This is a genomic window from Achromobacter kerstersii (assembly GCF_902859595.1).
Taxonomy (GTDB): Bacteria; Pseudomonadota; Gammaproteobacteria; order Burkholderiales; family Burkholderiaceae_B; genus Achromobacter; species Achromobacter kerstersii.
The window spans coordinates 1-57,671 of the sequence record NZ_CADIJQ010000007.1; the positions used below are offsets into that span (position 1 = coordinate 1).

The 57,671-nt window shown below is 59.9% G+C and carries 44 protein-coding genes, 1 tRNA gene and 1 pseudogene (1 of these 46 running past the window's edge); 20 read left to right on the plus strand and 26 right to left on the minus strand.

Annotation, left to right across the window (positions count from 1 at the left end; genetic code table 11):
• From HV765_RS19750 to HV765_RS19785, 8 genes and pseudogenes are all read right to left on the minus strand, one after another.
• Positions 1-1,068: pseudogene (locus tag HV765_RS19750) on the minus strand (hypothetical protein); the annotation flags it as partial.
• 24 nt (positions 1,069-1,092) lie between these two features.
• Positions 1,093-1,827 (minus strand): toxin co-regulated pilus biosynthesis Q family protein, encoded by a 735-nt coding sequence (locus tag HV765_RS19755; protein ID WP_175170703.1) that lies wholly within the window; start codon positions 1,825-1,827, stop codon positions 1,093-1,095.
• 597 nt (positions 1,828-2,424) lie between these two features.
• Positions 2,425-2,664, minus strand: a complete 240-nt coding sequence (locus tag HV765_RS19760; protein WP_175170861.1) for a hypothetical protein — start codon at positions 2,662-2,664, stop codon at positions 2,425-2,427.
• Between the two features lie 939 nt (positions 2,665-3,603).
• Entirely contained in the window at positions 3,604-3,891 is a 288-nt protein-coding gene (locus HV765_RS19765) for a ClpX C4-type zinc finger protein (protein WP_054420490.1), read from the minus strand.
• A gap of 225 nt (positions 3,892-4,116) precedes the next feature.
• Positions 4,117-5,733 (minus strand): methyl-accepting chemotaxis protein, encoded by a 1,617-nt coding sequence (locus HV765_RS19770; RefSeq protein WP_175170704.1) that lies wholly within the window; start codon positions 5,731-5,733, stop codon positions 4,117-4,119.
• Between the two features lie 180 nt (positions 5,734-5,913).
• Positions 5,914-6,825 (minus strand): LysR family transcriptional regulator, encoded by a 912-nt coding sequence (locus HV765_RS19775; RefSeq protein WP_175170705.1) that lies wholly within the window; start codon positions 6,823-6,825, stop codon positions 5,914-5,916.
• Between the two features lie 415 nt (positions 6,826-7,240).
• Entirely contained in the window at positions 7,241-7,660 is a 420-nt protein-coding gene (locus HV765_RS19780) for a hypothetical protein (protein WP_054420493.1), read from the minus strand.
• Entirely contained in the window at positions 7,657-8,097 is a 441-nt protein-coding gene (locus tag HV765_RS19785; RefSeq protein WP_054420494.1) for a Fur family transcriptional regulator, read from the minus strand. Before HV765_RS19785 ends, HV765_RS19780 begins: the two co-directional genes overlap by 4 nt.
• A gap of 108 nt (positions 8,098-8,205) precedes the next feature.
• On the opposite strand from HV765_RS19785, the gene HV765_RS19790 reads away from it, so the two are divergent.
• Both HV765_RS19790 and HV765_RS19795 read left to right on the plus strand, forming a co-directional pair.
• Positions 8,206-8,985: a helix-turn-helix transcriptional regulator gene (locus HV765_RS19790; protein WP_082386879.1), complete on the plus strand. Its 780-nt coding sequence runs from the start codon at positions 8,206-8,208 to the stop codon at positions 8,983-8,985.
• A gap of 212 nt (positions 8,986-9,197) precedes the next feature.
• Entirely contained in the window at positions 9,198-10,052 is an 855-nt protein-coding gene (locus HV765_RS19795) for an alpha/beta hydrolase (RefSeq protein ID WP_254600643.1), read from the plus strand.
• 104 nt (positions 10,053-10,156) lie between these two features.
• On the opposite strand, the gene HV765_RS19800 is transcribed toward HV765_RS19795, so the two are convergent.
• Positions 10,157-10,618, minus strand: a complete 462-nt coding sequence (locus HV765_RS19800) for a YkgJ family cysteine cluster protein (RefSeq protein ID WP_054420495.1) — start codon at positions 10,616-10,618, stop codon at positions 10,157-10,159.
• Positions 10,619-10,835: 217 nt separating this feature from the next.
• Between HV765_RS19800 and HV765_RS19805 the strand changes: the two genes are divergently transcribed.
• Complete coding sequence (locus tag HV765_RS19805) at positions 10,836-11,441, plus strand: DNA-3-methyladenine glycosylase I (RefSeq protein ID WP_054420496.1); 606 nt, start codon at positions 10,836-10,838, stop codon at positions 11,439-11,441.
• Here the strand turns inward: HV765_RS19805 and HV765_RS19810 are convergent, their stop codons facing one another.
• Entirely contained in the window at positions 11,442-13,340 is a 1,899-nt protein-coding gene (locus HV765_RS19810; protein WP_175170706.1) for an LTA synthase family protein, read from the minus strand. It abuts the gene before it with no gap.
• A 347-nt stretch (positions 13,341-13,687) separates the two neighbouring features.
• On the opposite strand from HV765_RS19810, the gene HV765_RS19815 reads away from it, so the two are divergent.
• Positions 13,688-15,772, plus strand: a complete 2,085-nt coding sequence (locus tag HV765_RS19815) for an AsmA family protein (protein WP_175170707.1) — start codon at positions 13,688-13,690, stop codon at positions 15,770-15,772.
• 13 nt (positions 15,773-15,785) lie between these two features.
• Here HV765_RS19815 and HV765_RS19820 read toward each other — a convergent pair whose 3' ends face one another.
• Both HV765_RS19820 and HV765_RS19825 read right to left on the minus strand, forming a co-directional pair.
• Positions 15,786-17,381, minus strand: coding sequence for a sensor domain-containing diguanylate cyclase (locus tag HV765_RS19820; RefSeq protein WP_175170708.1), 1,596 nt, complete (start codon positions 17,379-17,381; stop codon positions 15,786-15,788).
• 11 nt (positions 17,382-17,392) lie between these two features.
• Positions 17,393-18,082 carry a TetR/AcrR family transcriptional regulator gene (locus HV765_RS19825; protein WP_175170709.1) on the minus strand — a complete coding sequence of 230 codons (690 nt, stop codon included), beginning with the start codon at positions 18,080-18,082 and terminating at the stop codon, positions 17,393-17,395.
• Between the two features lie 116 nt (positions 18,083-18,198).
• Here HV765_RS19825 and HV765_RS19830 point away from each other — a divergent pair, with 116 nt between their 5' ends.
• From HV765_RS19830 to HV765_RS19850, 5 genes are all read left to right on the plus strand, one after another.
• Positions 18,199-18,945, plus strand: coding sequence for a 3-oxoacyl-ACP reductase family protein (locus tag HV765_RS19830; RefSeq protein ID WP_175170710.1), 747 nt, complete (start codon positions 18,199-18,201; stop codon positions 18,943-18,945).
• Between the two features lie 153 nt (positions 18,946-19,098).
• Positions 19,099-19,174, plus strand: a tRNA-Lys gene (locus HV765_RS19835).
• Positions 19,175-19,429: 255 nt separating this feature from the next.
• A complete protein-coding gene (locus tag HV765_RS19840; protein ID WP_175170711.1) occupies positions 19,430-20,620 on the plus strand; it encodes a tyrosine-type recombinase/integrase in 1,191 nt (396 codons plus the stop codon).
• A gap of 352 nt (positions 20,621-20,972) precedes the next feature.
• On the plus strand, positions 20,973-21,473 hold the full coding sequence (locus HV765_RS19845; RefSeq protein WP_175170712.1) for a hypothetical protein: 501 nt from the start codon (positions 20,973-20,975) through the stop codon (positions 21,471-21,473).
• Between the two features lie 392 nt (positions 21,474-21,865).
• The gene (locus HV765_RS19850; protein ID WP_175170713.1) at positions 21,866-22,102 is read left to right on the plus strand and encodes a hypothetical protein; all 237 of its coding nucleotides are present in this window, start codon (positions 21,866-21,868) and stop codon (positions 22,100-22,102) included.
• 74 nt (positions 22,103-22,176) lie between these two features.
• Here the strand turns inward: HV765_RS19850 and HV765_RS19855 are convergent, their stop codons facing one another.
• The gene (locus HV765_RS19855; RefSeq protein WP_175170714.1) at positions 22,177-22,383 is read right to left on the minus strand and encodes a hypothetical protein; all 207 of its coding nucleotides are present in this window, start codon (positions 22,381-22,383) and stop codon (positions 22,177-22,179) included.
• A gap of 1,072 nt (positions 22,384-23,455) precedes the next feature.
• On the opposite strand from HV765_RS19855, the gene HV765_RS19860 reads away from it, so the two are divergent.
• A complete protein-coding gene (locus tag HV765_RS19860; protein WP_175170715.1) occupies positions 23,456-24,064 on the plus strand; it encodes a hypothetical protein in 609 nt (202 codons plus the stop codon).
• A gap of 435 nt (positions 24,065-24,499) precedes the next feature.
• Positions 24,500-24,784 carry a helix-turn-helix transcriptional regulator gene (locus HV765_RS31725; RefSeq protein ID WP_217483376.1) on the plus strand — a complete coding sequence of 95 codons (285 nt, stop codon included), beginning with the start codon at positions 24,500-24,502 and terminating at the stop codon, positions 24,782-24,784.
• Positions 24,785-25,670: 886 nt separating this feature from the next.
• Here HV765_RS31725 and HV765_RS19870 read toward each other — a convergent pair.
• Positions 25,671-28,358, minus strand: coding sequence for a DEAD/DEAH box helicase (locus HV765_RS19870; RefSeq protein ID WP_175170716.1), 2,688 nt, complete (start codon positions 28,356-28,358; stop codon positions 25,671-25,673).
• Between the two features lie 10 nt (positions 28,359-28,368).
• Positions 28,369-29,934, minus strand: a complete 1,566-nt coding sequence (locus HV765_RS19875) for a site-specific DNA-methyltransferase (RefSeq protein ID WP_175170717.1) — start codon at positions 29,932-29,934, stop codon at positions 28,369-28,371.
• A 145-nt stretch (positions 29,935-30,079) separates the two neighbouring features.
• Between HV765_RS19875 and HV765_RS19880 the strand changes: the two genes are divergently transcribed.
• Positions 30,080-31,012 (plus strand): DNA-processing protein DprA, encoded by a 933-nt coding sequence (locus tag HV765_RS19880; RefSeq protein WP_175170718.1) that lies wholly within the window; start codon positions 30,080-30,082, stop codon positions 31,010-31,012.
• 68 nt (positions 31,013-31,080) lie between these two features.
• Positions 31,081-32,238 (plus strand): phosphoribosyltransferase, encoded by a 1,158-nt coding sequence (locus tag HV765_RS19885; protein ID WP_175170719.1) that lies wholly within the window; start codon positions 31,081-31,083, stop codon positions 32,236-32,238.
• Between the two features lie 19 nt (positions 32,239-32,257).
• Here the strand turns inward: HV765_RS19885 and HV765_RS19890 are convergent, their stop codons facing one another.
• A complete protein-coding gene (locus tag HV765_RS19890) occupies positions 32,258-32,851 on the minus strand; it encodes a hypothetical protein (RefSeq protein WP_217483377.1) in 594 nt (197 codons plus the stop codon).
• Between the two features lie 53 nt (positions 32,852-32,904).
• Here HV765_RS19890 and HV765_RS19895 point away from each other — a divergent pair, with 53 nt between their 5' ends.
• The gene (locus tag HV765_RS19895; RefSeq protein WP_175170702.1) at positions 32,905-33,105 is read left to right on the plus strand and encodes a hypothetical protein; all 201 of its coding nucleotides are present in this window, start codon (positions 32,905-32,907) and stop codon (positions 33,103-33,105) included.
• A gap of 965 nt (positions 33,106-34,070) precedes the next feature.
• Here HV765_RS19895 and HV765_RS31905 read toward each other — a convergent pair.
• Complete coding sequence (locus HV765_RS31905) at positions 34,071-36,065, minus strand: site-specific integrase (protein ID WP_254600645.1); 1,995 nt, start codon at positions 36,063-36,065, stop codon at positions 34,071-34,073.
• Positions 36,066-36,324: 259 nt separating this feature from the next.
• Between HV765_RS31905 and HV765_RS19905 the strand changes: the two genes are divergently transcribed.
• Genes HV765_RS19905 through HV765_RS19925 form a run of 5 tightly spaced genes read left to right on the plus strand, consistent with a single transcriptional unit; the run spans position 36,325 to position 44,767 of the window.
• A complete protein-coding gene (locus tag HV765_RS19905) occupies positions 36,325-36,528 on the plus strand; it encodes a hypothetical protein (RefSeq protein ID WP_175170720.1) in 204 nt (67 codons plus the stop codon).
• Positions 36,525-38,582 carry an anti-phage ZorAB system protein ZorA gene (gene zorA, locus HV765_RS19910; protein ID WP_175170721.1) on the plus strand — a complete coding sequence of 686 codons (2,058 nt, stop codon included), beginning with the start codon at positions 36,525-36,527 and terminating at the stop codon, positions 38,580-38,582. Before HV765_RS19905 ends, zorA begins: the two co-directional genes overlap by 4 nt.
• Before the next feature lie 18 nt (positions 38,583-38,600).
• On the plus strand, positions 38,601-39,296 hold the full coding sequence (locus tag HV765_RS19915; protein WP_254600646.1) for an OmpA/MotB family protein: 696 nt from the start codon (positions 38,601-38,603) through the stop codon (positions 39,294-39,296).
• Entirely contained in the window at positions 39,293-40,987 is a 1,695-nt protein-coding gene (locus tag HV765_RS19920; RefSeq protein ID WP_175170723.1) for an EH signature domain-containing protein, read from the plus strand. Before HV765_RS19915 ends, HV765_RS19920 begins: the two co-directional genes overlap by 4 nt.
• 57 nt (positions 40,988-41,044) lie before the next feature.
• A complete protein-coding gene (locus HV765_RS19925; protein WP_254600647.1) occupies positions 41,045-44,767 on the plus strand; it encodes an SNF2-related protein in 3,723 nt (1,240 codons plus the stop codon).
• 533 nt (positions 44,768-45,300) lie between these two features.
• Here HV765_RS19925 and HV765_RS19930 read toward each other — a convergent pair.
• The 4 genes from HV765_RS19930 to HV765_RS19945 all read right to left on the minus strand — a co-directional run bounded on the left by HV765_RS19930 (position 45,301) and on the right by HV765_RS19945 (position 48,532).
• The gene (locus HV765_RS19930) at positions 45,301-46,554 is read right to left on the minus strand and encodes a DNA primase family protein (RefSeq protein WP_175170725.1); all 1,254 of its coding nucleotides are present in this window, start codon (positions 46,552-46,554) and stop codon (positions 45,301-45,303) included.
• Between the two features lie 687 nt (positions 46,555-47,241).
• Complete coding sequence (locus HV765_RS32215; RefSeq protein WP_420840128.1) at positions 47,242-47,730, minus strand: helix-turn-helix transcriptional regulator; 489 nt, start codon at positions 47,728-47,730, stop codon at positions 47,242-47,244.
• A 263-nt stretch (positions 47,731-47,993) separates the two neighbouring features.
• The gene (locus HV765_RS19940; protein WP_175170727.1) at positions 47,994-48,260 is read right to left on the minus strand and encodes a PAAR domain-containing protein; all 267 of its coding nucleotides are present in this window, start codon (positions 48,258-48,260) and stop codon (positions 47,994-47,996) included.
• A 17-nt stretch (positions 48,261-48,277) separates the two neighbouring features.
• Positions 48,278-48,532 (minus strand): hypothetical protein, encoded by a 255-nt coding sequence (locus HV765_RS19945; RefSeq protein ID WP_054420514.1) that lies wholly within the window; start codon positions 48,530-48,532, stop codon positions 48,278-48,280.
• Between the two features lie 131 nt (positions 48,533-48,663).
• Between HV765_RS19945 and tssA the strand changes: the two genes are divergently transcribed.
• Positions 48,664-49,785: a type VI secretion system protein TssA gene (tssA, locus tag HV765_RS19950; protein WP_175170728.1), complete on the plus strand. Its 1,122-nt coding sequence runs from the start codon at positions 48,664-48,666 to the stop codon at positions 49,783-49,785.
• A gap of 137 nt (positions 49,786-49,922) precedes the next feature.
• On the opposite strand, the gene HV765_RS19955 is transcribed toward tssA, so the two are convergent.
• From HV765_RS19955 to HV765_RS19975, 5 genes are all read right to left on the minus strand, one after another.
• The gene (locus HV765_RS19955) at positions 49,923-50,717 is read right to left on the minus strand and encodes an OmpA family protein (RefSeq protein WP_054420516.1); all 795 of its coding nucleotides are present in this window, start codon (positions 50,715-50,717) and stop codon (positions 49,923-49,925) included.
• A 2-nt stretch (positions 50,718-50,719) separates the two neighbouring features.
• A complete protein-coding gene (tagF, locus tag HV765_RS19960; protein WP_175170729.1) occupies positions 50,720-51,703 on the minus strand; it encodes a type VI secretion system-associated protein TagF in 984 nt (327 codons plus the stop codon).
• Positions 51,700-55,464, minus strand: coding sequence for a type VI secretion system membrane subunit TssM (tssM, locus tag HV765_RS19965; protein ID WP_254600649.1), 3,765 nt, complete (start codon positions 55,462-55,464; stop codon positions 51,700-51,702). The genes tagF and tssM overlap by 4 nt, the downstream gene beginning before the upstream one ends.
• Before the next feature lie 64 nt (positions 55,465-55,528).
• A complete protein-coding gene (locus HV765_RS19970) occupies positions 55,529-56,887 on the minus strand; it encodes a hypothetical protein (RefSeq protein ID WP_175170730.1) in 1,359 nt (452 codons plus the stop codon).
• 57 nt (positions 56,888-56,944) lie between these two features.
• On the minus strand, positions 56,945-57,671 hold the 3' portion of the coding sequence (locus HV765_RS19975) for a M15 family metallopeptidase (RefSeq protein WP_175170731.1). It continues 125 nt past the right edge of the window; 727 of the gene's 852 nt are visible here — the last part of the coding sequence; its start codon lies beyond the right edge, outside the window — the gene reads right to left on this strand; it ends in the stop codon at positions 56,945-56,947.

Here is a 57,671-nt window from a genome sequence, read left to right on the forward strand (position 1 = left end):
GACGCCAATTGCCGATGCAGTGTTTTCGCGCCCAAGGCTGTTGAACAGAATCTTCCAGTCGATGCTCCCTTGGTTGAGTCGGTCGCGTTGGACCGTGATTTCTTCGAAGACAAGCCGCACGCGGCGTGTCATCTGGCGGTTCTCAGCGTCCAGAAATTCTCCGATCCGGTCCTGCGCGTCCTTTGTGTCAGTGACGACGATGGTGTTGGCCGCGCCGTCCGCAGACTTGATCACGCCGGCGCGACTGAGGAATTGGCTGACCTTGGTGACGACCGCCGCCAGCTCGCGGGCCTCTTCCTTTGAACTGTTGGTCGACTTGTCCGCCAGCGTCGAATTTGCCGACTTGATATCGCGCTGAAGGTTCTCTTCAGCTGCCTGGGTCGATGTGCGCACGACGTAGCTTTTCGTCTCCGTGCGATAGAAGCGAAGCGCGCCGATTTTCTCGTCGTAGCGCCAGTAGACGCCCAACCGCAGTGCAATCGAGTCCAGTACGGTGGCGAGGGGCGCTTGGCCCGGGGGCAGGGGGGCCATCTTCGTGCGGGCAACGCCTTGGGGCAGGACGGGGCCTGCGATCCGGTCGACGGCAATCCCGGGTACAAGGGCTGGAACCAGCGTGTCCGCCGTCGCGGCAGCAAAGTTCGCACTTGCTGTAGCAACGCCTTGTTCGACCGCCAGACGCGGAAGGAAATACTCGGCCGGCAGCAAAGCGTCGGCAGACACGTGGGTCAGGATTCCCGTTGCGAGTTGGATGCGGTCGGCAAGGGTGTTGAGGTCGGCCGCGCTGTTTTCGAACAACAGCGTCGTATTGACGTTGGCGCGCAGCGCCGGCGGCAGGGTGACATCGCGGGCGAGCGGTTGGGGCCGGCCTGCGATCCAAGGCAGTTCTACGACTTGGCCTTTGGCCCGGTCGGTGTCGCCTGCCATACCTTTGAAGGCGTCCAGAGCGAACGCGCCCTTGGAGCCTTCGTGGTCAGCACGGGCGCTGACTCGGTCTGTCGATTGGAGCGCGGAGCAGCCAGACAGCGCTGCAAGCGTCAGTGCGGCCGCTACAGTGCGGTATGCAGTCATGGGTATTCCTGGTCAACGCCACGGCTAGGATTGCGTGGCTGGGGATCGGTTGCAGCTGCGGGTGAAGGGCAACATGCGCAAGACGCGGTTGCCGTAGAAGCAGGGGTGGATAGGCGATTCGCTCATCGCGACCGCCTGGGACAGCGCCTGGGTGGCCTCCCGGAAGGAGGCCACCTCGAACTCGGCCGGGGCCTGTATTGGTATGTCGAAATTCAGTTCCCACTGGTCAGGCCCAAACGTCCAGTTGGCGTCAGCCGCCCAGCGCACGAGAGCTTGGCGGACCGTCCCGTCCTGCGGGCTTATGCGCCAAATTTGCTTGGGCGGTTCCACGATTTCCGGTTCTGCAACAGGCTCCGTCGAAGCGACCTCCACGGTGAGGACCGGGCCGGGCGCCGCAGCGATCTGCTGTGGACTTGCGTCGGCAGCGGTTGGTGGCGCGATCGCTTCGCTTGCCGCTACCGGCGCGGTGGAGCTGGCGCTGGGCGTTGCAGGCGTTGCGCCTGTAGTGGCCAGCGATGGCGTGCTGCCCACGGGTGTGGGGCTTTCAAGCTTGGGCGGCGCTTCAGGCACGCGAATGGGGGGAATGTCTGCCGAGGCCAGGGCTGTCGGCGATTTACCCGGTAGAACGGTGCGCGGATCCGCATGGTTGATTAGGATTCGTCCGGAGTCCGGAGGTGTCGGAGGGGCAGGCGGAACGAATCCGCAGGCCGAAAGGAGGCAGGCCGCCGAGAACACGGCCGCCAAATGGAAAGCTTGCATTGGGAATACTCCGTAGGGAGCTTGGCGAGTTCGCCGGGAAGGGGATGGTCGCGCCTGCCAAGAAGCGATGCCGAATTGGCAGCGAACAGACGAGGCCTGGCGACAGGAGTTGCTCAGCTTGTGCTAAGGCGCGGGGCGGCTTTTGAACAAGATTGCCTCAGAGTCCTTCGCGTCCAGCCGGGGGCTCATGTACTGAGCCTTGTTGACGCCGGGGCGACACGCGGCCGTCTCCGTCGACTCTCCGTTTATATATAGAGTCCGCAATTTCAACCGCTTGCCTTCTCGCTGCCAGCGTTCACATGCCGACGACGATAGGTACATCACGACATAGTCGTCGTCATCTTCAGCAATCTTGATGCCCCAATCCAATCCGTCGGCCGAGGACCAAGTGTCGCGGTCGAGGTTCTCTCGTATGCGCTGCGGAAGAGGAGGCAATGGGGGAATAGGACGACGAACCAGGTCCGCCGGACGTGGGAGGATCGTAGGCAGATCCAGTACAGGCTCCGCCAGTACGGTCTGTGGCAGAAGGAAGATCGAAAGTAAGAACAGTCGGAAGGCAGCGTAAGCAGTTTTCATAGACCGAAGGGTTTTCAGGGGTTACGGGGCAGTCCAGGGCGTGACGCCTTGACGGTCCAGTTCTAGGTGAACGGCGCGGAGGTCTCCCGGGGAGGTAATCCTCCGTGTGAGCAACAGCATTTCCACCAAAAGGGGCAGTAGAGACTCGCCGGGTTGCCCCCCAACACCGCCGTCCAGCAGGGTGAGGCGCAGTTGCGAGACATGTTCGGCGACCTGGTCGTCGATTTCGAGCCGATCCCGCAGATACGCGGAGAGCGTCATTCCACGTTCCGCAGCAGCGCTTTCGTAACGTCGACGTGCGGCATCGGAAAGCCGAAACGTTATGGGGCGTTCAAGCAGGGAGCGCATGGAAGCGTGCTTCTTCTACGACGATATGCCCCATAGCTTCGGCGAACGCCTGTCTGAAGGCCGCCCGCCGGATCCTGCGCTCGAGGGCAGAGTCGGGCTTGTCTTTGCAATGGTCCCGGAATTGCTGATCACGGAATTGCGCTGGAGTAAGAGTGGGAGCGGTTTCGAACCATGTCCGGGCTGCGTGACGTGCTGCGCGAGCCGTAGAAGGGAATTCAAAGGCGGCGGCCGTGGGATAGGCCGTGGGCGACTTGGCCATACGGGGCTCCTGCGTTCGATTTTGACGAGCGCGAACGCTTGCCCCCATGGGGGGCAAGCGATTCAGTGCACGAGGGGGACGCCGTCCCGTTGGCCTCAATAGGGTTTCGGGAGAGCGCGGCGGGGATTGAAGGGTTAAACGGAGGGATCGCTGATGCGGCCCGAGACGGGATGGCCTACGGGGGAGCGTGTGACGAGCCTGATGGCGGCCTTGACCAGATCTTGTCCATAATCTTTGAAAATGAACCTAAATCTCTGCAAACCCCTGGTTGAATGTCCAGTTGATGGATTGGGGCTATCGTTGCAAGTCGTTGATTAAAAAGACATTGTGACTTACAGGGATTTGCAGATCTGCGGACTTTTAATCCGTTGGTCGCGAGTTCGAGTCTCGCTCAGCCCACCACCCCCGCTTTTAGTTCAAGCGGAAAGAGAAACAAGCACCTGCGAGTGATCGCGGTGCTTTTTTTTCGTCTGTCGCGATTGCGTAGAAAAGACTGCGTAGAAAAGACTGCGTAGAAAAGACTGCGTAGAAAAAGATTGCGTGAAAGGGATAGGGAGAAAGGGATAGGGAGAAAGGCGGGAACCCGCCCGGGTTCAAGAAGGTGTGCGTGCCGACGCATCTGCCAGCGCATGCAGGCTCAGCCCACACGTGCGCGCCCGTTCAGACAGCGATTCGCTTTGGGCCAGCGCCCGCCGGCTTTCTTCCAGCAGTACATCCAGCTGTTCCTGCAACGTAGACGCCATGGCCCACGCGCGTTCGGCGAAGCGGTCGGAGAATTGATCCACGCAGGTCTTGCAGATGGCGGCGCCGTTCTTCTCAAGCAGCGGCGCGCCTTGCGCCAGCGTCGATTGGCAAAACATACAGGCGAGGGCGCGGTTCATGAGGGGCGGCTCATCATCGGGTGGGCGGACGGCGCCGTGCGAAACGCGGCGCCTGCCCTTAGACAACGGCCTGGCGGGCCAACTCTTAAGTCAGCCAAGCGCCCTAGGACGAACAGACTCGGACAAAAGGATGAACCCGCCTCGCGCCATGTGAGCCCGCGTACGCGGCGCGCAACCCTCACGCAATGTCAACCCGCCTAGGCGACCCGCAACCCTCGCGCCATGTCAGCCCGCGTAGGCGGCCCGCAGCGCGACCGGGGCGGATTCTGCCGTGACGTCGATGATGGTTTCGGCAGGCACCTTGAAGAAGGCGGCGGTGGCGGCCAGGCGCTTGGCCTGATCTTCCAGCGAGGACGCCGCGGCGGCCGCTTCTTCCACCAGCGCGGCGTTCTGCTGGGTCACGTCATCCATCTGCGTGACGGCGCGGTTGATCTGGTCGATGCCAATGGATTGCTCGGTGGACGCCTCGGTGATCTCGGCCATGATCTGCGTCACGCGCTGCACAGAGCTCACGATCTCCTGCATCGTCTCGCCGGCCTGCCGGACCTGTTCCGCGCCACTGTCCACATTGCTGGTGGACTGTTCGATCAGGTCCTTGACCTCGCGCGCGGCCTGCGCGCTGCGCTGCGCCAACGACCGCACTTCGCCTGCCACCACGGCAAAACCCTTGCCCTGTTCACCCGCGCGGGCGGCTTCCACGGCGGCGTTCAGCGCCAGGATATTGGTCTGGAAAGCGATGCCGTCGATCACCGACACGATTTCCGCGATACGGCGCGAGCTGTCCGAAATGCGCGCCATGGTCTCTACGACCTGATGCACGGCGTCGCCGCCGCGCATGGCCACGCCACGGCTTTCGGCGGCCAGCGCGTTGGCCTGATGCGCGTGCTCGGTGTTCTGCTTCACCGCGGTGGCCAGCTCTTCCATGCTGGCCGCGGTTTCTTCCAGCGACGCGGCCTGCTCTTCGGTACGCGAAGACAAGTTCGTGTTGCCCGACGAGATTTCCGCTGCGCCCGTGTTGATTTCATTCACGCTGCGGCGCACTTCCGCGACGGTGCGCGTCAGGCTGTCTTGCATGCGTTTGAGCGCGGCGAACAGCACGCCGATTTCGTTATCGGCGCCCACGGCCACGCGTTGGGTCAGGTCGCCCGACGCGATACGGTCAAAGTGCACGGCCGCGTCCTTCAGCGGCGACAGCACCTGGCGGCTGATGAAACGCCAGCATCCAATCGCCAGAATCAGCGCCAGGGCCAGCATGATGATGGTAGAGATTTCGGCCTGGTCGTAGCGCCGATCCGAGGCGGTGTTGATCTCGACCGCGCGTTGTTCCGTGTGGTTCAGGAAGGCGGTGACGCGTTCTTCGAAGCGGGCGTCGGCGGCCCGGGCGTCTGCGACGGCGGTGACGTATTGCTCGGCCGATTGCTTTTGCAGCGCTTCGCCCAGCGAGTCAATGCTGCGCACATAGGCATTGAAAGTGCCATCCAGATCCCCCGCCAGTTTGCGGCCGGCTTCCGACAATTTGGGCACGCGTTGGTAGACGCCGTAGCGCTGGCGCGCATCGTTCAGGAACTTGGCCGCCTGATCCACGCTTGCCTGCGCCTGCGCGCCGCGGCCCGCCTGCACATCCAGATAGGCCGCCACCAGCGTGATGCGGGTGCGCAGCAACAGCACCTGGGTTTCATAAAGCGGGCGGGTCTGTTCCGTGGACACGCGGTTCAGATCGTCGACGGCCTCGTCGGCCGCCTTGGCGAACAACCAGCCCATGCTGGTGGCGCCGGCCAAGGCCACGACGAAAAGGGTCAGGACAGCTAGCAGTCCGGTTCGGATTTTCAGGTTCTTAAGCATGGCAAGGCTCCTGCAAAGGCCGACGGCGCAAGCGCCATTGGCCGAGATCTAGTGGTAAACCCGAGCCAAATGTAAGTTTGAATTACATATTTAACAATTGATCATTTTTCACTGGCCCGTTCTGGTTTCGGCAACGCCTTGATGCCAAGGGGCGGAAAGCCGCGCAGGGGCCGACCGGAATCAGAACAGCGGAGGCGTGTCGCTGCGGATGAAGCGCAGGAAGCGATGGGCGGCGTCCGGCAAGGGGCGGGACACGTGGGTCTGTACCTGGATCTGGCCGCCATTGAGCAGGGCGTCGTCGACGGGGCGGCAGATCAGCCGGCCGCTATCGAGCTCTTGGGATGCCGATAGCCGTGCGCATAAGGTCACGGCATTGCCAGTCAACAAGTAGTTGAAGACCGCGTCGGGCAGGTTGGACGTGAAGGCGGGCGACAAGGTGATGTTGTACAGGCTGGACGTCATATCCAGCAGCCGGCGCAGCGCGCTGCCGCCTTCGGGAAGCGCCAGCGGATAGGCGGACAGTTGCGTCAGATGCAAGGCGTCGTGCACGGACAAAGGGTGGCCCGGGCGCATCACGGCGACGATTTCGGCAGGGCGCGAGAAGATGACGGCGATATCTTTTTCCGCGGCATGGCTGTACGTGACGCCGATGTCCGCCTGCGCCGAGCGCACGCGTTCGGTGACCAGCCCTGCGTCCAGCACGGTCAGGTTGAATCGCACCGACGGATGTTCGGCCTGAAACGCGGCAAATTTTCGCGGCAAGGCCTGCGCCGCAAAACCATGCGCGCCAGCCACTTTCACCGTTTGTGTATAACGGCCGTTTTGCCCGCCAATCTCGGCATAGGTGCGGGCCGCGTCGGCTTCCACCCGGCGCGCGTGGTCCGCCAGGATGCGGCCCACTTCGGTTACGCGCATCCCCTTCGGATGCCGTTCGAACAGCTGGTTCTGCAGCCGCTGCTCCAGGCCCGCAATCTGCCGGCTGACGGCGGAGCTGACGACGTTCAGGCGAGCCGCCGCGCCATTGACGGACCCGGTGTCGACGACGGTCAGAAAATAACGAAGCGCGGTGCTGTCGAATTGGAATCGCTTCATTGATGTGAATGCCGTAAATCTCAATGTCGAGTCCAGGCGGTTGGCAGCCGCAAAATAGCGCGCGTTTGGCGGATGGCGTTGGAATAGCCGCCCGCCACGGCGTCTCGTGAACGCGCAGGCCAACAGGTACGGACCAGGGAAGCGATGGCGGGTTGCGCCATGGATGGGCAGACAAGCGCCATCCGGAGAGTCCGGCGCGCCAGGATGCCCGCCCCAATCATGCAGGACAGGCGAATGTGCCAGAGGTGGAATTTATTCCAGCTCCGCCTTTTGCCACAATCGCAAATTTATCAATATTGCATTCTAATTTCGGCAATCACGTTATTACCGCGGCGCAATGGTGAATCGTAGTAGGCGTGCGCCAATGCAAAGCGCGCCCGAAGGCGCGCGGTAAAGAAACGGGCAGGAAGGCGGATCAATCCACAACGAAACCGCCGGGGCCGCTATGGCCCAGCAGTTCGCGTGCGCATTGCATCGCTTCGTTGGCAGTAGCGACCGCCAGGAACGGCATGCCGAATGCGCGAGCCATCTTTTCGCCGCGCTTGCGGATCTTGTCCAGCGCGTGCGGTTCACGTTCAACGGCAATGAACGCGCGGCAGCGCGCCTTCAAACGCGGCATGTTGGTGGTCTGCCATTCGACCATGGCCTTGCGGTCGTCGTGGCTGGCTTCCTGGCGCATGTCAGGCACGACCATGACGAAGGTCTGCGGATTGTCCACCAGCATTTCCATTTCACGTATCCAGCTGGCCGAGTATCCCGCAGGCGCGCCGCCGTGCTTGGCCGTCACGATGGGAAAGCGGGATAGGTCGTGGAAGAAAAACTGATCGCGGTTCATTCGAAATCTCCGTGAGGGATGACGGGGGCGCTGGGTTTGCAGCCGCACCCGCCGTAGAGCACCAGGCTGTACGAGTCCAGCGCGAAGCCACTGCGCTTGGCGATCTTTCGCACCAGTTGCGCCATGGCGGGATCGCTGGACTCCAGGATCTGCCCGCATTGCGTGCAGACCATGTGGTCGTGATGCCCCTTGTCATTGAGCTCGAACACGGTCGTGTGCGCGTCGAGCTGAGTACGTTTGAGCAGCCCGGCGTCTTCAAGTTGCGTGATGACGCGATAAACCGTCGCCAGGCCGATGCTGCTGTGGTCCGAGATCAGATTTCGGTAGACGTCCGCTGCGCTCATGTGCTGGTTCGCGCGCTGATAAAAGATGTCCAGAATCTTGATTCGAGGAAAAGTGGCTTTGATGCCGGCGTCGCGCAGCCGCGTGGTGTCCATATGATTTCTCCGTTCGGGGGGCTGATGCCCGACTGATGAGAATGATGTACATTTTCAAATGCTCCCGCTAACGGGAACCCGTCAACCTGTAGCTCAAACCTGCCAACCATGCTTCATGTGGCCGTCGCGCCCGCCCAGCCCAACGTGCTGCTGACCTCATTCAGCGTGCACGGGCGGCGGGAATCCAAAGGCATTGCCGTGCCCTCGCATGTTCATGACGAGGGCATGCTGGTGTTGGTGCATGAAGGCTTGGTCGTGGTGCAGGCGGGCGCGGAAGTCTGGACGGTGATGCCGGGCAGCCTGGGCTGGATTCCACCCGGCACGCAGCATGGCGCAAGATGGTTTGGCGATGCGCGCGGTTCCTTCCTGTACGTGCGGGCCGATGCCTGCCATCGCCTGCCGCCGCATTGCCGTTCATGGCCGTCATCCAAACTGATCGAAGCGCTGATCGACCGATTCGTCAGCGAGCAGGCTGGGGAATTGTCGGAAAGCTATCTGGCGCAGTTGTTCGACGTGCTGCTGGAAGAGATCAAGCAGCGCGAGCATGCGCCGCTGTTGCTGCCGATGCCCACCGATCCGCGCTTGCAGGATCTGGCCAACACGCTGCTGGGCCAGCCTGACGATACGGCAGGCATTGAAGAATGGGCGCAGCGATTGAATATGTCGTCACGCACGCTGATGCGACGCTTCCGGCAGGAAACCGGTGTGACGCTTGGGCAGTGGCGCCAGCAGGCGCGTTTGCTGCGTGCGCTGGAAATCCTGTGCCGTGGCGGTTCCGTGACGGAAGCCGCGCTGTCGGTGGGCTACGAAAGCACCAGCGCCTTCATCGGCAGTTTCCGCAGCGCGTTTGGCGCAACGCCCACCCGCTACCTGGCCGACCGCGACTAGCCGCCACTTTTAGCGCCGGTGCCGCAGCGCTGCGTCTGCCGCTCCTTGTTCTGCCTCCTCTTGCGCAGCGCTTTTGCCGTCGGGCTGCCGCCTTTACACGTCTTCACTTTTCTCCGACATTTGTGCGGATCTTCATGCGAGCCGCCTCCCTAGTATGGCGTCCGGGGGTGGATCGCTGTCGTCGTCCACCCAAGATGCTTTTGGGGTGTGACATGGATGACCTGCTGAGCCCGCCGCGCACCGGCGCGCTGCTCATACATGGGCTGGGCGGTACGGAATTCGATATGGGTGGACTGCACAAAGTGCTGGCGCGCGCGGGCATCGACACGCATGGCGTGACCTTGCCCGGCCACGCGGGCCGGCCGGAAGACCTGCTGGATGTGCGTGTGGAAGACTGGATGGATGTCGTCACGCAGCGCTACCGCGAACTTGCCGTGCAGTATGACGTGCTGCACGTCATCGGCATGTGCCTGGGCGCGCTGCTGGCCGTGGAGCTGTGCAAGCGTGAATCGCATACGCGCGGCGCGTTGGTGGTGCTGTCGGCGCCGGTGTTTCTGGATGGATGGAGCACGCCCTGGTATCGCGGCCTGCGCTATCTGCTGTATCGCGTGCCGGGCGTGCCGCGCCGGATTCGGGTGCAGGAAGAAGACCCATATGGCGTGAAGAGCGAGTTGGTGCGCGCCTTCATTAAGGCGGGGTTCGCGCGGGGTGACGGCTTTCACTATCAATGGGTGCCGCTGGCCTGCGTGCGGCAAGTGGACCGCCTGCGCGGGATGGTGCAGCGTGGCCTGGACACGCTGCGTTGCCCGACGCTGATCATGCACGCTGAAGAAGATGAGCTGACGAGTCCGCGCTCGGCCCGCTTTCTGGGCGACCGCATTCCGGGCGCGGCAGTCGTGCTGCTGCAAGACAGCTATCACATGATCTGCGTCGACCACGAGCGCGAACGGGTCATGCGCAGCGTGTTGGCGTTTGTGGGCAAAGACCCCGAGCTGGTCAGAACGCGCAAGCGGCCGATGGCGCGATCAACGGGATCCCCACACGCGCTGGCGTCACAGGCGGCCTGACAAGCGGCAATCAACGCGGCAATCAACGCGGCATTCAAAGCGGCATTCCAAGCGGCATTCCAAGCGGAATCCCAGGCGGAATCCCAGGCGGAATCCCAAGCGGCTCAGGCCGCAGCGGGCTGATTCGGATGCAGCGGGCCTTGCGGATCGTTTTCCGCATCCGGCCGCGGCGCCACGGGCGGCAAGCCGAGTCCGGCGCGCAGGCGTTGGCAATCGGGGTTGGGCGAACCATCCGGCATCCAGATGTCGAATTCACGGCACGGTGTGGGCCGGTTTTCGTAGATGGCGCAGTGGATGCCCGGCTGACCCAGTTCGCCGCGCAGCGAGATGCAGCGCCCGCCGCCCATTTCCGTACCCTTCATACAGGCGCGCAATGGACTCATCTGCGTGACGAGTTCCACGGGCACCTGGCCGCCGTTTTCGCCCGCCAGTTCGCCGCAATAGAACGACACCCTGAAATGCGAACAGCATGCGCCGCAGTCCAGGCATGGGTTGGCGTTCGGATCGTCACCGGCCAGGACGGCGGGGGAGACGAAGGTGAGGACAGCGGTCTCTAGCAGGGACATAGGTCGGGAGTTCGAAAGTCTGCCCCTGCCCGGTGCCCACGCAAAACGGGCTTGCGTGGTTGCAAGCCCGTTGACGGGTCCGGAGCGCGCGCGCAGAGGGCCGGCGCGGGATCAGGGCTGCAAATAATAGCTGGATTCGAACTGCGGTCGCTACGACTTTTTTCGGGGACGTTGCTGCGGTAGCATCGGTAGCCTGATTGCCGCTTGGAGCTTTGCCTTGAACGCCAAAACCGAATTTCCCGATGGGCTTGCCCGTTGCGGCTGGGTGGATACATCCGCCGAATACATGGCCTATCACGACACCGAATGGGGCCGCCCGCAAGGCGATGACCGCGCCCTGTTCGAACAACTCTGCCTGGAAGGTTTCCAGTCGGGGCTCAGCTGGCGCACCATCCTGAACAAGCGCGAGGCCTTCCGCCGCGGCTTCGCCAATTTCGAACCCGCCAAGATGGCCAAGTTTGGCGAAAAGCAGGTGCTGGCCTTGCTGGCTGACGCCGGCATCGTGCGCCATCGCGGCAAGATCGAAGCCGTGATCAATAACGCGGCCCGCGCGCTGGAAATGATCGACAAGGAAGGGTCCTTGGCGGCGTTCTTCTGGCGCTACGAAGCCCCGAAAGGGGCGCCGTCCACGTTGGGCGCGTCTACGTCAGAACAGTCCATCGCCTTGTCCAAGGCGCTGAAAAAACTAGGCTGGAAGTTCGTTGGGCCGACCACCGTCTATGCGTTCATGCAGTCGGTCGGCATGGTTAATGACCACAGCCCGCAGTGCCATTGCCACGCGCTAAGCGACAAGGCTCGCAAGGGCTTCAAACGGCCCACGTAGTTATTCGGCTTTCTCTGCGCTGCCCGGCAGGCTGTAGCGGCCTTCGCGGTACGCCCAGCTGGGCCAGAGCGCGTGCGCCAGCGCTTCGGTGGCCAGTGCCGGGTTCAACGCCACAGGTGCGTAGTCTTCCGGCGCGGTGTAGCGGTACTGCACGGGCGTCTTGTTGGGGGCCAGCACCAGCAGCTCGTCTTCCTTCAGGTAGCCGTAGGTGCTGTCGTACTGCATGATCGCGCGCCCCGGCGTGCTGCGGGTCAGGTCGTGGCCGATCATCGGGTGCTCGGTGTCCACGCCAATCAACGACAGCAGGGTCGGGGGCAGGTCGATCTGGCTGATCAGCCGGTCATCGCGGCGCGCTTCAATGCCCGCGCCCAGGATCACAGCCGGAATATGGAAGTGGCGCACCGGCACCAGGCTGGCGCCGAACACGCGGGAATCATGGTCGGCCGCCACCAAAAATACGGTGTTCTCCCAATAGGGCGACGCCTTGGCGCGTTCAAAGAAACGGCCCAGCGCCCAGTCTGCATACCGCACGGTGTTCTCTACCGTGGCGGGGTTGCCTTCCGTCTGGATGCGGCCAGCGGGGTATTCCCACGGCGTATGGTTTGACACGCTGAACGCCAACGTGAAGGTGGGCTTGTCGCCATCTTCGCGCAGCAGGCGGTCCAGCTGGTTGAACATGTCTTCGTCCGACGCGCCCCAGGTGCCAACGAAAGCGGGGTCAACGAAGTCGGCGCGGTCAACAATCTGCTTGAAGCCATTGCCCAGGAAAAAGCCCTTCATATTGTCGAAGTGCGATTCCCCGCCATAGATAAAGCGCGAATGGTATCCGTGGCGGCCCAGCAGATCCGCCAGCGAGAAAAACCCGCGCTGTGAACGGGGCAGCTTCAAGACGGCTTGCGCGGGCGTGGGCAGAAAGCCCGTCACCACCGCTTCCAGCCCGCGTACCGAGCGCGTGCCGGTGGCGTACGCCCGCGTGAACGTCCAGGCGTCGCGCGCCAGCGCATCCAGTTCCGGCGTCAGGTTGGCGCCGCCCAAGCTGGCGCTGTACTGCGCGCCCAGGCTTTCTTCCAGGATGATCACCAGGTTCAACGGGCGTGCCGTTTTGCGTGTGGCGGGCTGGTGGTGCAGGCTGGGGTAGTCGGGGTTGGACGGCGGGTTGGGCAGGCCGGCCTGCGCCAACACCAGGTCATGCATCTTGTCGTCGTCCATGCCGCCATAGACGTCGGACGCCGACTTCTCGTTCTTCATGCTGTAGATGGCGTAGAACACGTTGTAGAGCGAGTTCAAGGCCAGCGTGTTGAGCATGCCGTCAGAGCTGTACGCCACCGACGACGGGTTGATGGGGCGATGGCCCAGCGTGCCGCGTATGGCCAGGATGACCACGGCCAGAATGACAATGCTGGCGATCGGCATCTGCCACCAGGTCAATGGCGCGTCGGGTTGGGCGTGCCCGAACAGGTTGAAGGCGCCCCAGCCGATCAGCGCCAGCGCGCCGAAGCCGCCCACCAGCGCAAGCTTGTAGCCGCGCCACAGCATGCCGGACACTTCGCGCGGGTGCTTCAGGTATTCCACAAACAGGCGGTTGGGCCGGCTGTCGTATTCGATGATGAAGGGCGGCGAGGCCACTTCCAGAAAGGCCAGCAAGACAAAGGCAATCAGATACCAATAGCCCGCAATCGTTGCGGCAATGGGAAAGTGCCCCAGCAGCGGCGACAGCACGGCGGGCAGCGCGGCCAGTACGGCGATCTGATGCGCGTCGATTCGCAGTCCGCCCAGCAGCAGCGGGACCAAGCCGCCCGCATTGCGCACGCGTTGCCACTGCCAGGCGGCCAGCGCCAGGCGGCTTAGCGTCAGCAATGCAAATGCCGCCACCACGAAAATCAAAGTCGAATGCCGCATCGGGCCTCCAGGTTGTTCTTGCTATCCGGCCCGGTAGGGCGGAATCAATCGATCGGCATTGGAACAGTAGCCGCGTTGAAAATTCCGTGAAATTCCGCAGCCTGCCCGCTATTTTGCCGTCCGCCGCCATTTCGCTTTGTAACTATCTGGCCTGGCGCCAGGCACGCTTCATGCTGCGCTAACCCTGAGCGGCGGTGCGTAGGGGCGCAGCCAGGGCCGAATGCGGGCGGAAAGATCCGCACACATTATGGGACCGGCAAGCGTAACCCTTGCGGTGAGCCGCGATACCCTTGCAGGTAACGAGGGCTGGCGGTCACAGGCTGGCCACAACGCCAAGGATAGTAACCATGACGCGCACAAGAAAAATAGCGATCGGGATTGTAGGCGGGCTTGCGCTGCTCGTGCTGGTGGCAGGGGTGGTGATCGCCACCTTTGATTGGAACCGCGCAAAACCCATGATCAACGAGCGCGCCAGCGCCGCCATCGGGCGGCCCTTCGCCATCAACGGCGACTTGAGCGTCAAGTGGGAGCGCGAACCGGCCGAAGGCGGATGGCGCGCCTGGGTGCCATGGCCGCACGTCATCGCCAACGATATCTCGGTAGGCAATGCGCCGTGGGCCAAAGCGCCGAACTTCGCCACGCTCAAGCGCGGCGAGTTCAGCCTGGCGCCGCTGCCGCTATTGCGCCAGCGCGTCGTCATCCGCAAGATCCAGCTGACCGAACCTGCCGCCGACCTCGAACGGCTGGCCGACGGCCGCGCCAATTGGGTCTTCACTTCGCCCGAGACAGGCGAGCCTTCGCCCTGGGTGCTGGACATCAACGAAATCGGTTTCGACAAGGGCCGCGTGGGCTATGTCGATGAAGTCCTGAAGGCCGACCTGACCGTGCTGGTCGACCCGCTGGGCAAACCCGTGCCTTTCGCGGACGTGGCCGGCGCCGCCTTCGTGCCGCAAGACGGCAAAGCGCCCGCGCCGCGCGACTACGTGTTCGGCTGGAATGTGGAAGGCAAATTCAAGGGCCTGCCCACCAAGGGCGAAGGCAAGGTGGGCGGCATGCTGGCCTTGCAAGACGCCAGCCAGCCTTTCCCCGTGCAGGCCGACGTGTCCATCGGTGGCACGCGTGCGGCAGTGACGGGCACCTTGACCGACCCGGTCAACTTGGGCGCGCTGGATCTGCGCCTGAAGTTGTCGGGCGCATCGATGGCGCAGCTGTATCCGCTGACGGGCGTGACCTTGCCAGACACGCCGCCGTATTCCACGGACGGCCACCTGATCGCCAAACTCCATCATCCCGGCGGCGCGGTGTTTGAATACAAGGACTTCAACGGCAAGGTCGGCAATAGCGATCTGCATGGCGACATCACGTTCGCGCTGGGCGCACCGCGCCCGAAGCTCACGGGCAAGCTGTCGTCCAAACAGCTGCGCATGGTGGACCTGGGGCCGCTGATCGGTGTGCCCGCAGGCGGCACGGCGGCCGCGCCCGCCGACAAGTCCAAGGACGCGCCGGCCAAACCCAAGGGCGGTGAGGTGTTGCCCACCCAGGCTTTCCGCACCGACCGCTGGCGCGACATGGACGCCGACGTTGCACTCGATGCCGGCCGCATCATCCACGACAGCAAGCTGCCCTTGTCCGACTTGTCCGTGCATGTGGTCTTGCAAGACGGCAAGCTGACGCTGGACCCGTTCCGCTTCGGCATCGCGGGCGGCAACATCAACGGCACTATCAAATTGGACGGCGCTACCGAGACGATGAACGGCCAGGTGGATCTGCATGCCCGCCGCCTGCGCCTGAAGCAGCTGTTCCCGGCAACCGAAGCCATGCAGAAAACGCTGGGCGAGTTGAACGGCGACCTGGCCGTCAGCGGCACGGGCAATTCGGTGGCCGCGTTGTTGGGCACCGCCACGGGCGACGTGAAGATGCTGGTGAACGACGGCGTCATCAGCCGCAGCCTGATGGAAATCGCGGGCCTGAATGTGGGCAATTACGTGGTGTCCAAACTGTTTGGCGACGACGAGGTCAACATCAATTGCGGCGCGGCCGACCTGGAAATGAAGAAGGGCGTGGTGACGCCGCGCGTGTTCGTGTTCGACACCGAGAACGCGCTGATCACCATTACCGGCACGGCCGACTTCAAGAACGAAACCGTGGACATGGACATCACGCCGGACAGCAAGGGCTTTCGCATCTTTTCTCTGCGCTCGCCGTTGTACGTGCGTGGCACCTTCGGTTCGCCGGACGTGGGCGTGCATGTGCTGCCGCTGGCGGCGCGCGGGGCGGGGGCGGTGGCGTTGGGTGTGCTGTTGACGCCCGCTGCCGGTTTGTTGGCGCTGATTGCGCCCAGCACGAACGACGAGAACGCGTGCGGCCCCTTGCTTGAGCAGATGCGCAAACCGCCCAAGGCGCCGGCGCCTCCGGCTGCGAAGGGCAAGTAGGGGGCGTTCAGTTTCAGCCGGGCGACGCCCGGCGCGCGCCGTCGGGGGTGTCGTTGTCGGCCACGCAGACGGCGTTGCGGCCGTGATTCTTGGCGTAGTAGAGCGCCTGGTCTGCACGCTGGTACACAGCGTCCAGCGTTGCGCCGTGGTCGGGATAGCGCGCCACGCCAACCGATACGGTAATGGGTGACCCAATCACGCCAGGCGGATCTTGTGCCGCCAGTCGCTGGCGCAGGCGTTCCGCGGCGGTGACAGCGGCGGCCAGCGGCACGCCTGGCATCAGCATGACAAATTCCTCACCGCCCGCGCGCGCCAGCGTGTCGCCGCTGCGCGAGCTGTCGTTCATTACCATCGCCAACGCTTGCAAGGCGTGGTCGCCCGCCGTGTGGCCGTAGCGGTCGTTGATGCTCTTGAAGTGGTCGATGTCGATGACGAGCAGCGCCACTGGCGCTTCGTCGGCCTGCAAGAGCGCCAGCGCTTCGTCCAGGCCGCGCCGGTTCAGCAGGCCGGTCAGCGTGTCGGTCGTGGTTTCGCGGCGCAGATCGCGAATCTTGTGATGCATCGACGCCAGCCCCATCAGCAGCCCGCGTCTGAGCTGCGCCGCTTCGAAATACCAGGAACGCACGTTGCGGATGCGCTCCGCGGAATCCGGGTCCTGCATGTGCCGCGCAATGCCCGCCAGTTCGCCCAGCGGCCGCGCAATCCAGCGCGACAGCAGCCAGATCGACGCCACCGCCAGCAGCAGCAGCGGCAGCGTATTGCGGGCGGTGGCCATGAGCAGGTCGCTCAGCGGTTGCAGCGTGCTGTCCACCGGGCGCTGCGCGATGATGCTCCAGCCGGTGCTGGCCACCGGCGCGTAACCCGCCAGCATGTCACGGCCATGTTCGTCCGTGAAACGCTTCTCTCCGGTTTCGCCGCGGCGGGCGGCGGAGAATATATCGTCGTCGGGCGCGGTCTGGCCCAGCAGGCTGCGGTCGGGGTGATAGATCAGTGTGCCGTTGCGGTCCACCACGTACAAAAATGAATCGTCGCGGTAGAAATGTTGGCCCAGCAGGCGGTCCAGCACATTGTCTTCGTGCAGATACAGCGTGCCGGCGATATAGCCCAGGTAGCGGTAATCGTGCGAGTAGATCGGGTGCGAATACAGAATCAGCCAGCGGCCATTGCTGGCCTTGAAGGGCTCGCTGATGATCGGCATCTTGGTGCGGATTGCGTCCTTCGACGCCTCGCTCGTCAGCTGTGCTCCCAGCAGCTCGGGGTACGACGACGACACCGCAATCACCTTGCCCTGCGGCGACACGACCACGCTGGAATTGAAATGCCCCAACTGTTCCTGCTGGCGCCGTGTCTCATCGGCCATCAGGCTCGGATGCGCTTCCATGTCGGACAGCACATCGGCGCTGTAAGACAGATAGCGAAGCACGTCGCCAAGGAACACATTCGTGGTGGTCGCCAGCTTGGACGCGTAGGCGCGGTTGACCTCAAGCGCGTTGTGCAGCAGCAGATCGCGCTGCACCAGATAGCTGGCATGCAGGCCGCCCGCCACGACCAGGATGACCGACAGCAGGCTGATCCACAGGATAAGGCGCCGAAGGTCGATACGGAACATGACTGTCGCCGTCAGGAACGGGCGCCGCCCGACGGAGCGCCGCCCGGCGGAGCGCCGCCCGGCGGGACTCCGCCCGGCGGAACGCCCGATGGCGGCCGGCTGCTGGTCAGCGCATCCCAGGCGCACATGGCTTGCCGCGCTACCGCCTGCAAGGTCTTGCGGCTGGCGCCGTCGCGGGCTTGGATCGACATGCCGTGCAGCACCGTCGTGAAGAACGCCGCCAGACTTTTCAAGTCAGCCCCCGCAGGCAGTTCGCCTTGCGCGACGCCTGCGGTCAGCCGGGCCAGGATGCGGCTTTGCATGTCGCGCCGGCTATCGCAAAGAAAGCCGCCCACGCTCGCCTGGTTGATGCTGCCCGATGGCGCGCCCAGCACGATCATGCATCCCGGCGGCAAGCCGGGGGCAGTGAAGCGGTCTGCGGCGGCCAGCAGCATGTCTTGAATGCCGTCGCGTGCGGTCGCGCCAGCTTGCAGCGCGCGGCGCGACGAGCCGCCTTCGGTGTCGCGGTACAGCTCGACCGCTTCGCGGAATAGTCCTTCTTTTGAGCCGAATGCGCCGTAGAGGCTGGGCGAGTTGATACCCATCGCTTCCGTCAGATCGGTTAGCGATGCTCCTTCATATCCCTTCGACCAGAAAACCTCCATGGCCTTGTGCAAGGCCTGGGCCCGGTCGAAGTTCCGGGGACGCCCACGTTCTGCCATGCCCGCGATTTTACTCGTGTCGGCTATTTTGTGTTGATCGATAAAAAAATGATTGACGGATGAGATTTGCCGCTGAGATGATATTTGTACTGATCACTACAAATTAAGGACTGGCGATGGGCAATCTCAATGGAAAAGTCGCGTTCGTGACGGGTGGCAGCCGAGGCATTGGCGCGGCGATTGTGCGGCGGCTGGCAGCCGAGGGCGCTGATGTGGCGTTCACCTATGTCAGCGCGTCATCGGAGGCAACCGCGCAGGCGTTGGTAAACGAACTGTCCGTAGACGGCCGCCGCGTGCGCGCCATCCAGGCCGATTCCGACGATGCGCTGGCAGTGCGGCAAGCAGTGGAACAAGCGATCGAGGCCTTGGGGCCGGTGGACGTGCTGGTCAACAACGCGGGCATCTTCGTCGCGGGCCTGATCGGCGACACCAGCATGGATGACTACGAGCGCACGATGGATATCAACGTGCGTGCGCCTTTCGTCGCCATCCGCACCGCGCAGGCGTCCATGCCCGATGGCGGCCGCATCATCAACATCGGCAGCTGCCTGGCCGGCCGGGCAGGGCGCGCGGGCGTCGCGCTCTACGCCGCCAGCAAGTCCGCGCTGGTCGGCCTGACGCAGGGCCTGGCGCGCGACCTGGGCGCACGCGGCATCACCGTCAACGTGGTGCATCCCGGCCCGATCAACACCGACATGAATCCCGCAGACGGCGATCGCGCCGACGAACTCGTGGCCGTGCTGTCCTTGCCGCACTATGGCGAAACCCGCGACATCGCAGGCATGGTCGCCTTCCTGGCCGGCCCAGACGGCCGCTATGTCACGGGCGCGAGCCTGTCGGTAGACGGGGGCTACGCGGCCTGATTTCGACCCCGCTAAAAGTTTTTTCGCACCCGACTTGCACAAACCAAAAAACCTACATATAATCTTGCTTCTTCGCACTACACACATAACGAAACGCAGACAACAACGACGGCAACGTCGGTGATTCAAGCGGATTGAAATGAGTGGATTGCAGGGCTGTTAGCTCAGTTGGTAGAGCAGCGGACTCTTAATCCGTAGGTCGAGTGTTCGAGCCACTCACAGCCCACCAGAATTCTCTAGTAGTATCAAGCACTTAGCCCACCGGTTGCGGTGGGCTTTTTGCTTTCTGGGAATTTTGACCGCACTTTTACCGCACTGAGCCGATTGGTGACGACCTTGTCGAAGCCTACGGTCTTCCTCTGGCGGTCACAAAAAAAAGTCTACCTACTATTCCCGGGGACTTATTCGCAAACACGCTCGCTTCGCAATTTTTATCTCCTGGTGGCGCCGTTATACCTAACTTCAACAAGTTCGGAGGCGTTGCATGGCAACCATTCAAAAGCGCGGCGAGTACCAATACCAAGTCGAGATTCGCCGTAAGGGCTATCCCCGGCAGACTAGGACTTTTGAGTCCAAGGCTCAGGCAGAGGCATGGGCGCGAGAGCAAGAACACAAGATGGACATGGGACAGTTCCGTGACCTGCGACCCATGGCTCAAATCACCTTGGACGATGCCTTAGGACGCTACATGGAACAGGTGGTTCCGACGAAGGCTCCGGGCGGCCAAAGGAACGAGCGCAATCGAATCCGGTTGTTGAAGAAACACCCGTTGGCGCAGCGCTTAATGACCAGTTTGCTCGCGGCTGACTTCGTGGCGTATCGCGATGAACGCCTTCGCGAGGTTGATAGTCCGAACACCGTGCGTCTGGAGCTAGCCCTCCTGTCTCACCTGTACACCACGGCAATCAAGGAATGGAGCTGGCCCCTTGTGCACGTGATGAAGGATGTGAAGCGACCGTCGCCGCGGGAAGGCCGTGAACGCCGATTGGCCCTCGATGAAGAGTCTCGACTGCTCGAGGCTGCGCGTCACGAGGGCGTGCGCAAACCGCTCTGGCTTGAGGCGTGCATTCGCATCGCACTCGAGACCGGATTGCGCGCCTGCGAACTATTGACTCTTCGGTGGTCGCAGGTCGATTTGTCCAACGGAGTTGTGAGTCTCACCAAAGCCATCAATGGAAGTAAGCGGTCGGTCGGCCTCAGCTATGAAGCCACTGGGCTGTTGAACCTTCTTGCACGAGATGGCGAACGCCTCGTCCGGGGCTACTTCGAGACCGGAAAGCTGGACTGCGACTTCAAAGCCGCTTGCGTCGCTGCAGGGATAGCAGACCTGCACTTCCATGACCTGCGTCACGAAGCAGCCAGCAGGTTTGCTCCGCATATGATGCCGCAGGAACTAGCCAAAATCATGGGTTGGAAGACTCTTCAAATGGCAATGCGCTACTACAACCCGTCGGCGCAGGAGATTGCGCAGAGGGTGCGCCAAGTTGAAGCGTCGAGGGCAGTGAGCATGCCCAAACCTCCAATGGCCCCGCCGCTGGGTGGCGAAGTCAGGAAAGTGGCCTTGCAAGACGGGCTGGCTGATAATTTGATGTCGGGCCGTACTGTCTCACACGACGAGGCGAACGTCATTCGTGTCGTTTTTGGTGGTTCGGGCGTGAATCGAGCAGTCGCTTGAGTCGTTCAAAAAGAGCCTGCCCTAGATTTAGGTCAGGCTTTTTTTGTTCTCTGTTGTTGAGCGCTATTTCATCCAAAGCGCACGCGAATTTTCTAGTGCCCAGTACGGAAGGCTATTTTCGGTGCTCTCGAGGGAAAACCCTGGAAGGGAGCGTTAGCCAGCAGACTTTCAGTTCATCCGTGGCCCGACGGTTCACGGTTTGTGCATACGCTTGAAGATGCCGTGGTCGCCTGCGCTCCGGGAATGTCTTGGTCAATGCCACATTGACTAAAGAGAAGCCCTAAAGTGCCGTAGATATAGCGGCGACATCTGGTCGCAAATCTCTGGCAATACGGCACCTTAAGGATGAGGAATGGCATCAAACGAATCTGTTGACCCGGGCGCCTCGCTCCTGCGAGTTCTTATCCCCCTGTACCATGCCGGCGAAGTAACAGGCTACTCCGGCCAGCAGGCAGCGGAGAGTCTTCCACCGACGGAGGCGCTTGCATTGGCGATGATGTGTCTCACGAAGACATACAGTTCCACTGGACTCTCCATGAAGCTGCATATCGAGTATCACGCCTTCGACAGGCGTGAGTCGGCAATAGTTGCAGAAGTTGGAATCCTTGGCCTGACGAGACTGGGTTACCTTCGGCCCGCATCCAAGAAGGATGAAAAATCGCTCCTCGAAAGGAGTGAGGAGAGTTGGGGACTTGGACACGTGTCGTTCTTGATTACCGCCAAAGGAGCAAAGCGGATTGCCCCTCTTGTCGCGACTAGTACAGGCGAGCCCATCGAGGACGTCGTTAAGCGGTTGCAGGCAGATTCACGGGAATACGCCAAAACTCGCGTTCTGCCGCAGACTGCTGATTGACCAAACGTCGGCGGAGCTCTGAAGGCTGTAGCGCTGTTCATTGGGCCACCACCATCAAAGAGCGTCGGTGGAGGTCAGTTGGGGCGCCATGGGTAGGGTATTTTACTGAGGTTAAGAAACATCTCAGTACGCGGCAATCCTTCGCAGCGGAGCATTTTATCGCCGAATACGGACCAAGGACCGCCGTCATTTAACAGTGACTTCGCCAGGTCTATGGTTTCGGTAAAATTGAGGTTTCCAGCAAGGATTCGGCCATTGGCATCCGTGTTCGTCGCAACGGAGAGACGCTACGGCCGACAGACTTCTTCAGTCAGTCGCAGATGCAGACACTCGCACTGGGACTGTACCTCACTGCCTGTAGTTCTCAGACCTGGTCGGGCTTCTCATCCATCATGATGGACGACCCGGTTACTCACTTCGATAGCCTGAATACGTATGCCCTGCTTGACCTGATTCTTGGGTTGCAGAGTTCGCCTGAAGGCGGGCGGCAATTTGTCATTTCTACTTGCGACGAGAAGCGGCTGCTGCTTGCTCGGCACAAGTTCCGCCACATGGGCGCTGCCGCAAAGTTCCACCGCCACCACGCTTTCGGCGCCGAAGGTCCTATGGTGTCCGAGATTTTGGCGTAGCGCACTCGGACTGTACGTTAGGAGGCAGCGGCGCTCTATATTCGGCCACCACTAGCAGAGAACGCCGGTTGTGGTCAGTTTGGGGGCTCCTTGCCGAGCTGGCCATAGCACAGTTCTAGCTCTTTGCTGAGAGCATTAATTTCGTTTTGCATACCCGCAGCCCGCTTCAGCAATTGACCTACTTGGTACCAATAGGCATAGCCTAGGTCACCCTCGGCCATCGCTAGCTCGTGAATTTTCCGCAGAGCGATTTCAAGGTCGATGCCGTTATTTTGAGCCATATTGTCCCCTCTAGTCTGCCATCATCAGTTGAACAACTGACGGGTTCGCTTGAACTAGGTACTTCGTTTCCGCGTGATAGCCATAAAGACGGTGGATTGCCAGAGCCACAGCACAGGACCGAGAGTAACCCCCCTCACAATGAACAACGACTGACCTGATTTCCTCGGGCAGGGCACTGACAAACGACCGTATAGCCTTCGCCTGCACCGCAGTGAACGCATGGACAAGCTTCTTCCGCGCTTTCATCGAAATGTCGGGACTCAGGAAATCTACATCCTCGAAACGCAACCGTAGGAGATTGTCGAACCCGTCCAGGTTCGCTAGCGGCCGTTCCGGGGATGTGACGGAAATGATGGCAATCGACGGCAACCGAGGCAGTTTTTCTGCATCATGCCTTGACAGCGCCAGAACTTGACGTATGCCGTCTTCTGGCGGCCTATACAGCCTGCTCACAACCTCGGCGAGTGTCTGCAACATTGCCACACCGTGCTACTAGCTGTCGAACCACTCGGTAGTGACCGAATGCCCAGGCGCACCCCCCGCCATATTGGTGAAGTTGCTGGCACAGCCTTCATGCGACATCGCCCATCAAACTTATGATTTCCTGCATCTGAGGAGGTTCGAAATTAGGACTTTCTCGAAAACTCTTCGATTTCTTGATGCTCACACGCCTTCCTTCTTAATCAAACTTATCCATCTATTCCCAAAGAAAACTCGCGAATTTTCCTGATGTCTTCCGACATTAAGAAGCTACGCTACCCAAATCCTTTTGCCAAGGGCAATCGAAAAGTTGCGGAGTTGGCAGAATGGGAATTTCACGGTATACGGAATTGTTGTTTTTTAGGGACGTACTGCAGCGTGACGATGTCGCATCAGTATGGGTTCTTGCCATTTGCGCAAAGTTTGCGAGTTTGTGGATAATAGAGCCCGACGCTGTGCAGATAGCGTTCCGCTCGCGAATGGAGAAACCCAGTCGGGTTCTGCAGCCTTCTACATTGTTGAGCTAGCTTCTTGTAGCGGGTCTTAGGTTAGCGAGCAACCGTCGACCCGCATCAACGCAAGAGGTCCGATGTGAATACACTTCCCTTTTTCAGTATTGACGAGGCGAAAGAAAATGCTCTCGCCCTGAACGGGGCTTTTCAGTTTTACTCGCTAAGTTATGCGCCAACTGCTGATGGTGGTGAGGCCTTTCCACTTGGCCTCCAACGTACCCAAGAACTTGTTGCCGGCGTTTTTGGCTTCGAGAGATGGTCCGACTTGATTCGCACCTTGGCTGTTGGGAACGTGCATTCTGTCTATTCTGACTCTCAAGGTCCTGCCGGCGAGCACTACAGAAAGCTCACAATCCGCCTTTCGCCACTCTTCAGTCACGAAGACGCAGAGCGCCGGGTCTATGCAGCTCTGTCCTACTCAGCCTTTGGTCGCTGCCCGACGAAGAGAAAGTGGGCTCGCCGCACGATGAGACAGATGCCGTGCAAGACGGTGGAGCAGTGGCACGAGCTTCAAAGACTTGAGGCTGGATACTCATATGTCACGAGATACAGGAGTAACCGCACGGCATACGAGGCGGCGTTACTCCGCTGGGAACACGAAAAAAACGTCGCACAACTATTAGGGAATCCGTTGCCCCGCAAACCCCGTAAACCGCAGGAAAGACGGATGCCGAGAGTTCGCATCTGACGGCTTACGTCCGGTGCTCGCCAAAAACGGCGAACTCGACGTCAATCGTTAAGAAGTGCATGGTGCCGACAAGTAGCCACATTGACCTCGGCGTAGCGCTCAGAAAAATTGAGGAAGTCGGATTAGCCGATGGAGGTTTTTGGTATGCGTACTGGCATCAAGTGGGACGTTTGCTACGACGCGCGGCGTAGTCGGTGCAAGGGCAACCTGCCGGGGGATGCAAGCTCTCTGGCAGGTGCCTGGGCCGACTGGGGGCGTGGCGGCCATGGTGAAGCGAATCTTGTCAGCGGAGGGGGAAAATCTTGTTGTAATGACAAGGATATTCCGTAATCTTATCGATATGACAAGATTGATGGTTAGCTATCACGATAACAGGCGGTAGGGCGCAACTATACTAATTGCAGTCATGTGACTGCGAACTCAGTGCAGTGACCCATGCAGCATCTCTTCTCTCCCCAAACGCTCGCGGCCTACATTGGCCTGGCTGAGCAGACTATCTACAGCCGTCATTCCTTGGGCGGCGACATTCCAAGAGCAATCAAGCTTGGCCATTTGCTTCGCTTTCGGCCGTCTGGTGTCGAATCCTGGCTCGATGCCAAGCGTCAGCCCAAGGCCACGGCAGCACCACTCCAGCCACTGGCCAGCCTTCTCCGGCAAGAGCGCTTCGACCAGTGCCTTGAGAACACTCACGGTAACCCATCGCTTTTCGCACCCAAATGAACGCCCCGGCGGGAACCGGGGCGGGGTGCGCGTAGGCACGCGTGTACTCACACATCACTTGAGTATAGGCGTGAACCTCTTTCATCCCGCCGCTCAGCAAGCGGAGGACAGAATTTTCTGCAGCAGTACAGAGGAAACAGCTAATAGTTGATGCGGCACACATGAGGTGTGCCTTTGTCTTTCGATTTATCCTCGGTCGCCAATCGGGCGGCTACCACCGCAGTCCCCGTAGTCCGATTTGCTGAACTTGTCAGAAAGACCGGAACAAGTAAGTCACTGGCGTTTCGAACGCGAAAAAAATCCGCACGAAAGAAGCTCAACCGCATCATCAAGGAACAGAATAGATACGCGAAGGCTACCAACCTACATGCGGTAGCTTTGACGCTGACCTATCGCAACGTAGATACATTCTCGCCAAAGCATATCAGTGCTCTTCTAGGCCGCCTGCGCCGAGTGCTGAAGCGCATGGGATTCAGCTTTTAATACGCCTGGGTGTTGGAGTGTGCCAGCCATTTGCACTACTACCTGCTTGTGTGGATACCCCGCGGCTATGTACTCACACCGGCAATGCTTTTCAAATGGTGGCGGTGGGGCAGCACGTGGGTGCAGAGCTGCCGAAGTGTAAAGGCTTGGGGCCGCTACCTGGCGAAATTCGACAACACGACCAAGCTCCCGAAAGGAGCTCGCCTGTATGGCTACGGCGGGCTGGATGAGGATGGAAAACTGGTAGTCTCCCGCTCGACTTTACCGCGATGGTTGCTTGGGCTGCTACCAGGCGGACATCGTGCCCGGCGCCGTTCCGGGGGAGGCTGGGTAGACATGGAGACAGGAGAAATCCACCTGTCCCCTTATGCCTGGACGCCTTGGGGGCCAAAACTCATCGACATCAGCTAGTCAGTTTGTCTCTCAACTGCGTGAAGACATCCCGACCGATGTCGTCCTCTTCGACGGCAAACAAAAAGAGGCACCGGCCACCGCTGGATTTCTCCCACTGGAAGCCGACCTGCATCTTCTCTTTGGAGTCATCGTTGGTCTTATACGGTTCACCTTTGTACTCCACCACGAGTACACGGCCATCCGCCAGCTCGGCCACGAAGTCTGGGTAGAAGTAGTCCGACGCGGTGGGCAGCCAGAACGAGCACTGAGGTTGCTTCTCGATGTTGCGCACCCACTGCTTTACCTTAGCGTGAGCGTCGATGGCCATGGCGCAGCGGAACTCTTCCGCCGTCTTACCCGCTCCCGTTTTCTCGCGCAGGTCGTGAATCACTGGGAAGAAATGCTTGGAGAACTCGTAGCCGCCCTGATAGATGTTCCGTGCCGGGTACTTACCTGGGTCGAAGGTAAAGCTGTATTGGGCCATATCCTCCGGTTTGGGCACGGCCATCTCGAACAGACGGCCCTGAAATCCCTTCTGCATCGCTTGCTGGCGCAGACGCTCCACCTCGGCCTTGATGGCATCGGCCAACTGGAAGCGGGCGCGTACCAGGGCAGTCAGGCTGAGGCCCTTGTCGTGGGTGAGGTGAGTCAGCATCCTCACCAGATAGGCTTGCAGTTGCTGTTGGGAGAGATATGGCTGCCGCACCTGTACATCCAGCCAACGCACGAGGTCCTGCTCGCTGACATGGCTGGCCACCTCATTGAGTTTGAGTTGCTGGGCATCGATGTGCTTGAACTTGACCTTCTCGCCGTTGACGTCGATTTCGAACGAGTTGACTGTCTCATGGATGGTGAAATTGGCCAACTGCACTGGCGTGTCAAGCAGACTCCAGTCTCCCAGCTGCGCCAAAGTGTCCTTCTCTACCACCTCCAGGTAGCCATCTAGCTCCAGACAAAGTTGGGGAATGGCGGCGAATTGGATGCCCAATTGGGCGGGGGCCCGCATGGCCTGCCGAATGGCGCGATGGTCGGCAAACTGCTGAGACACCTTTTCCCTTGCCTTGGCTGGCAGTGCTGCCGTCACAAAGGCCTCGGCCTGTTTGAGTGTTTCGCTATCCACATCGCCTTTAAGGACCAGCGTTGCCCCCTGGGAGGTTGGGTGAATCTCAACCTGGGATTTCAGCTCTTCGGGCCAATTCTGCGTCTCAGGCACGGCAGGCAACGCTACATGGCAATCGGGCACTTTGGTCGCTTGCTGAAGAGGCGCTCCGCACGTCCCGTCAGTAATGGGCAGAAGCAACTGCGGCACGATGAGGCCCGCTGTATCCAGGCGCTCGAAGCCCATGTTTTGCACCAGGCGGTCACGTAGATTGCTTGCCGCCTCGGCAAAGTTGGTCGCCACAATATGGGCATAGGCCTTGTTCAAGGGCGTCTGGCTCCTGTCCTTGGCGTAGGGCATACGCAATACCCGGCCAAGCAACTGCTCCACATCCTTGGCAGAGTTCACCGACTGCAGACTGGAGAGCACATAGGCAAAGGAGCAGTCCCAACCCTCCTTCAGTGCCTCAACGGTAATGACGTAGCGAATCGGGCAAGTCGGGTCGAGCAGATTGATGCCATCCAAGCCCTTCTGGGAGCCGGTAGCAATAGCAATCTGCTCGGCGGGAATGTTTTCCTGCTCCAGGAGGTGTTGCTTGACCACATCCACTGTAGCTTCGCCGCCCTTGGGCATGGCTTGGACGAGCACGATGGGCCGCACATAGTCCTCTTCCTTCAGGGCCACGACTTCCAGCCCGTCGCGGGTCAGGATGGAATCCCGTAGGCACTCTCGCCATCCCTCCGGATGCTCAGCCAGAACGATGGGCAGCTTAATCATCTGCTCGGCCCGTAGTTCCTGAGCAGAGACGTGATACAGCACATTGTTGCCAGCCACCGGCGTCGCCGTCAGCTCCACAACGCAGCTCGGGTTCAGGCGGCCCAGGGTCTTGAAGAAACGGTCGGTGCGGTTGTTATGGGCCTCATCCACCACCACCAGGGGCCGATGCAGATGTATCCAGTTGGCCACCGACCATTTCACCCGACCAATGTCCTTCACCGTCAGGAAAGGCTGGCTGGCGAGGTCGGCTTCGGTCACCTTCTCCAGTCCAGCGGTGAGGGCCGGGGGGAGGTCACGGAAATGTTCGGCCAATTCTTCGAAGAAGGAATAGACGTTGCGCTTGCTGGTATCCGATACATTGAGAGACTGTATGGTCGCTACCACGATGATGCACGCCTTGCCTACGTCACCGGAGCCGATGGTTTGTAGGCTCTCCAGGTCGGCCACCCGCACCCGGTCGCCAAAGTAATGGGCCAATGCCTGGCGGTAGGGATGGCGAACATCGGAAAGAGCTTCGAGGGTTTGCGTGCGGATGGTGTCCGAAGGCGTCAGCCATAGGGCGATGGGGGCATCGCTATCTTTCACTGCCTTACCCACCTGAGCCACGGCATGGGCTGCCAGCAGCGTCTTCCCGCCGCCGGTGGGCACACGCAGGCACACGCAGGGAATGTCGGTGAATATCTCGTGGTAGCTCTCACCAGTCCGTTGCTGTGACTGCAAGGCATCTTGGTAGGCCTCGGCTACGGACACATTGCGGCAACGCTTCAAAAAGTCAACCAGGGTCGCTAGGGCGTCTTCTTGGTATTTCTTCAGCTTCAGCATGGTCAGGCGCTCAGCGCATGGAAACGTCGTAGGGGATTTGCTTGAAGGTCACGCCTTCTGCCGCCAGCCGGGCAGGCCCCAGGCGAGCGCTCTCGCCATACACGACGAGAGGCGTAGGTGCTGGGCACAATGTGCGAATGTAGTCCAGAATAGCGCTGGTCAGCACGTTGCCCCCAGCGGGACGCCGGTCGCCCAGAATACCGTTGTAGAGCAGGAAGTAAGCGATGCCATCCTTTATGCCCAAGAGGGGGCTATCAAAGGCCTGCGGCCCCGGGCTACCAGTTTCTGTATGCCAAACGTAGGCGGCCAGGGTTGAAAACTTAATCGCAGGATTAAGTCGGCCAGGCTCGTCAAAGGTAGGGTCCCCTAGTGTGTGGAAGGAAAAACCTCCACCTCCTTGCCAACCTACGGCCTGGCTGATGCCTCCCTGCTCGCCAGCAATGACTTTCTTCAGGCGAGGGATGCAGTGCGTGCGCGCATGCTCGCCCATTTCGATGCCGATGTAACGACGGCCCATTTTATGGGCCACGGCTGCAGTAGTGCCTGAGCCGAGGAAGGAGTCGAGAATAAGGTCGCCGGGAACAGTGGCAATCTGCATAACACGCTGAAGCAATCGTTCTGGTTTCGGTGTGGAGAATAGTTCCGTGCCTTCGTCATCCAACAGAGATGCCGTCTCCTTTTTCGCTTCTTGGTTGTGGCCAACCTCATCGTGCCCCCAAACTGTTGTTGGGACCACCCCATCTTTCATCTCGGAAAGGAAGCGCTTTAGACGCGGTTGGTTGCGGCCAGCAGCACCCCACCAAATTCGGCCATCTTGCTGGAGATTTTCTATGGTTTCAGCGCTATAGCCCCAGCAGCGACCTTTTGGCGGCCATATTTCTTCACCATGAGGATTTATCAACGGATAGAGCCCCGTGGATGTGCCAGTTTTCGCGTAATGAGCCCCTCGTTGACCGGACGTTAGACTGACGTGCAGTGGGCTGGAAGTCCAGGCGCCTCGTGGGTCCTCATCCTGATTCGAATAGTCCCCAGCATTTCGTTCGCTGCGAGGGATACGTCCAAATTCACAGCTATCTATGTTCTTGGCGTATACATGAACCATGTCGTTCATGGAGGAAAAGAATTCGGCATTATTGTGTACGCTAGACGTCTTCACCCAAACGACCGAATTCAGATAATTTCGTCGAATAAATACTTCATCCATCAGCACCTTCAGGTAGTGTGCTTCGTTGTCGTCGATGGTGACCCAGATGCTGCCATCTTCGGCCAGCAAGTCACGCAATAGCACCAGGCGCGGATACATCATTGACAGCCACTGGCTGTGTTCCAGATTGTCGTCGTAGTGCTCGAAGGCGCTCTTTGTGTTGTACGGTGGGTCTATGAAGATGCACTTCACCTGACCAGCATAGAAGGGAATCAGCGCCTTCAGGGCCAGCAGGTTGTCGCCTTGGATGATGAGGTTGTCGGCCGCAGCGGTAGCATCGCCGTAGGCCGCTTCTCGCTTCAGCAGGTGGTAGGGCACCTCCCTCGGGGTGTCCTTAGCTTGGTTTTTGTTGACCCAGTCGAGAAATGGCATGTCGAGCGTCTTCTAACAGCAAAACTACGGGGGCTCATTGTAGCGGGAGGAGCCCGAGATGAGGGCTGCCTGCCTGCGGTGCCCAGCGTCTTCCAGAGCCTCCCCTTCGCTATAATCGACCACTACCTAGTTTGTTAGGACACAGATGCTCGGATTCGATGAGGCCGCGATACTGTTCTTAGGGCTTGCTCGCCTGAAGGGAGTCGGCTTCAAAACCTTGCGCGACCTAGGTGGCGTAGACGCTATTGCCCAGAAATTGATATCTGAGGGCCCCAGCTTTGTCGCAACCCTTACCAGGGGCAGCAACGAGGATTGCAGCATTTCAAACGTGCAAGCCCTCGGGGAGTCGGCTGCTGAGGTGCTTCACAATCGAGGCATCAATTTAGTCCGAGCCAACGAGCCACACTTTCCGCTCCAGTTCGCAGAACTAGAACCATCTCTTCGACCTCTCTGGTTTTTCTATCGGGGTAACTACGGATTGCTGGCAACAGAGGCTATTGCCGTTGTGGGCACACGCACGCCATCAAAAGAGGGCGAGTTCCTAACTAAATATGCGGTTGCTGCCGTACAGGAGGTAGGAGCTACCGTAGTAAGTGGCTTGGCTAAAGGCATAGACGAAATTGCACACGAGGCTGCACTTGCTTGCAACGTTGCCAACGTCTCTATGCTCGGGACCGGCCTCCTGAGGTCGTACCCTGCTAAGAATGCTGAGTTAGCCCAACGAATCCTTGACGCAGGCGGGTTGCTCATCTCTGAATACATGCCTGATGCCATGCCAACAGGTGAAGCCTTCGTCTGGCGGAATCGCCTGCAAGCAGCGTTAGCGAAGTGTGTCATTGCACCGGAATGGAAGCGCTCTTCCGGGACCGCTCACACCGTCAGATTTGCGAAGCGTTTCGAACGGCCAAGTATCAACTTGACGCTCAACGGTGTGGCGCCAGCCGCTGACCAGGGGACTGCGGACCAGACGTACGAAGTACCGCGACAGCACGCAGCCTTCGTTGACGCTCTGCAGATTGTTGACCGGTACACAGAAGCCCGGCTCTTGAGCTTCCAGCACCAGCGGCTGCTGTTCTGACATCTATGCCCTTAAAACTTCTTCTCGTAAGCGTTGACGGTACCGTTGGGCACGACGGCAAGGTCCACATGTCAATTGCACGTGACCTTGGACGACTCGCGCGTGAACTAGCGCCGCACGGGGTGACTACCGTGCTATGGTCGAATCGTGAATGGAAAGTTGATGGTACGCCAATCGAGAAATGGTTTTCGGGAATTGCCGGCATAGAAGTTCCCCATCATGGGGCTCACGCCGATTCGTCGCCGGCTCGCCAGACCAAAAATTCGGCCTACCCCATCATGGAGCGCTACGGTGCGCAGCCTTGCGAGACCGCTCTGGTCGGCGGCATCAGGGAGGACATGATTGCCGGAGTTCAGAACAAGCTTCTCCTGCTTAGGCCCACCTGGTACGGGCAGCACATGGAATACGGATTTCCCGTAGAAACCATAAGCGAACTCGCACGCTTCTGCTTCGTATTCGGGCTTCGCAAGCACCCCATCTTCTGGCGCGTCCAAGACGGGACACTTGACGTCTCGGCGGCAGGCCCGTTCTCTACTTTCAAGGCTGCGTATCAAATGTTTGGCGAGGATGCCAGGGCATTCGCAAAGGGCGGGATGGGGAGTCCCAATTTTTGGTTCAACTTCGCGGTTTCGTCGATGTACTTTTCCGGACTGCTGGAGGGGGTTAACTACATCTGCAGCTACCCAGGTCACAGTCCCCAATCGGACCCAAACAAGTTTGGTATGGCAGACGTGCTCGCGAAACTCGGGAAATGCTTCAATATTTCCTACTACCACGACCTAATCGTGCGGCATGAAGAGGCGCTCAAGAGCCAACCTATCAAGGCGGCAAACCGCAGATTCTTAACGCAGCTCAATTCCATCCATCTTTCGAAAAGGCCGCATAAGAATCTTGCTAATGACGCAGTCAAGACGGCCATTTCGCTGAATGGCAAGACTATCTTGGTGGTTGACGATTTCTGCACTTCCGGCCGGAGCAACGAAGCAAGTCGAGCGTTCATCGAGGCGGCCGGCGGACGTGCACGCCTCTTCTCATGGCTGAAGACGATAAATGCGCCATACACCCGCATCAATTCGGCGCCTGACCTTGCCCCGTTCAAACCCAATGGCCTTGAGAACGAGCCGCTTAGTCTTGAGTACGACTACTTCGCCCACGTGGTAGCCAACGGTGCTCCCGGCGAAATCCACGAGAGCTTGTGCAGGTACCGGGATTGGAAATGGGCGTAGTCATATTCGTACCTGACGTTCAGGGGGCAAGTGTTAGTCGCTCTCGGTGACTGACTTTCTGAAGGTAGAAAAGCGGCGGCAGAGGCCCGGTATAGCCACGTCTGCGAGCTTCCTGAAACAGCGCCCAGGATTGAGTTCGCACGCCGTGGAAGCCCGGCTGTCGAGCGATGCGCTCCAACGTCTCCGCCAATGCTGTGTAGTACCGCTGGCCGGCTTGGAAGGCCAACAGGGCATACAACTCGGCCATCTCCAGTTTGGGGCGGCGCCAGGGTCCAGATAGTCCGTCCACTTGAAGAGTGTCGGACCATTTCATAGCCCAACCACTGCAAGCGCTGCGCTCCTTCGACCACGAGCAGCGCCTCTCCTTCTCGAGCCCATTGCCATCCGTGGCGAGCAGCAACCACTCCACCTGCTCAGCGTCCGGCGGCCAATACATGACAAGCACGGCATTTGCCAGGCCCTTGCCCTTGCGGGTAAGGCGCTGCGCCGGCGTACAGCCGATGCCGAAGAGCGAGTGGAACTTTCGGGCTAGGGCCTCCACCTTGCTGGCGCTCACAACCCCGCGGGTGTATCGATGGTATCCCCTTGGCACACCATCGAGGATGCGGGCCATGGCGGCTGTCTTGCTTCTAGCAATAGGTGTGGTGGTGGGAATGGGAGTTTCGAATGAAGGTGATTCCCGGTATAGCCATAAACAGCACTTGGTTGAACCCGTCCAAGTCTGCGAGTGGCTGCCCCGCCATGATGATGGAGATAACTGCAATTGAAGGCAATCGAGGCAGTAGTTCGGCGTCGCGACGTAAAACAAAAAAATGGAGCGAGATTGTCCAGCCCGGGTTGAGCCTTGTAGAGCTGCTCGATGATTGACGAGAGGCATTGTTTCACGTCAATAGCAAGGTTGGGTGCGTGATGGTCGCTGTTGACTATTAACTATTTTTTAGAACGTCTCCGTTTTAGCCTTGAAACGATTCGTTTTAACCTGGCCACGCTCCGCTCTGCAGCGTCTGCTCTTGCGACTTGCATAGCGTAGGCATGCAATGAGATAGCGTCGCGTAGTATGACTGGGGCCGGTCCCGAATTTTCAATTTTTTCGTCGCCCTGAGGAAGAGGGGTGGAGATGTCTAGCTCATTTCCTGTTTTCTCTACTGCTCTTATCCCTGCGAGGAGATAACCACGCACTAGCAGTGAGTAGTCCGCCTGTCGTCGTTTGCATTCTGCATTTAGGCGCCTGTTTATTTCGGGAGTAAGAAAAATTGTGCGCAGGGTCAGGAATGCGTTTCGCGTTTTTTTTGGAGACATGGGAGGTCGATATTTTTTTGTAATGTCCTGACCATATCAGAGCGTGGCAAGGCTCTCCATCGACTTGCATCGCCTGTATAACGCGCAAATTCGATTTGTCGATTGTTGGTCAATAATAATTTTCAATTGTTGCGTTTTTGCAACTCTTGTCGCCTTGTGCGTGTATAGCAACTTGTACTAGTGGAGCGCTGGAGTTGAACGCTTAGAGTCTGGAGCTAAGGCCTTGCCATTGAATGCTGTAGAGCGTAGGCCGGGGTCAAGAGCAATGTGACGTGGTTCAACCAACAACTGAGCCCTTGTGTGTGTGGAATGGGCTGTATGGAAATTTCGCGTCTCGACGAGTTTTCCTTTAGGCGACCAACGTATCCGGGTGCATTGGGTGCCTCGCCTGCGGGTGGTCGGTCGAGGAATCGAGCCATGACAGGGCATAGACACTCGGAAGGAGCTTTCAGGACCCCAACTGCGTCGAAGCCCCTCTTCTATGCTTCAGAATTGGGGCTTCGGTGTAGCCACTAGCTACGGGCGTATAACGGCTACATGCGACTAAAAGCGCTATCAAGCAACTCAGCCATGCGCGTGTTGCCATCGCCACTCCTCAAGCGTGCATAGTGCTTTTCTACTGTAGCCACTCGGTCATTCAGTACCAATGCTGCCGTTTTAAAATCACCTCCCTCTGCTTTCAGAATCGATGTGGCGGCGAGGTGTCGGAAAGCATGACATCCGAACCCACGACATTTCGGTAGATACCTGGCGGTGAGGAAGAAGACTGTTTTACCCAGGTCCGTCCATGGTTGATGACTGGGCTCCGAGTTTGGTTTTTTCCTTGTCAGGAATAACAGGTCGGTGGGCGTCTGCTGCAGACGCGGGCGATGGAGAAAGAGATACTTTTCAATGTCTACCCAGGCTGAAGAATGCACCGGACTGTCATAGGGAAGGTCGCCGGCCGCTCCATAGGAATTCTTGAATTGATTTCGGGGAATGCGAATCCACCAGGATTTGTCCACTCGCTGGTAGAGTGTCCCAGTATTGTCGATTCTCCAGGTCAAGTGAGCAAGATTGCGGCGCCGTAACGGATTTGAGGCAAGAATCTTAATTAGAACGACGTTTCTAGCCCAGATGGCCTCCTTGATTGGGGCGCCCGTTGGCCTATCGGCGCGCATGCGCTGAATCATATCTGCTACAGCGTCCATGGGGTTAGGCAATTCAAGGATGTGATTCAACGGTTCGAATGAGTCTCTAGAAACTTCGACTTCGTCGCGATAAGCATTCGCCAACAGCTCTGTGAATTCGAACTGTCGGTCGCAAAGCACATTCCAGTCTTCGCCATGGTAGCAAGGCGGCAACGAGAGTTTGAGTTCAGGGCGCTGACGCAAATATCCGAACTGCGGACGAACCAGGGCCGCAACAAATGCAAGATGTTGAAGGGCACCTTGATTCCGCTTTCCGATTCTTTCCCTTCGCCAATTAAGAAATGGCTCGAGGTGGTCCGGGATGGCCAGCCAAGCAAGGGTCTGAAGTTGGTCTGCGGATATTCCGGCACCACCGTAGCTCGGAGGCATGGCAAGCCATCCGAGGAAGGAGGACACCTTCATCCAGCCGTAGTGGGCGGACGCCACTTCCTTCCCATCAAGAAACAGCGCCCAGTTTGTTGCCGTGGCCCGATGGATTGGGCATGGCGAAAATCGCCAGCGACCCCGCCTAGTGCGCTTCAGACTAGGCACAGTCGCAGTCTTGTATATCAAAAGCTCCTTCCATTGTTCGCGCAATGGAGAGTCGGGCTGAGGTTTCAAACCAAAAATCTCTCGCGTCAGCGTACCCAACAAATCGCGGTATTGGATGGGCGTCGGTGCTTCTCCTGGCGACATTGTCCGCTCTCCCCTGAGCCGCATGCCAGATAGCTGTACTAGGCTGTGTCGAGTCATCCCGAACAGAGACTCAAGTCGGAGGATGTACTTGGCGTTCGAGCCTCGTGGGACTTTTCCCCGGAGCCAGCCATGCAGCATGTCCTTAGGGATGCCGGCGTTCTTCGCGACGCGCTGGACAGGCTGGTCTTTCAAAAGCCCGAATAGTGCGGATTGGAAGGGAGTTGGCTTGCCGTCTTGAACGGCCTGAATTGCGTCATGCGCAACGACTGCGTCTTTCCAGTTGCGAAATGCTGATTTGCTATTCGACATCGACTGAGCGCTTTTGCCTTCTGTCGCTAGAGAATTGATGAAACAGTCCAGCGCTATCGCGTGGCTGCCTCTCATCTCGTCACCAACGACGTCATCCACGTGAAGGCAGTTGGCTCGAAGGAATCCTCGAAGGGCCGTCGCTCGATTGGCTGCTGTTTGCTCTTTAAGGCTTTGTGTCAGGACCATCCGCTGTTGGTTTTCAAGCAATGTTCGGTAAGTAAGTGGAGTCATGGCTCTTTTCCGAGCCCGCGCCATCACCGGTCGGTTCGTCTGCGAGTCAAGTAAAGACGACGGGATGAAATACCTGAGTGATTCATAACCAGTTGATTTTTCTGGTTTTTGTTCCTTCTTCATAAGCCCTCCTTGAAATTAGTGGGCTTACAAGTCACAGGTAATTCTTCGGCCAGCGGGGTGCAAGCAAAAATGCCTCGCACCTGCGTATAGGAAAAATCTTCGGAATTCGAACGATGCCCGTGCTTGCTGCGGGCGTGCGGAGTAAAGCGGTCGCGTGGCATCTACACCGTCGTGAAGACGCAACGGTTAGTAATATAAACTTTTAGAAACCTGTGGAAACAAGTATGGTAGACCTCTATACAGCGCAAAAGAGCCGACCATGTTCGAAGGCAAGAACGTCTCCATCAGTTTCCGAGTGTCGCCTCGCTTCAAGGTTTTGCTTGAAGCGGCGGCGGCGCGGGAGCGACGTTCTCAGACAAACATGCTGGAGATGCTCCTCTTCGCCTACTGTGAAAAGCACAGTATTGAAGCCGCGCATCAGAAGACCACAGCGACTTTGCCGGCGGAGGGCTGCACCAAGTGAACGTTCAATCTATTCTTGCCACGGCGCCGACACCCCTGCTCGCGACCGGAGCGGTCCTTGCCGGACTCGTCCTGATTTTCCTCGTACTTTTCTTGGGCCCAGGTTTTTTCCACTGGTGCCGCTTGAGAGCCATTCAACAGCGAATCAAGAAGTTTGAGGGCAAGAACTTCGTATCAGAATTCAAGGCTGCGCTCTCGAGAGATAAGCGTCTAGCGCACTTGTGGAAAGAGTATCAGGACTCGCTTCACACCCAGTATGAGGACCGCGATGGACAGTTGGCAGTAGTAGCCGTGCGCGCGACGGTACCAGCCGAGCTGTATTTCAACAGTCAGTTCGTGGTCGACAGTCGTCTGCGAACAGAGTTCTTCAAGCACCTGCCAGGACTATTCACCGGCATCGGCATCATCGGAACGTTCAGCGGCCTTATCGAAGGTCTTCGCGTATTTCAGGTGAGCGACGACGCAGCCACCGTGCGGAGCAGCCTTCAGTCACTGATGCATTTGGTCGGCGAGGCGTTCTTGGTATCTGCCTCCGCCATTGGCGCGGCGATGCTGGTCACATTCATCGAAAAACTGCTGCTCGCATCGCTGTATCGACGGACCGAGGAAATTGCTCACGCCATCGACGCCCGATTTGACTCCGGGGCGGGTGAGGAATACCTGTCGCGCCTCGTTCGAGCTTCGGAGGACTCTGCAAGTCAATCGAAGATTCTGAAGGACGCTCTCGTCAAAGACTTGGCCGAACTGCTCGGTGAACTCACCACCGCACAAATCAATGCGTCCAAGGAGTCCCAGCTAAATCTCGCCGAGCAATTTTCGCGGACGGCGAGGGAGCAACTCGAGGCCAGTCGCGAGGACAGCAAGGCGCTTGGGACGACCATCGCAGAGAGCATCCAGCAGAGCTTGCAGGGACCGCTGCAGGAAATCGCCGGTACGGTCAAGGCTGCCAGCGGCGACCAGAGCGCTACAGCCGCGCGCATGCTGCAGGATGTCATGGCCAGCTTCAGCCAAAGGTTGAATGACCTGTTCGGCGGACAGATTTCTGGGCTCAGTGACCTCAACCAGCAGACCGCCAGAAGCATTCAAGAGGCAGTAAGCACTCTTCAGACATTGGTCGCAAATATTGAAGAGTCGAGCCGCCGCTCGACAGATGCTATGGCCGAACGGATGGCCCAATCTATCGAGAAGATGGAAGCTCGCCAAGAGGCGATGAACGCCCAGTCTGCCGCATTCATCGAGCAAATTCGACAACTAGTGGCTTCGTTGCAGTCGGAGACGAACTCCAAACTTCAGTCGACGCTTGAGACTATTGGCACTGAGGTCGCTGGCATGCTGTCCAAGCTGAGCGAGTCGCAAGCCAAGGTCTTTGAAAGTAACCAGGCGCGCGAGCAATCAATGACCGAACGCGCTAAGGAAGTCGTCAGCGGGATGTCTGGGTCGGTAGACGTGGCCATCAAGGAGATGAGCACCGCATCCGCTCAGATGGCGCAAAGCGTGTCGGTCCTGACGCAATCAACCAGCTTGTCGGTCGAGAAGTTGAACGCAGGCACCGAGCAGCTTGGCATCGCCTCTCGAAACTTCGCCGCCGCAGGCGAGCGAGTGACGAACGTGATGGACCAAGCTGCCAATGTCGCGGCCAAGTTCTCGGAGACGTCGGGCGCGCTTACCAGCGGGGCTACCGCTCTCCAGGACCTGCTTCGAGACTATCGGAGCCAGCGCGATGCGGTGAGCCAGCTAGTGACCGAGTTGCGCGCGACGGTCGAACTGGCGCGGAGAGAGGCCTCAATGACGGGCGATGTGCTCGCCCGCATCGAAAGCTCCGCCGCGCGTCTCGGAACGGCTCAAAAACAGGCTGACGAGTATCTCGCGGGTGTCAGCAACGTGCTGGGGGAAGCGCACACCACCTTTGCCACTGAAGTCCGCAGGACGTTGGACAAGGCGAACACCGAGTTTCACAACAAGCTTAGTACGGCGGTCGGGCTGCTTTCGTCCGGTGTCCAGGAACTGGAGGTGACGCTCGCCGCTATGGGTAACTTGAAACCAGCGCGGGTGTAGCCAATGATTGGCGCGAAGTTGGTTATCAAACGTGGGGGGCGAGACGAAGCGGAGAAGCCGTTTTGGATTTCCTTTGCGGACCTCATGACGGCGCTCATGGTCTTGTTCCTCGTCGTCATGGGAGTTGCATTGCTTGCTGTGACTAAGAACGTGACTGAGCGCGAGAAGAGGGAGGCGCAGCACCGCAAGGACATCGAGCTCATCCTTGAGCGCTTTACCGAGGCCGCGAGGCGATACGACGGCATAAAGGTCGACAAAGAGAGGAGGGTCATTGATTTCGGAGAACGAGCTCGATTCGCCTTCGGAAAATCCAACCTCACGGCGGACCAAGACAGCGTGCTCCGACAGTTCGTGCCGGAAATCCTCGCGCTGGCCAACGACGACCTCGGTAAACGCGTTCTTAAGCGCGTCGTTGTCGAGGGCTACACCGACAAGACCGGTTCATACCTGAGCAATCTAAATCTGAGCCTTCAACGCAGCCAGCGCGTACTTTGCACGATGTTCGCCACTGGTGGAGCGAACATACTCTCGGATGCGCAAAAGGAAGACGTGCGGAGCCTGTTCCTAGTCGGGGGCTATTCTTTCAACGCGGCTAAGGACACCGATGAAGAGAGTCGTCGAGTCGAGATGCGGATGGAGTTCCTGGGCATTGAGGAGCGTCGACCGGACGCTCCGCCACAGTCCGGCAACTTTGGCGAGTGTGCACTGCGATGAATCCGCTGGAGCATCTCGCTTCGGTGCTGCGCCCGGGGACCCAGGAAGGACAGCGGCTCATGGTCGTTTCTACGGAAATCGACGTGGTGCTTGCGAGGATGCGCGGGAGTTTAGTCAGCGGCGCCGGACGCGAGCCCTCCGACGACCTACTGCTGGAAACGGTCCGGCGATTCTGGCAGAACTTGGAAGTGACTTCCTTCCGCGATGCATACTTGCTGTCCGCGGGTCTATGCATTCCCCATATGCCAAACGGTCTATGTGTGCTGGAAGACCGTCCGCGCTTTAAGGCAGTTCTGGATGGCGTTGATGGATGGTCGGCGCGCCCGAACGCATTTCGACGCTGCTACCAGGGGTTGATGAAGAGCTACTTTACCTATGACGCACTTGGAGATGCGGCACCTGCCGCAGGCCGGCAGAACTGGAAGAGCCTTCGCGAATACCTAAGGGACCATAACGGTCGCATCCATGACAAGAACGTCAACCCTGACTGGGTGGCGATGGCGATTGGTAACAAGCAGCTTTTTGGCGAAAGCCCATGCGACCCATACGTAGAGGCGCTGCTGCAGGGCGACGCCGGCGCCATCGACCACCTGTGCGAAGAATTGGGCATCGCTAAGGCCTCCTGGTTCCTACGCGAGCTAGTCCTTGCTCAGATTCGCGGTGCTACGAAACTCGGTGATGGTCAGTTCAAGGTACTGTTGCCTCGGATGCTGGAGTTGCTTGGCAGCAACGACGTGCTGCGAGACCGCGGCCTTGTCATGCTGCTCGACAGGTACGCAAAGGTGCCTGGCCTGCACCTACATCAGCAGCTTCGAGATTTTTCCGTGCTTTGGTGGGGAAACCCATGGCTCCCATCCAACGAAACTCGTTGGGGCGGAGTAGTGCCAGAGGCACGCACGATGGTCGGTGACTGGCTCAAGCTGGAGTTCATTGAAACATTCTTCACCAAGCTTGCCGAAGATGGCATGGGTGACCGGCGGCGCATGGAATTTTGGAAACGGTACGTTAAGGCCATCGACCACATCGAGTTCGCGCTCGGTTCTACGGCACGGAGCGCAAGCGACCGAGATTTCGTCGCGCTTCGCAAGAAGATGACTGGACTCATTCGCCATCTGGATGCCTCAGGAACAAATAACGCCTTCATCATGACGATGGGAGACCTGGTCGCTGTCGAATTCAGTGGTTTGGGCAACGCCCTATACGGCTACGACGCGCGAACGACCATTCCGTTTGACACTATTGAGCCACTGCGATTGTCCAAGTACGACCACAACTCGCTGAAGCAGAAGGAACGGAGCATTCTTTGGCTTACCCACCACGACGGCACAAACGGCTGGAGCAAGTGGGAGTACAACTTTGAAGCGAAGCTACGCCAGGAATTTCACATCGAACCTGGAGTGCCGGCACCGCAGACGCGTCAAGCAATCCGGCGGCGAGCGGACGCTTTCTCAAAGCAAAGTTATGAGCGCTCATCGACCGACAGCGCTTGGAGTGCGGATTCAAAACCGTTGCCGTCGTACACCCGCTTCGAGTTGAATAAGCTCGCCGTCCGCGAGAGCTTGCGGGTGGATGACAAGACATCGCAAGGTGGAAGCTTGTGGGTTCGGACTGATGCGAGCGACGAGCACATCGCAAATGCGCTGACCCGATGGGGCTTTCATCACAAGCCCGGAAAGGGATGGTGGAAATAAGGGAGAGACATGTTTCAGTTGTTCAGGAGGGCGGGTAGTCCGAATGCGGCGAGGTGGATGCGACGCTGGTCCTCATCCGGGGCCGAACTCGTGCGAGGGGGAGCCGTCGATGGAACTCACCTGCAGTCTCCAGAGGTCGAAGGTTACTTGACTCAACTGGCGGATGATGGCTTTTCCGTTAACACTGAGGAAGGGTACTTGCTCGGGTGGGATGCCCTTTACACGGCGATGAGCCAACCGGCATACGCATCGCTGCCGGAAGTGCTGTCACTCCCACCGTTGACTCGGGCTACACCCGCGCTGCGCAGTACCGGTTCTTTGACCGACGAGAGCTTCTCTATTGTTGTCGCCTCGTGGCGACAAGAGGGAGCGGGCGCGTTCGACTGCGAGCTTGTGGGTCCGCTTATGACCATCGACAACAGTATCGAACTCATGCGTCCGCTGCAATGGTCGCTTTTCAAAGAGGTTGTCGCCTTTGCTCGTCGACCGCCAGAGGAGCATAACGACCTGGCCCACCGGCAAGCTTGGGGGCGAATCCGGAAACTGGCAGTGCAGGCAGGAGCCCTGCTTGATGACTTCCTTTGTCGTTCGGTCGTTCTCACTCCCGAAAAGCTCGAAATTGGTCTGCGACGGTCTGACACTGTGGGCGATGACCATGTCGTAGAAATCGAACCTGGGTTCGAGGGGGCTCCGACGGATTGGCTGCAGGCATTCGACCGTCATCACGAGGTGAAGGACCGCTACGACATCGTCACCGAAGAAGGCATAGTGCAGGTACTTGTGACCCCGAAGGTGCAAACGGTCCTACGCGAAATAAAGCGGCTGCTCGGAAGACGGGTGGCGGGAACTCGCGCCCAGGCATTCCTGCTCAATCCGTACGCGACCCTCGGTGACGACGCCGTTGATGTCATCGTCGAATCGCAGTTCGAAGAAGCTCGCGAGGCGGCCGGTCTGATGTACGAACGCTTTACGCCGGTTTTTGAGTTGGATGCTGCGAGTTATCCGCTAAAGGTTGGTTTACTCGTCGAAACCGCAAACTTGAGCGGGCCTGCTTCATCTGAGACGCATTGGCTGGACGATGGCGCGCTAGAATCATTCGTGCGTGTCCTTCAGAAGGCCTTGACCCTTGGATACCAGTTGATTGCGTGGCAGGGCTACGACTTCGAAGTGCAGGGCGATTCTCAAAGGCATCTTGACGCACTCAAGTCGGCGCTGGAGCGCCGGCGAGCTCCGCCTACGCTCGTGTCTTACGCGCAAGTCCACGACCTGAGCGGATATAGTTTTCGCATTGAGGGTATCGGAGTCGAGAAGCCTTACCACTCTCCCTATATCGCGAAGAAGGATGAGGGAGAGGGCTGGTTTCCCGAGAACGTGCTGCCGGTAATTGTCTACCAGCCATCTGGCGCAACGGAACCAGTCGCCATTCCAACCAGCAAAGCGGCAGTCGAACAGCTGGAGAAGTCGATGAAGGCGGCGCAGGCGGCAGGCGAGCCCACTGTGAAGGTGTCTTGGCTGCCGGATGACGTGACTCTTGATGAGGCGGCAGTCATCGTCGACACTTTCCAAAACGTCTTCAAAGACCTTGAATCAGGGGGCTTCGACCCGGAGAAGAGATACAGCTCAGCCAGGAATACCGCCCACCAGTCGAAAACGCAATTGATACTGCGCGCGAACATCGAGGGGCTGGAGTACGAAGAGCTTCGAAAGGATGCTCTGGCTTCATTCCCGGCTGAGCCAAGGATGCCACGCTCCATCCGCTCCGAGTACTCGATGATGAAGCATCAGCGGGAAGGATTGGCATGGATGCAGCACCTTTACAGCCTGCAGACGGACTACCAGGTGAGAGGGGCGGTGCTTGCTGATGACATGGGGTTGGGGAAAACCTTCCAGCTATTGGCGTTGATGGCATATTTGCTCGAGCGAGACCCGAATATTGAGCCAATGCTGGTCGTCGCGCCTGTGTCATTGCTCGAGAACTGGGCCGAAGAGGCTCGTAAGTTCTTCGAGGAGGGCACGCTGCCGTTGCTCACGGCGTATGGCGATGCGTTGAGGTCGCTGCGAGTTCCGCGGGCTCAGATTGACCAGCGACTACAAACGGACGACGGCCTTGTCAAATTCCTTAGGCCGGACTGGATTGGTGACTCAAAGGTCGTGCTAACCACGTACGAAACCTTGCGCGATTTGGAGTTTTCGTTCGCAGCTCAGCGGTGGTCGCTGATGGTGTGCGACGAAGCTCAGCGTATCAAGAACCCCGCGGCGATGGTCACGCGCGCAGCAAAAAAGCAGAATGTTGCCTTCAAGATTGCATGCACCGGAACTCCAGTTGAGAACACGCTGGCAGATATGTGGTGCCTTTTCGACTACGTGCAGCCGGGGCTTCTTGGTGCTCTGAATGACTTCGGACAGCGATACAGAAAGCCAATCGAGGCGAAGACGGATGAGGAAAAGGCGAGGGTGGAGGAACTCCGGGGGCGCATCGCCCCGCAAATCTTGCGCCGAATGAAAGCTGACGTGGCGACTGACCTGAAGAGGAAAGTCATTGTGGACGATTGCAGGCGGCTCCCATTGTCGAACGTGCAGCGGAACTTGTACGCTAAGGCCATTGAGAGTTTCAAGAAGCGCGGCGACCTCAATGAGATAACACCGTTTAAGAACCATCTAGGCCTGCTGCACTATCTTCGCCTTGTATGTACAGACCCTCGCCCGCATGGACTGAATGTGTTTAAAGCGGAGTCTATCAAGCTGTATCGCGAAAAGGCGCCAAAACTGGATTGGCTTTTGGGTCAACTGAAGGTCATCAAGAAGGCGGGGGAAAAGGTTATTGTCTTCTGCGAATTTCGTGAAATCCAGCGGTTGTTGCAGCACTACATCGAAGAGGAGTTGGCCGTCAGGCCAGATATCATCAATGGGGACACCAGCGCTTCTGCAAGCCACTCATCGAGTCGACAGAAGCGCATCAAGGCCTTCCAGTCTATGGACGGATTTGGCGTTCTTATTCTTTCACCAGTGGCCGTCGGCTTCGGCGTGAACATTCAGGCGGCGAACCATGTTGTCCACTACACGCGCACCTGGAATCCAGCCAAAGAAGACCAGGCAACCGACCGTGCCTATCGCATTGGCCAGAAGAAGGATGTCTACGTCTACTACCCTGTAGTCCAGGCGAACGATTTCATGACTTTCGACGTCAAACTCGACCAGCTGTTGACGTACAAGCGGGGTCTGGCAGAGGACATGCTTAACGGCTCAGGCGACATCGGTCCCGGGGACTTCAACCTTGCCGACGTTGTTCCTGTTGCGGAAGCCGCCAATATCGACGAGCGGGTCACGCTGGAAATGGCGCTGCGCATGGAATGGCAGCACTTCGAGTGTTTGGCGGCCGTTTTGTGGGCGAAACGTGGTTATCGCTGCTATCGAACGCCGGCCACAGGCGACAACGGCGTTGACGTCGTCGTGCAGGCAGGTCAAAAGGGACAGCTGCTTCAGGTTAAGACCAGCGGCACTCAGGGTGCGGCACTTAACTGGGATGCTGTCAAAGAAGTGGTGACAGGGGAAGCTTTCTATCGTCGTCGACATCCCGGGGTTGAATTCCAGAAGGTCTGTCTTACCAACCAGTACTTCAACCGGCAAGCACAGGATAACGCGGCCCTCAACTCGGTGGAGCTTTTAGACCAGACTCACTTGGCTCATCTGCTGGAACATCATCCAGTAACCATGCTAGAGGTCGAACGCATGCTCTATAGCGAATGGCAAGAGCCTGAACGCGCCACCCAAAGGCAATAGGCAATTGCGGCTTACAGACCAAAGGAGCCAAAACACTGATTTTGGTCGCGCTCAACGTCATTCAAAGTTGGAGCGTTTTTTCTAAGCGCCGACGTATGGGTACCTATCTTGGGTCGGAGTTGGTGGCGATTGTCCGACAACGGGACGTCATCTGAGGTTCAGATAGAAGCTGCAGCCAGGGAGAAACTCGTCACGTCAGTATGCGTGGCACATTATGCAGGCGGCCTGGCGGGCTTGCTAGCCTCCTTGGTCAGCGACAAGCGGTGTGGGAGGCGTAGCGTCCCGCACTAACCCAGACTGGCGGCCAACCTGGTCGCGAAAAGGCGCCGGGATAGAGTGGTGTTTTGTAAGTGACCAGTTTGACCGGATGCCGGAGGGAAATTTTTTCTGAATCATCCTTTTCTTCACCCTAGAAGAGAAAGACCAAATTGATATGGCTGAAGAATTTCCCCGCCAGCCTGGTCTTCGTGGTCGCATCAAAAAACCACCGTTTTTAGCGGTGGTTTTGCTGACCAGGAGTTCAGGCTGGCGGGTCAGAGCCGCACGTTGCAGGTTCTCACGCGGCCCGCTTTAGTCAGCATGCGCCCTTCGGCAACTATCCCAACAGAGTCTGGCAAGCGCTTCCAGAACTTGGGCGATGCTACCGGCACCATCCCGTTCTCGCGGCACCACCCCGCATAGTTCGAGTAGACCTGAACTTTTGGCGTCCCGACGCTCGTGGTGAGGTCAATGCCGAGGTCATGGGCCCACGCTTGAACCGAGTTCGTTTCTGCGCGAGCGGACTGAGCTGCGATACGCATTGGTGCGGGCACAGCTTCATCAAACCTACCTCGAGCCAACAAGCGTTGCAGTCCTTCAAGGGCCCAATTTAGAACGCCAGAAAGCTCTCTCGCAATGATGCGCTTTGCTAGCAGTGGGTCGCGCTCGCTTTCAGGAATCTCAACCGAAAACGGTACTACGTCGAATCGTCGCCAAAAACCAGTGGATTGGTCGGCGATTGCAGGGATATGGTTGGCCAGAATTAGCCACTTTCCGTTGACACGAACCGTGATGGGGTCGCGATACTTTCGGTCGATTTGGACAAGCTCGCCTGCAATCAGTGACTTCATGGCTTGCTCGTTAATATTGCGCTGGGGAGCCTCATCACAGTAAATCAACGAGGCGCCAACCATGCTTGCCATACGAAAGCCGTCCAGGCAATCCAGTTGAACTGCGGCAGTCCGTTCATGAAGGGCTTGGGCTAAATTTGCTAGGGTGCCCTTCCCATTCGCACCTGACCCAAGCCAGATTTGGGCCCGCTGGTATCGGGCGTCGGGCAGCAATGTGTAGCCGACATATTCCTGTATGCGGGCCCGAACTTCTGCAAAGGGCAGAATGCGCTGCATGAATGTATTGAACTCGATGGGCGCTGGAGCACTGGGGTCGAAGTCGCAAGACAAGACGTGCCGCAATCCTAGCGACTTGTCGTGTTCCTTGAGCACCAGGCCGTGGTCGAGATGGAGGTACCCATTGCGGACAGGAATGATGGTGGTATCGGTCGGCTCGCCAAGCATTGGGAGCCAACGTACGGCGGTTTGGTAGGCCGCTCGTGCGTTGGCAGCATTGATTGTGCCGCGGCCGTCGGACGCAATCCACTTGAGGGCCATGCGCTCACCCATGGCATCGTCAATTACCTTCCAATGGGTCCCCGTCCACTCGTACAACAGGCTGTTGTCAGACGCGTAGTTGCCCGATATTTCCAGCTTTTCGGCAAACCGGATGGGTTCGAAAGGAGGCGGGCGGCTCATTTCAGGCCCCCCTTTTTCTTACTGATGTACGAGCCTAGTTCGAAAAACTGCTGGAAACTCTTGGGAAATGGAGATGCGCTGCCCCGTGCGAAGGGAGTATCGTGATTCGTGTGAGTGCCCCACGCCGAGGGGCCAATCGGGCCGGAAGTTGCATTCAATCGGTTCATGTGTTCGATTTACAGGTGAGCAGTTACATGACTGCCTACCGTATAGCTCGAAATGTTCCCCATGATTGGCGATGCGTGCCTCTACGTCGTTCCGCAGGTCTTCGGGAAGAATGGCGGTCGGGAAGGCTCTAGCCTTCAAAAGTCCCTGGCCTTACGTAGTAAAGTGCAACATCTGCACTGCGGCATCCAACATGTAAGCCGCGAATGATTGACAATATCAAAGAGCACTCTCGGCCAAGGCTGGCAAGCTTCAGGCCAATATAGACGCCGCTAAGTACCAGCAAATTGCGCTTGGCTCTATCTTTTTAAAGTATATCTCCGGCACTTGCGCCGGCAGGTGCGCCGAACTTATCCGCTGGCAGGATAATTATCTACTCTTGGAATAACGCGGTATGACGCCGCTTCGGTCGCAGGGATGCCGACTGAATTGGATGACCTCGTCAGGGACGTTAGGACTCTTGATTTCGGCACAGCCTGTATCGAGCGGGAGGCGCCGTTCTAGCTTTCATTCTTCGCTCTGTTAGGCGTACGGCCGTCGCTGGCAGTCGCCAGAGCCGCTAAGGGCTTGGTGGTGCATCGACTGCGCTATCAATCCGTCGATGTCATGACGCCGCCGCCGTTGCTCGGCCTTAGTGGGACGTCCGCGCTTCTTGGGCATTTCATCGTCGGCATCACCCTCGCAGCGAGCAGGCGCCGAAAGACCTGCCGTCGAGGTCTCTGATTGCCTGCTGAGCCAAGCTCGAACGTCTTTGGGATGGTAGCGAACAAGTCCACCCAGCTTCACGCACGTAGGCATCGATTCGCCGCGAGTTCGCCGGTTGTAGACGGTCTGGACCGAGATGCCTAGCATTGCAGCCAGTTGCACGGGGGAGAGCAGAGCCTCCATGGGGCTTCCTTCAGTGGCACTGGCACATGCCAGTTCTAAGTATATCTTCGGGCAACGACCATGATGAGAAGAAAGCAGTCTTCCGGGAGGCATCGGCAAGCGTACAATTCGGTTCGGCACCATCAGGATTTGACCGCACTTTTACCGCACTGACCGCAGTAAAGTGCGGTAAGTCGAGGTAAGTGGCGGTAGGTTAAGTTGTTGATTTATTAGAGAATTATAAAAATCTGACTGTGAAAAAAGGACCTCAAAACGGACTCTTAATCCGTAGGTCGAGTGTTCGAGCCACTCACAGCCCACCAGAATTCTCAAAACGCCACCCAATCGGGTGGCGTTTTGCTTTGTGTCGTCAGTAACTTTGGGTCTTCAGTAAAAGCCCAACGCCATCAATATTCCAACTGATAAAAATTCTGGCTGGCGATCAGTGTCGCCCCGCATGATGTGCGCATGCCTTCAAGCGCGGTCTTGCGGTCTGAGCTGACGTTTTGCACGCCTTCGACGATGGTGTGGGTGTCGCCGCATTTGGGGCAGGTGACGCGGTCGCCGACGCGGGCCATGGGTTGGCCGAAGATGACGACGGTTTCATCGCCGGTCACGACGACGCCGCCGTGCGACGTCTTGTCGCCCTTGCGGATGACGGAGCGTTGGGACATGGGCGCGAGATATTTGTTTACAGATATGTGCCGTCCGGCGCGAGCCGGGCGGGGCCAACCACGAACGTGCCGTCGGGCGCCATGCGCACCGGGCCGCCGCTGCCTTTGTACGTGCCGTCGGGCGCGCGCTGGGGCGTGCCGGCCACGTAGGTGCCATCTGGCGCGCGGGTGATGGGGCCGTCTCCACCGACGTAAGTGCCGTCCGGCGCGCGGCGTGGCGTGCCAGAGATGAAGTGCCCGTCGGGCAACATACGGATCGATTTCGTCGTCATGAATGCTCCTTCGGTAGGAGCGCAAATCATAGCGAAGCATCGTGATGCGCCTTGTAATAGGACGTGTCATCTTTGAACGTTATACGTAAGCAGTTGTGGGATGATTTGCGCCTACTACAGACCTGCGCCCTATGACAGACATCAACGCCTTGTTGCAACCGATACCCGGCGATGCGCCCTGCGGCGTCGACCTGGTGTTTTCGCCCGAGTTCGACGCCATTCGCGAGGCGCGCCGGCACGACGATCCTCAGCTCGATCAGGGCGATTGGGTCATTGATCTGAAAGAGGCCGACTGGCCCGAGGTGGCGCGCATCTGCTCCACCGTACTGCGCGAGCGCAGCAAAGACATCCGGATTGCGTCGTGGCTGGCGGAAGCCTGGGCCAAGACGCGCGGCTTTGCGGGGCTGCGTGATGGCTATCTGCTGATTGATGGCCTGTGCCGCGATTATTGGGATGGCCTGCACCCGGTGCCGGAAGATGGCGACGTGCAGCAGCGCGTGGGCAATCTGGCGTGGCTGCTGTCGCGGTCGCAGCAACTGATAGGCGAGATTCCGCTGACGCAGGCAGACGGCGCACGCTATGGCGCGGTGCTATGGGAGGCCGCGAGCCAGCTCGCGAACGCGGTCAAGCGCACGCCCGACAATGCCAACGAACTGACACGCGGCAAGCTCACGCTGGATCGTTTTGATGCGGCGCGCCGGGATACCCCGCCGTCGTTTTATTCCGAACTGGATACCCAGCTGGAAGGCTGCGCGCAGGCGCTGGCGCAACTGGAACGCACGCTGGACGAACGCTTGGGCGATGAAAGCCCCGCGTTCTCACGCGTGCGTGAGTCGCTGCGCAATGTGACCGAACTCGTGCATCGTTTCGCGCGGGATGCCGGTTTGCTGGTACGCGCCGATCTGGCGCCCGCGCAGGCGCCCGCGACGCCTGCCGTTCCCGTTCGAGTGGAGCCCACCTTGCCCGCTGCCGATCATTTTTCTGCCGCCGACACACCGGCGCATGTGGCTGTGACGCCCGCCGTGCGCGGTCCGATTCAAACGCGCGAACAGGCGTTGGCGCAGTTGCGCGATGTGGCGGACTTCTTCCGCCGCACCGAACCGCACAGCCCGGTCGCCTATCTGGCCGACAAGGCCGCAAGCTGGGGCGAAATGTCCCTGCACCTGTGGCTGCGCACGGTGGTCAAGAACGACGAGACGCTGTCGGGCCTGGAAGAATTGCTGGGCATCAAGAAGGCCGGCGAAAACAACTGACGCGGGACATGGCGGGGCTGGCGTGGCACGGCCTACGCACCCCTGCCCACGCGATCCGGCCTGACGCGGGGTCCAACCCAATGGCCCAGGCCCCGCTCCGCTTGTCGCGCCGCCTATCGCGCCGCCCATCGCTCCGCTTATCGCGCCGCGCGAAACTCAATACGGCGGTTCTTCGCGCGGCCTTCCGCCGTAGCGTTCGTCGCGACCGGTTGATCGGGGCCGGCGCCCATGGCTTCAAACCGCGATACCGGCAAGCCTTTGTCCACCAGATAATCCCGCACCGCGTCCGCGCGCGCCTGGCTCAGCGCCAGGTTGGTGCTGCGGCTGCCCGAGCTGTCGGTGTGGCCGATGATCTGGATTTTGTCGGCGCGCAGCTTCGGCACCGCGTCGGCCACGCGGTCCAGCAGTTCGCGGCCGCGCGCGGTCAGGCGAGTGCTGCCGGTTTCAAACTCCACGACGCGGTTGCTCAGCAGGTTGTCCAGCACGTCCTGCTCGTCCTTGCCCGCCGACACGCGCAAGCCATTGACGATCTTGTAGGTGGGGTTGAGCGAGGTCGCAAACGTGCTGGCGATCTGCTGGCGCGAGGCTTCGTTGTCGACTTCTCCGCGCAGCCGGATCTGCGTGCCGTCTATTTCCAGCTGGCCGCGATTGATCTGCTTGAGCGGGCTGTCCAGCAGCTTGCCTACGTGTTGCGACCAGTTCGGCGGGGCGACCACGCCACCCACATCGATGCGGTCGATCACATTGCCCACGCCATAGACTTTCTGCAGGCGGGCCAGCACGTCGGCCTTGGTGGCTTCATCTGGCACGGCGCCGCTGGCGACGACCTGCCCGGGTTGCGGGATGACGTTGGCGGGGACCACCGTGGCGGCATCCTGCGCGTGGGCCGCGCACGACAGGGCGGCGGCCAGGACGAGAGTAAGCGTGCGCATGCCTAGGCTCCGATAAAGACTTCGCGAAACGTCTCCAGCGCCTGGCGCAAAGAGAGCCGCGGTTGATCCAGATAGCTCGACAGCTTGGCCAGGCCATGGCTGGCGCTGACGTGGTCACGCACCCACGGCGCGTCTTCCAGCACGATGTAGTGCTGCGACAAGGTCTGCGGCGTGGACAGCAATGTGGCCAGCGTCTGCGGCGATGCGCCACGAAAGCCCACCACCAGCCGGTGCTTGCCGGCGATCTGCCCGATGAACAGGGCGATCTCGAAATCCGCGCGCGTAAGGAACGGCGCGATCAGCGTCATCCAATAGCTTGCGACCAGATTGATATAGAGCGGATCATCCGGCAGCGGCAGGGCAAGGCCCGTGTCCAGCTGCGACGAGCCGCTGGACATTACGGGCGCAAGCAGAATCCCCAGCGCCAGCACGATGTCATGCATGCTGGCCGCATGGCCGTTGCCACGCAGCATGGCCTCGACGCGTTCAATCGTCTGCAAGTCGATGAAGGCGTCGAAACCATCATCGGCGGCGGTACGGATTTCGCCTTCCAGGTCGTTCAGCGTTTGCAGCGCGGGGGCGGGGTCGCCGTCATGCATCAGTTGCGCGGCGGCGCTGCCCATGCGGTTCCACATGCGGCTGAACGCCAGCGGGCTGCGCGCAATGAAATCCAGCGGGCGGGCCACTTCAACGGACGTTGCGGTGATGAACGGAAAGCGCCGTCCGGACTGATCCCGGCTGGGCTGCAAATGGCCGGCAATGGCCAGTTTGCCGCGCGAGCCCAGTACCGCAAAGGGAACGGGCTGCGCCTCGTCGTACAGCGTCTTCCAGTGCGGGTCCTGCGCCAGCACCTCCATGGTGTTGGCCACCCACGCATCCAGTGTCGCCATCAACTGCGGGTGCGAGGTGTTTTTGACGAAGTCGCCACGGGACGGAATCTTGCCGAAGTAGGCCGTACGGAACATGGGAGACTGCGGGTTGCTCATTGCTGCGCTCCGGCAGGCGTCGGGGCGACGGAGGGTTGAGGGGACGCGCCCGCCACCGAAGCGGGAAGGCGCAGATTGCGCAAGCCTTGGCTGCCCGGCTCGGTGCCGCCGGCGCTGGCCGCTTGCGCGTTGCTGATGATGCGTAGCTTGACGGGCACGGTGATGTTCGACTTCGCCCAGCTCATCTCGAAACTGCCATCCGGGTTGGGCTTGCGTTGCGAGCCCGAGATCAAACGTTCCAGGCCAAAGCGGCCGGGTTCGTTGACGATCTCGACCACGGTGCCATCAAAGGCGGTGGCCGTGATGCGCGCGCCCGGTGCGCCCTGCGCGTTGGGCCACACAAAGTTCACCCATTGCGGCGGCGTGTTGCGGTAGCGCAGTTGCTGGCCGTCGATCTCGATGGTGTATTCCGTGACGCCGCTTGCCGGCTTGGGCTGAATCTGGAACAACGTCTGCGGCTGGCTGGCCGCGCCCGAGCCCGCCGCACCACCGGCAAGCGGCGCGACCCACTGCGCGAAGTTCGCGGTAAACGACGGCTGCAAATCAATGCCCATGTCACCCCAGGTGCGTGCCGTCAGGATGTCGCCACGGCGCACGGTCAGCGGGCCCAGCGTGTCGTTGACGTACTTGGCGATGCTGCCTTGCGGGCCGAACACTTGTCCGATTTCTTCGCCGCTGGCTTCGATACCGGCCTTGGTCGAGAACGGATACTTGTCGGCCAGCCCTTGCGTGAACGGCTGATAGACCTGCGCGTTCCAGACCTTGTTCAGCTCGGTCTGCGCCGGTTGCATGGCCACGGCGTAGCCCTGAATCAGCGGGCGCACCAGCAGCGGGCGCAACGTCTCGCGCTGCGCGGGCGTCAGGCCCGCCAGCATTTGCTCGTCGACGAGTTTCAGCGCGTCGGCCAGTTCCGAGTCCTTGCCTTCCAGCGTCTGGCGCATCAGCAGCAGCGCGCCGGGGCCAGGGTCGCCCTGGTTGTTGATCAGGTTGAACCGCGTGCGGATCTTCGACAGGGCGTTCATGTAGTTGCCCATCAGCGACTGGTTCTCGCGCGTGACGACCAAGCGCGCCACGTCAGAGAATTCGCGGCCCACCGGCCCCATCGGGATCTGCTCACCGCCCGGCGCCACTTCGGTGGGCTTGGGCTGGCCCTGGCGCAAGATCACGCGCTTGAACCACGCGACCACGCCCGTCTGCGCCTGCGAAATGCCCGTGTTGATCAACGACGGGTTATCCCACGACGTTTGTTCATACGTGGTGTTGATCAGCTTTACCAGCGGCGAATTCTGCGGGTCGCCCAGGCGGTTCATGCCATGCACCGCTTGATCAAAACTGGTGAACGGTTTGATCGTGACCCCGCGCAGCATCTTCTGCCATTCCTGCGCGTACTCGGTCTTGTACATCGTGGCCAGACTCTTCTGAATCTGCTCCGGGCTGCCTTCCAGCGTGAGGTCGTCGCGCGCGTTCACGCCCAGCACCCAATCGCTGGTCTGCACTTCGCGGCGCGCCGCTTCGCCGATGGCGGGCTCGATGTATTGCTCCCAGGCTTCTCGGGTGAAGGTGCCGGGCACGGCGTAGCTGCCGGCCACCACGGCCGCGTCGGCTTCGCCCATGATGCGCGCCACCGTCATCGCGGGGAAGCGCGTGGCGGCGCGCGCCTTCAGCGTGGCGTAGGCGCGTTCGCGCGCCGGCATGCCTTGCATCACGCTGCGCAGGTTGCCACGCGTGCGTTCGACCATGGCCAGGTTGGTTTCAATCTGCGGCCAATCGGCATCGGCCGCGCGCGCCACATAGAACGAGATCAACCGTTCGGCGCTGCGGATGAGTTGATCGCGCGGCATCGCGCCCCGGTTGGTTTCCAGCCAGCCGCGCCAGAAGCGGGTGATCTGGTCCGACAGATGGGTGGGGTCCACGTGTTCGCGATTCGCCATCATCAGGTACGTCTTCAACGCGTTGTAGGCGTCGTCAACGTTGGTGGGCGAGGCGTCCTGGAACAGGGTGTCGCCCGCATTGGCGCGCACGGGCTGCGCCTGCGGCGGCGCCGTGGGCCGCGTGCCGGAAGCGGCGGCCTGCGAGACATCGACGCGGCCCAGATAATCTTCCAGGCTGGCTTTCACCGGCACCAGCATGAACTGGCGCAGGCCGTTGTAGTACTCGGCCAGCAGGCGCTGCTTCAACACGTCGCCTTGATACAGCCCCAGGCCCAGCGACAGCGGCCTGCTGGCGGAATAACGGTCCAGCTGTTCGATGCGGTCTTGCAGAATCTCCATCGCTTCCAGACGGCTCTGCAAGTCAGTGCGCTCGCTTTGCAGGCGCACGACCTTGTCCAGGTCCGCCTGCACATTGGTGGCAAGCTGCCGGTTGCCCAGGTACGACCAGCTCCAGCCGCCCAACACCAGGCCCAATGCCAGCACCAGCCCGAAGAACGTCAGGTAGCGCATGCGCACCTTGTTCGGGCTGGCGTGCTGGCGCACCAGTTTCTTGTCCGCAAAGATCACGCTGGAAAACAGATCGCGCAGGAAGAAACCGTTGTGCGACGTGACGCTGCGCGCCGCTTCATGCGAGGCCGGGCGCAAGGTGAAACGCTCGGCCAGCTTCTCGGTAGAGGTGCTGCGCGATGCGCCTTCCTGCAAGGCGCTGGTGAAGTAGAAGCCGCGGAACACCGGCTTGTACTGGAACGGGTTGGTCTCAAACAGCGTCGACAGGAAGGTGCGCAGCGCGGGTTTGATGCCTGCGAATTCCAGCGGGAAGGTCAACAGACCCGGGGGCAGGGCGCCGCTGCGGCGCAGCGAAATCTGCGCGGTGCCCATTTCCTTCAGGCCTTCATACAGCTCGTCGAAACGATCGTCGAACAGCGTCAGCACATCGCGGCTTTCGTCGGCGCCATAGGGCAGCGTGGCGCCCCACACGCGGTCGCGTTCGCGCGCATCGGCATCGGCAAAGAATTCCGAGAAGCCGGCAATCAAATCCGCCTTCGTGAAAATCACATACACCGGCGCAAACACTTCCAGCCGGTCGGTCAGTTCCTGCACGCGCTGGCGCAGGTTCTTGGCCAGGTTGATGGCGAACTCGGGGCCGGAGTCGGTCAGCTCGCTGATGCTGGCGGCAACGATGATGCCGTTGATCGGCGCCTTGGGGCGATGGCGCTTGAGCAGATCCAGAAAGCTCATCCACTCGTTGCGGTCTTCTTCGTGAACGGAGTAGCGGCCCGCCGTGTCCAGCAGAATGCCTTCGGTGGTGAAGAACCAATCGCAGTTGCGCGTGCCGCCCACGCCGCGCACCGCCGCGCCGTTCTTGTCCGCAAACGGAAACTGCAAACCGGAATTGATGACCGCGCTGCTTTTGCCGGCCGCCGGGTTGCCGATGACGATGTACCAGGGCAGCTCATACAGCGCCTCGTTGCCCGAGGTCTGACCAATCTTGGACGTCTTGATCGTGCGCACGGCTTGCGTCAACCGCGTGCGCAGCGCATCGATTTCGCTGCGGTTGGCGGCGGGGCTGGCGGCAGCGCCCGTTTGCACCTGCTGCTCAAGCATGTCGCCCAGCTTCTGATTCGCGCGCCGCGTGCGGCGGCGGCGCCACAGCTGTACGCAGAGCCACAGCACCAGCAGCACGCCCAGCAACACCCCAGCCCAGACGAAGGCAATTTGCATCGTGTCGGCAAAGAGGAACAGGAACACGATCAACGCGATCAGTCCGATGACCATGAAGGTGCGCGGGTTGGCGAACACGCGCGCGCCCCAATAGCGGACATCGCTCATGGCGCTGGAAAATCGAGAAAGGAATCCTGATGGGCTACGCATGGTTTTCGCTGTTGTTTTAGGGTCAGGCGGTAGCGCGGGCGGCGGGTCGGGAGACCAGCGCCGCGCAGCGCAATGCGGGGTCTTGCAGGGTTAAAGCGAGCACGGCTTGATCGAACTGCACGCAGGCGTCCGCGGCTACGGCCAGCGTCAGCAGCGACGCCGCCGCGCCGGTGTGGCCACAGGTTGCGGCGACAGACTGGCAATCTTTGGCGGCGTCCATATGGGCGAACAGCTGCGAGGCCACGCCCAGCGGTTCCAGCGGGCGGCTGCCGCGATGATCGGCGTCGCTGACAATCTGGATCACGCTGTCAGCCGTGACGTTCGCGCGTTCAAGCAGATCGCGAGCCAGGTCAGAGAACGCGGCTTCGGCCTGCGCGCCGCGTGCATCGGCGGGCTTCTGCCGATGCAGCACGGGCGACAGCGCCACGCGCACCTCTGCGTCGGCATCGGCAGGCCCCAGCAGCAGGCCGGCGGCGGCTTCGCCCGGCACGCGGCCGTGCGGATTGGCGTGGGTGAGCAGAGTGGCCTCGGCATCCCATTGCGCGACACGTTCGGCGTCGACATAGCCGTCGCCGGCCAGCACCACACGCCACGGCGGCGGGGCGTCGGGGGCGGCGGGCGCGGACGCCAGTTCGCGCAGCAGCAGGTCTGCGGCCATGGCGTCGCGCGCCAGATGTTCGGTGGCGCTGACGCGCGCATCCGGCCAGACGCGCGCGGCGGCCAACACTTCGGTGCGTACGCGTTGGCGCGCGGCCTCGGGCCAATCTGCCGGCAGCAAGAGTTCGAAGCGCAGCAAGGGCCAGTCTTCATCGCGGGCGGGCACGTCCAGTTCGGTGACGTGGCGATGCGCTTCCCGAGTCAGCGTGCTGGCGATATCCGTCAACAGTGCCGTCACGCGCAATGCGGCGATGGCCAACGCGTCAGGCGGCGCGCCACGTTCTTGCGCGGTCGCGTACAGCGCCATATCGTCCAGGCCCGGCACGCGCCCGGCAAACACCGGAAAGCCTTGCTGCGTTTTCAGTTCCGGGTCCAGTTCAGGGCGCTTCTGTTCGGCCAGTGCTTGCGAGATCGACGCGGCATCGTCACCCGCCGAGGCGCGCGCGGCCACGGCGATGACGTGCAGTTCCACGGCACGCGCAGGCGCTTCGGCCGCGGCTTGCGGCGCTGCGGCCGGTTCGGGCTTCGGTGCGCGTGCGGCCCGCACGGCTCGCACGCCCAGCCACAGCGCGGCAAGCATCGCCAGCGGCAGCGCAAATAAATAGAGCCCGATGTCGACGCCCGTGGGCAGCGTGCGGGATTCCTGCCACCAGATAATGACGGCCAGCCACACCACTGCGAACAGCGCCAGAATCAACAGACCTTTTTTCAGTACGCGAGCCATGTGTGCCTGATCAAAGGGGTTTCGTGACAGAGGGCAGGGCAATCAACCACGGCGCCCTCATTTAGCGGCCTCGCGCGTTCGCTGCATGACGCCGGGCCGGCGCAGCTCGACGTGGCCGAAGTCCATCATCTTCCAGCGCCCGCCCCACGTCAGGCCGACCAGTTCCGCGGTTTCGCCGAACAGTTCGTAGCCGCGCATGGCCCAGGGGTCTTTTTCAGAGATGACGATCTTGCCGTCGCGATAGAACGCGCTGTCGGCCGCCAACCCATATTGGTGATAGCTCTGGAACGCGCCGGCATTCGTCACATGCGTGCCCATGCCCGCCAGTTCTTCTTGCCGCTCGGGGCTGCGATAGCCTTCGATCAGCGCCATTTCATAGCCATGCTGTTCACGCATGATGCGATACGCAAGCAGCAGACGCTGACGGAAATCCGCATCGAACAGATCCCAGTTGCGGCTTGCGCCACCGAGCTTCGGACGCACCAATTCCACCTCGCGCGTGGTGAACGCTTCGGGGGGCAATGCAGGCGGTGCAGCGAGCCGTTCACCCTCCAGTAACGCCTGAATTCGGCGGTCTGGACCGGCCGTTTGAGTGCTGTAAACGAATGTGTGATTGTGTCGCATGACGAAAGCGAAAAGTGACGGAAGCAATACAACTGTCAGCCCAATCGCGACCTGCCAGCGATACCTTCCCACCCACTCCATCGACGCATTCATGCCATCTTTGACGGCGCCCGCTGTGCCGCCAACCGCGCCTCCGGCATGGCTCGCGCTACGCGTTGCG

Bases quoted from the DNA above. Each gene is read 5' to 3' on its own strand.
- HV765_RS19815 (WP_175170707.1), top strand. From the start codon at position 13,688: ATGACGCGCACAAGAAAAATAGCGATCGGGATTGTAGGCGGGCTTGCG.
- HV765_RS19885 (WP_175170719.1), top strand. From the start codon at position 31,081: ATGTCAATTGCACGTGACCTTGGACGACTCGCGCGTGAACTAGCGCCG.
- HV765_RS19775 (WP_175170705.1), bottom strand. From the start codon at position 6,825: ATGAAGCGATTCCAATTCGACAGCACCGCGCTTCGTTATTTTCTGACC.
- HV765_RS32215 (WP_420840128.1), bottom strand. From the start codon at position 47,730: ATGGTGCCGAACCGAATTGTACGCTTGCCGATGCCTCCCGGAAGACTG.
- HV765_RS19765 (WP_054420490.1), bottom strand. From the start codon at position 3,891: ATGAACCGCGCCCTCGCCTGTATGTTTTGCCAATCGACGCTGGCGCAA.
- HV765_RS19880 (WP_175170718.1), top strand. From the start codon at position 30,080: ATGCTCGGATTCGATGAGGCCGCGATACTGTTCTTAGGGCTTGCTCGC.
- HV765_RS19755 (WP_175170703.1), bottom strand. From the start codon at position 1,827: ATGCAAGCTTTCCATTTGGCGGCCGTGTTCTCGGCGGCCTGCCTCCTT.
- HV765_RS19785 (WP_054420494.1), bottom strand. From the start codon at position 8,097: ATGGACACCACGCGGCTGCGCGACGCCGGCATCAAAGCCACTTTTCCT.
- HV765_RS19800 (WP_054420495.1), bottom strand. From the start codon at position 10,618: ATGTCCCTGCTAGAGACCGCTGTCCTCACCTTCGTCTCCCCCGCCGTC.
- HV765_RS19770 (WP_175170704.1), bottom strand. From the start codon at position 5,733: ATGCTTAAGAACCTGAAAATCCGAACCGGACTGCTAGCTGTCCTGACC.
- HV765_RS19840 (WP_175170711.1), top strand. From the start codon at position 19,430: ATGGCAACCATTCAAAAGCGCGGCGAGTACCAATACCAAGTCGAGATT.
- HV765_RS19940 (WP_175170727.1), bottom strand. From the start codon at position 48,260: ATGTCCCAACGCTCCGTCATCCGCAAGGGCGACAAGACGTCGCACGGC.
- HV765_RS31905 (WP_254600645.1), bottom strand. From the start codon at position 36,065: ATGAAGAAGGAACAAAAACCAGAAAAATCAACTGGTTATGAATCACTC.
- HV765_RS19810 (WP_175170706.1), bottom strand. From the start codon at position 13,340: ATGCGGCATTCGACTTTGATTTTCGTGGTGGCGGCATTTGCATTGCTG.
- HV765_RS19760 (WP_175170861.1), bottom strand. From the start codon at position 2,664: ATGACGCTCTCCGCGTATCTGCGGGATCGGCTCGAAATCGACGACCAG.
- HV765_RS19905 (WP_175170720.1), top strand. From the start codon at position 36,325: ATGTTCGAAGGCAAGAACGTCTCCATCAGTTTCCGAGTGTCGCCTCGC.
- HV765_RS31725 (WP_217483376.1), top strand. From the start codon at position 24,500: ATGCAGCATCTCTTCTCTCCCCAAACGCTCGCGGCCTACATTGGCCTG.
- HV765_RS19855 (WP_175170714.1), bottom strand. From the start codon at position 22,383: ATGGCTCAAAATAACGGCATCGACCTTGAAATCGCTCTGCGGAAAATT.
- tssA (WP_175170728.1), top strand. From the start codon at position 48,664: ATGACAGACATCAACGCCTTGTTGCAACCGATACCCGGCGATGCGCCC.
- HV765_RS19820 (WP_175170708.1), bottom strand. From the start codon at position 17,381: ATGTTCCGTATCGACCTTCGGCGCCTTATCCTGTGGATCAGCCTGCTG.
- tssM (WP_254600649.1), bottom strand. From the start codon at position 55,464: ATGAGCGATGTCCGCTATTGGGGCGCGCGCGTGTTCGCCAACCCGCGC.
- HV765_RS19920 (WP_175170723.1), top strand. From the start codon at position 39,293: ATGAATCCGCTGGAGCATCTCGCTTCGGTGCTGCGCCCGGGGACCCAG.
- HV765_RS19930 (WP_175170725.1), bottom strand. From the start codon at position 46,554: ATGAGCCGCCCGCCTCCTTTCGAACCCATCCGGTTTGCCGAAAAGCTG.
- HV765_RS19830 (WP_175170710.1), top strand. From the start codon at position 18,199: ATGGGCAATCTCAATGGAAAAGTCGCGTTCGTGACGGGTGGCAGCCGA.
- HV765_RS19790 (WP_082386879.1), top strand. From the start codon at position 8,206: ATGCTTCATGTGGCCGTCGCGCCCGCCCAGCCCAACGTGCTGCTGACC.
- HV765_RS19780 (WP_054420493.1), bottom strand. From the start codon at position 7,660: ATGAACCGCGATCAGTTTTTCTTCCACGACCTATCCCGCTTTCCCATC.
- HV765_RS19845 (WP_175170712.1), top strand. From the start codon at position 20,973: ATGGCATCAAACGAATCTGTTGACCCGGGCGCCTCGCTCCTGCGAGTT.
- HV765_RS19875 (WP_175170717.1), bottom strand. From the start codon at position 29,934: ATGCCATTTCTCGACTGGGTCAACAAAAACCAAGCTAAGGACACCCCG.
- HV765_RS19825 (WP_175170709.1), bottom strand. From the start codon at position 18,082: ATGGCAGAACGTGGGCGTCCCCGGAACTTCGACCGGGCCCAGGCCTTG.
- HV765_RS19890 (WP_217483377.1), bottom strand. From the start codon at position 32,851: ATGGCCCGCATCCTCGATGGTGTGCCAAGGGGATACCATCGATACACC.
- HV765_RS19970 (WP_175170730.1), bottom strand. From the start codon at position 56,887: ATGGCTCGCGTACTGAAAAAAGGTCTGTTGATTCTGGCGCTGTTCGCA.
- HV765_RS19870 (WP_175170716.1), bottom strand. From the start codon at position 28,358: ATGCTGAAGCTGAAGAAATACCAAGAAGACGCCCTAGCGACCCTGGTT.
- HV765_RS19850 (WP_175170713.1), top strand. From the start codon at position 21,866: ATGATGGACGACCCGGTTACTCACTTCGATAGCCTGAATACGTATGCC.
- HV765_RS19895 (WP_175170702.1), top strand. From the start codon at position 32,905: ATGAAGGTGATTCCCGGTATAGCCATAAACAGCACTTGGTTGAACCCG.
- HV765_RS19795 (WP_254600643.1), top strand. From the start codon at position 9,198: ATGGATGACCTGCTGAGCCCGCCGCGCACCGGCGCGCTGCTCATACAT.
- HV765_RS19925 (WP_254600647.1), top strand. From the start codon at position 41,045: ATGCGACGCTGGTCCTCATCCGGGGCCGAACTCGTGCGAGGGGGAGCC.
- tagF (WP_175170729.1), bottom strand. From the start codon at position 51,703: ATGAGCAACCCGCAGTCTCCCATGTTCCGTACGGCCTACTTCGGCAAG.
- HV765_RS19945 (WP_054420514.1), bottom strand. From the start codon at position 48,532: ATGACGACGAAATCGATCCGTATGTTGCCCGACGGGCACTTCATCTCT.
- HV765_RS19955 (WP_054420516.1), bottom strand. From the start codon at position 50,717: ATGCGCACGCTTACTCTCGTCCTGGCCGCCGCCCTGTCGTGCGCGGCC.